Source organism: Roseovarius marisflavi, from assembly GCF_900142625.1.
Classification (GTDB): domain Bacteria; phylum Pseudomonadota; class Alphaproteobacteria; order Rhodobacterales; family Rhodobacteraceae; genus Roseovarius; species Roseovarius marisflavi.
This window is the reverse complement of the sequence record NZ_FRBN01000019.1, coordinates 1-57,671: the sequence shown is the minus strand read 5'-3', so window position 1 is coordinate 57,671 and position 57,671 is coordinate 1. Positions and strand designations below refer to the sequence as shown.

The window sequence follows — 57,671 nt, the reverse complement described above, 5'->3', positions numbered from 1 at the left end:
TTTCGCCCGATCGTGTTCATGTATCACGGGCTGTGGGTGGCGTTCTTTACCGTCATGGCGATCACCTGTGCGATTGCCCTCGCGCGCGAGGCCGATGGCCGCCATCGGATCATCCTGATCGGGGCGGCGCTTTACCTGGGCCTGGTGCTGGTGCTGTGCAAATCGCTTGGCTCGCTGATCTATGGCATCTACCTCGCGCCGCTGGCGCTTTTGCTGCCGGTGCGAATGCAGCTTCGCATCGCGGCACTGATGGCGCTTGTCGCGATAAGTTATCCGGTGCTCAAGGGTGCCGGGCTTGTCCCGGTTGACTGGATTCTGGAGCAGGCGGGGCGCGCCAGCTCCGAGCGCGCCAATTCGCTGCACTTTCGGCTTGAGAACGAGGATATCCTGATGGAGCGTGCCTATCTCAAGCCGCTGTTTGGTTGGGGAAGCTGGGGGCGCAATCACATCCTGAACCCGACGACAGGCATTATCGAAACCATAACCGACGGGCGCTGGATTATCCTGATCGGGATCTATGGCTGGGCTGGATATATGGCCGAGTTTGGTCTGATCATCCTGCCGATCCTGATGCTCTTGATCAATAGCCGTCGACTTGGCCGCCATGACCTCTCGCCGCTTTTGGGGCCGGTGGCGCTTTTGCTGGCGATCAACCTGATTGACATGCTGCCGAATGCGACGCTGACGCCGATGACATGGTTGTTCGCGGGCACGCTTCTTGGGATTGCCGAAAAGATGCGCGATCAAAAACCGTCACGCAAGGCGCCGCGCTCGCTTGGCTGGCGTCCGGTGATGTGAGGGGCACGCGATGACAGGGCAGAGACTGCGCGTTCTGGCAATTGCCGAGGCCGCCAACCCCGAATGGGTCAGCGTGCCGCTTGTCGGATGGTCGCTGGCAAGCGCGCTGCGCGAGGTGGCGGATGTGCATATCGTCACGCAGGTGCGCAACCGCGAGGCATTCCTGTGCGCGGGGCTTTGCGAGGGCCGTGATTTCACCGCCATCGACTCCGAGGCGCTTGCCCGCCCGCTCTGGGCGCTAGGGCAAAAGCTTCGGATGGGCGAGGGCAAGGGCTGGACCACGCTGCAACTGATCAACGCGCTGTCTTATCCGTGGTTTGAACATCTCGTCTGGAAGACCTTTGGCGCGGATATCCGCGCCGGGGCCTATGACATCGTACATCGCATCACCCCGCTAAGCCCGACCCTGTCGAGCCCGATTGCCGCCAATTGCGCGCGCGCAGGCGTGCCGTTCGTGTTGGGCCCGCTCAATGGCGGGGTGCCCTGGCCGCAGGGGTTTGATCGCGAGCGGCGGCGCGAACGCGAATGGCTAAGCTATCTGCGCAGCGCCTACAAAGCCCTGCCGGGGCGGCGCGCCACCTTGCGTCACGCAAGCGCCATCCTTGCCGGGTCGCGCCACACGCTTGGCGAGATGCCAGAGGCGCTGCGCGGCAAATGCGTCTACCTGCCGGAAAATGCGATTGATCCGGCGCGGTTTTCGCGCGCCGCCACGCAGGCCGACGGGCCAATGCGCGCCGGATTTGTCGGCCGACTTGTGCCCTACAAGGGCCCTGACATGCTGATCGAGGCCGCCGCGCCGATGCTGCGCGCGGGCAGGCTATTGCTTGATCTGGTAGGCGACGGGCCGATGATGGCCGATCTGCGTGCGCAGGCCGAGGCCCGCGGCGTGAGCCACGCGATCACCTTTCACGGCTGGTTACCCCACAAGGACGTGCAGAACGTGCTGGCCGGTTGTCACCTGCTCGCCTTTCCCTCGATCCGCGAATTCGGCGGCGGCGTTGTGCTAGAGGCGATGGCGCTTGGCGTGCCGCCCTTGATTGTCGACTACGCCGGTCCCGGCGAATTGGTGCAGGCCGGGCGCGGCTATAAGGTGCCAATCGGGTCGCGCGAAAGCATCATTTCCGGGTTCCGCCGCGCGTTGGACTTCCTCGCAGAGGATCGCGCAGCCCTGGCGCAAACCGGCCAGACGGCACGGGACTGGGTGACTCAGAATTTCACTTGGGGCCGCAAGGCCGAACAGGTGCTTTCGGTCTATCAGGCCGTGCTTTCGGGCGCGCCGATGCCCGTGTTCTTTGACGCGCCCGCGACGCCCGCCACCTGTGCGCCCTGCACCAATCCCGAGGCCACGACATGAGCGCGCGCCTTTCTGGCTATCGCCCCGAGATCGACGGACTGCGCTCGATCGCGGTCCTGGCGGTGGTGCTCTATCACTTTGGCCTGCCGGGGCTGTCGGGCGGGTTTGTCGGTGTCGATGTTTTCTTCGTGCTGTCGGGGTTCCTGATCGGGGGCATCCTCTGGTCCGAGCTGATCGAGACCGGGCGCATCCGTCTTGGCGCGTTCTACCTGCGCCGGATCAGGCGGCTGGCGCCTGCCTATTTCGCCATGGCGGTGGTGTCGTTCCTCGTAGCGTGGTTCGTGCTTTTGCCGTTTGAATTCCGCGCCTTTGGCAAGGCTCTGATTGCGGCGACGGTGTATCTGTCGAATGTGCATTTTTACCGCGAGGCGGGATATTTCGACATCGGCGCCGAGGATAAGGTGCTGTTGCACACATGGTCGCTCGCGGTCGAGGAACAGTTCTATATCGTCCTGCCGTTTGCCCTCTTGCTCTTGATGCGGTGGCGGCGCGCCTTGCCTGTGCTTTTGGCGGGCGCGGCGATCCTCTCGCTTCTGGCCTGTGTGCGCCTGACCGGCACATCGCCGATAGCGGCCTTTTACCTGTTCCCGTTCCGCGCATGGGAACTTTTGGCCGGGGTGCTTTTGGCCATCGCCGGGCATCAGAAAAACCTGCGGTGGGTGGTGCATCCGGCCCTCTCATGGGCCGGGCTTGGCCTTGTTCTGGCAGGGATCGTGATGATCACGCCGGGGCCGGGATTTCCGGGTCTTCAGGCGCTTGTGCCGGTGATCGGCACGGTTCTGATCCTCGCCAACGGGCGCGATGTGAACCCGGTCAATCGCGCGCTGTCGCATCCCGCGCCGGTGTTCATCGGGGTGATTTCCTATTCGCTTTACCTCTGGCACTGGCCGGTTCTGACCCTTTCGCAATACTGGCGGGGCGGCTATTCCGGCGCGGTCGAGGCGGCGCTTTGGCTGGCGCTTGCCTTTGGGCTTGCTGTGCTGTCCTGGCGCTATGTCGAGCGGCCCGTGCGGCGCATGCGCGGCCCCGCGACCCTGCCTTTGGTGGGCGGTACGGTTCTTGCCTCCGTTGCCTTGCTGGCGCTTGGCGCTCTGGTCTGGAAAACCGATGGCATGGCAGGGCGGTTCCCGCCCTTTGTGCGCACCCATATCGAGGCCTCTGCCGATTTCAATCAGGATTGGTCGCGCTGCACGGTGCCCGAGACCGGGCCGCTGGCGGGGGTGGAAACCTGCCCGATTGGCCCTGATGGCCCGCCTGAGGTTCTGATCTGGGGCGATAGCCACCTGCGCGCGATGAAAGAGGGGATTGAGAGCGCCGCCTTTGCCGCCAATCGCCCCGCTCTGGTGATCTGGAATGCCGGCTGTCCGCCGCTCTTTGGGGTGACCAAGACCGAGAGCGCCGCCACCCCGGCGCAGGATGCCGATTGCACCCGCGCCACTGAAACGATCCGCGCGGGCCTTGCGCAAATCGAAAGCCTCAAAGCCCTGCTGCTTGTCGGCCGCTGGAGCTATTATGCCGAGGGGCAGGGCAGCGGGCTTGACGCCCATAACCGCATCACCCTTGCCCCGGCGCCTGACAGCAATCTTCCGGTGCGCCCGCAGCACACGCTGTTCAACGCCGCCCTGACCCGAACGGTGGCAGAGCTGCGGGCGCAATTCGGTCCCGTTTTCGTGCTGCGCCAGATGCCCGAAGTGCCCGACTATGACTCTCGCGAGATTGCCCGCGATCTGGCCCATGGGCGCATGGCGCGCGACGATCAAAGCCGCTTTGTGGTGCCGCGCTTTGCCGCCAAGGCCCGCGCCGCGCAGGCCGAAGCGCCGCTTTTCGCACTTGCCCGCGCCGGGCGGATCACCCTGATCGACGGCTGGCCGCGCCTGTGCGATGCGCGCGACTGTTCGGTGATGCAGGGCGGCGAGGCGTGGTATTTCGACAATAACCATCTCACCAACCGCGCCGCCATCGTGCTCAGCGATCTGTTCGCGCCGGTCTTTGCCACCCCGGAGGTGGCGAAATGAACGCCGATATCCGCGATACCGTTTGGGACGTGATCGTGATCGGGGCCGGCATGGGCGGCGGCATTGTCGGGCGTCGGCTGGCGGAAATGGGTCTGTCGGTGCTGTTCGTCGAGAAAGGCCCAAGCGGGCATCGCGCCGAACGCCAGGGCCTCAATCCCGATATGGCCGATCCGGTGGCGCGACAGTTGCGCGGCTATTGGCCGGGGCCGATGAGGGCGACGATCAACGGGCGGGCGTCTGAATTCTTCGGCCCGATCGGGGCCGGGGTTGGCGGCTCTTCGGTGTTTTATGCCGCCACGCTTGAGCGCCCCGAACGCCACGATCTTGAGACCACCGATGGCTGCCCCCATCCCACCGGTGGCTGGCCTGTCGGGTTTGACGTGATGCGGCCCTGGTACGCGCGCGCCGAGGCGCTGTTGCATGTCTGTGGCGAGGCCGATCCTCTGTCGCCAGAGCCACCCGCCGATCTGGCCAAGCCGCCGCCGCTGAGCGAGGGTGACAGCGCTCTGATGGCAAGCCTGGCGCGCGCCGGGTTGCATCCCTATCGCCTGCATTCCGCGATCCGCTATGTCGAGGGATGCCGTGATTGCCTTGGCGTCAAATGTCCGCGCCGCTGCAAGATGGATGGCCGCTCGGCCGGGGTAGAACCGGCGCTTGCGACGGGGCGCGCGAAGGTGCTTGATAAGTGCACGGTACGGCGATTTCACGGCGATGCGGGCCGGATAAGCCATATCGAGGTGCTGCGCGATGGCGAGGCGTTTGATCTGCGCGCGCGCCGATTTGTTCTGGCGGCGGGGGCGTTCGGGTCGCCGCGTTTGCTCCTGGCGTCGACATCCGCGCAATGGCCCGAGGGCTGCGCCAATCAAAGCGGGCTTGTCGGGCGCAACCTGATGTTTCACCTCAATGAGATTTTCGCCCTCTGGCCACCGCGCGCCGCGCGCGGGCAAGGCCCCGGCAAGGCGATTTCGCTGCGCGATCTTTACCACCGGGATGGGCAGCGTTTTGGCACGGTGCAGGCGATGGGGATTGATGCCGGATACGGCGAAATTGTGCATTTTCTTAACGGGATGTTTGACCGCTCGGTACTGCGTCACTTGCGGCCCCTGCGCCATCTGACGCGCATTCCGGCGGTAATTGCCGCGCGTCTTATGGGGCAGGCCAAGGTCTTTGTCGGCCTGATGGAGGATCTGGGATACCCCGAAAACCGCGTCACATGGGATGCGAGCGCGCCGGATGCGCTTGATTTCACCTATCACCTGCATGACGAGCTGCTTGCCCGCCGCCGCGCCTTTCGCCGGGCCATCTCAAAGGCGCTGCGCGGGCATCGGCGGGTGTTCCTGACCCGTCAGCCCGAGTTGAACTTTGGCCATCCCTGTGGCACGCTGCGATTTGGGACCGATCCGAAAACCAGCGTTCTGAACGCCGATTGCCGCGCGCATGGGCTGGACAATCTTTATGTAGCGGATGCCTCTTTCATGCCCTCGTCGATGGGGGTGAACCCGAGCCTGACCATTGCCGCAAATGCGCTCCGCGTGGCCGAAGCGATTGGCGCAAGCCTCCCGAAGGACGAAACCGAATGAATGACAGGATCAAATCCGGGATTGCCGTGGTCACCGGCGCAGGAAGCGGGCTTGGCCGGGCGCTTGTGCTTGAGCTTGCGGCGCGCGGCATGCGCGTGGTGGCGCTTGGCCGTCGGCGCGACGGGATCGAGGAAACCGCTGCGATGGCGCCCAAAGGTAAGGTCGAGGTGCTTCAGGTCGATGTTGCCGATGCGGGCGCGGTGCGCGAAGGCCTTAGCCAGATCACCGATGAGATGCCGATCACCCTGCTGATCAACAATGCCGCCGTCTATCCGCGCCGTGATTTTCTCGACGAGACGCCAGATAGCTTTATGGACACGGTCGCGATCAATCTTGGCGGCATGGTCAATTGCAGCCACGCCGCGCTTGAAGGGATGGTTGAGGCCGGGTTTGGCCGGATCATGAATGTCTCGACCTTTGCCGATATCGCGCCGCTGCCGGCCTCGTCCGGCTATGCGGTTTCAAAGGGTGCGGCGCGTATTCTGAGCCGTGCGATGATTGCCGATCTTGCCGACCGTTTCCCCGATATCGTGATCAATGACTGGATGCCCGGAATGCTGGCGACAAGGATGGGCATAGCGCATGGGCTTGACCCGGCGCAATCGGCGAAATGGGGCGCGACGCTGGCACTCTGGCACGATCCGGCCCTGACCGGAAGCGTGTTTGAACAAGACCTCGAGATATTGCCGCCACGTGGATTGAAGGGGCGGGTCAAGGATGCGCTATTGCTGCGGCGGCGTCGCCCCCGGCAGGTCTCAGGCTGATGTTCGCAAGCGCAGCGCGCGCACTACATGCTGCGGAAAGATCACAACACAGCGGGCATAGCGCGGCACCATCCGGCGCGGGTGGCTCCACATCCGCCACAGCCATTCCAGCGCCATCGCCCGCATCCATTCAGGCGCGCGCATCTGCTCACCGGCAATGAAATCTAGCCCCGCGCCAAAGGCGGCAAAGCCCACACCCGGCAGGCGCGCACAGGCGCGTGCGGCAAAGATTTCCTGTTTCGGGGCTCCAAGCGCCAGAAGGCAGAACCGCGCGCCGGACTGCTCCAGTTGGGTGATCATGGCGTCGGCCTCGGGGCCTGCCGGATCAAAGCCCCTCGGCGGGGCAATCTGCGCCGCGATCTGTAGCCCCGGCACCTGCGCTTGCAGGGCATTTGCGGCCTTGCCCAAAACCGGCGGCGTGCTGCCCAGCAAGGCCAGAGGGGCGCCACACTCTGCCGCGATCCGCGCCAGCGGCATCACCATGTCAGAGCCGGGAACCAGGCCAACGGGCCGCCCCGCCAGCCAGGACAGCCAGACAATCGGATTTCCGTCAGCCACGATCATATCGTGCCTTGCGTAGGCCGCAAGAAACGCCGGATCTCGTGGCAGCTTTACCAGATGATCAAGGTTTAGCGTTGCAAGGACAAAGCCCTGCCCCTCGATAAGGCGTGTCGCGACAGCCTGCTCAAGCGCCGCGCGATCCTGTGGGGCGATTCGGATAAACTGTTCTTTGATCTTGAATTCCACGATGATGACCCGGATACGCGATTTGCGTAAAACACCTATATCAGTCTTGAAACAAGGCTGACCATGGGGAAAAACGCGGCATTTTTGCGTTTTTGTCGCCTTGACGTGGCCAGGTGGCATCACGGGGCGGCAAAAACCCCGAAATCTGGAAAAAAGGTCGAATTGTCGCCATTTTCATGTGCTTAGCGGGGGATGATGCAGGGGAACGGGCAATGGCCTTGGTGAAATGTGCCAAAGTGAGGCGAGCGGCATGAGCCGGGTTGCGATCATAGGCTGCGGATTCGTGGCCGACCTTTACATGCGCTCGCTGGCCAGCCACCCCGAGGTGACGGTTTGCGCCGCCTATGATCGGGATCATGCGCGGCTGGCGGCGTTTTGCGCCCATTGGGATGTGACGCCTGCCGCCGGGTTCGACGCGCTTTTTGCAGCGCTTGGCGCGGAGGGTGTGATCCTGAACCTGACCAACCCGGATGCGCATTACGAGGTTAATCGCGCCTGCCTTGAAGCCGGGCATCATGTCTATTCCGAAAAGCCGCTGGCGATGGACCTGGCGCAGGCGCGCGCACTTTATGATCTGGCCGCGACGCGGGGGCTTATGCTTGCCTCGGCGCCCTGTTCGGTGCTTGGCGAGGCGGCGCAGGTTCTGGCCACCGCCGTGCGCCGTGATGTGGCGGGCACGCCGCGCCTTGTCTACGCAGAGCTGGATGACGGGTTCATCCCGCAGGCGCCCTATCGCAGATGGCAGAGCGAAAGCGGCGCGCCATGGCCCTATCAGGACGAGTTTCAGGTCGGCTGTACGTTGGAGCATGCGGGTTATTACCTGAGTTGGTTGATCGCGATGTTTGGCCGGGTGGAGACCGTGGTTGCAGCCTCGGCCAGTGTGATCCCCGACAAGCCCGGCGCGGGCGCAACGCCGGATTTCTCGGTGGCGACGCTGTTTTTCGCGAAAGGCCCGGTGACGCGGCTGACCTGTTCGATTGCCGCGCCGCATGACCACCGGATCAGGGTGATCGGCGACAAGGGCGTGTTGCAGGTGGCACGCGCCTGGGACAACGGCGCGCCGGTGCGGTTCTTTCGCCGCCTGACGATCCGGCGCCGGTTGTTGGAGCATCCCTTCGGTCGCCGCATCCGCGCGCGCGGGCCGAGCCACCCCAAGCCGGGACGCTGGGGCGCGGCCTCGATGAATTTCGCGCTTGGCCCGGTCGAGATGCTGGCGGCCCTTGGCGAGGGGCGCGCCTGTCGTTTGTCCAATGATATGGCGCTTCACCTGACCGAGGTCACATTGGCGATTCAGAATGCCGGGCGCACAACCGGACCGCAGGCCATGCAGAGCAGCTGTGAGCGGATGGAGCTTTTGCCATGGGCGTGACACCGCAAACCGTTCTTGTGACCGGTGCCGGTGGGTTCCTGGGGCGCGCGGTGGTCGCCGACATTCTTGGTCGGGGCGATGCGGTGCGGGCGCTTGTCCGGGCCTCACAGCCCGGCGCACGCAGGGATGGCGCCGAAACGGTGGCGCTTGACCTTGCGGTGGCCAGCGCTGCGCAATTGGCGAAAGTGCTGGCAGGCGTTGACGTGGTTATCCATCTGGCAACTGCGTTGTCCGGGGATTGGAGCGTACAAGAGCGTGACACGCTTGAGGCCACCCGCCGTCTGACCCGCGCCATGGGCGCCGCGCCGAACCCGCCGCGCCTTGTGCTGGCCAGTTCGATCGCGGTCTATAGCGCCGATGCAGCGCTTGAAGGCGCGGTGATCGACGAGGATGCCCCGCTTGAAACGACCCCTCTGGGGCGTGACAGCTATGCCCGCGCCAAGCTTGCGCAAGAGCAGATCGCGCAGAGCGCGGGCCTCATGCTGACCATTCTGCGCCCCGGTGCGATCCTCGGCCCCGGTCGGGTGATCAACGCCCATCTGGGCGTTGGTATCGGTCCGGTCCTGATCCTGCTTGAAACGCGCGGCGAGGTGCCGGTTGTGGCCGTCTCTGATTGCGCGCGGGCCTTTGGTCTGGCCGCAGAGGGCACTGGCGCAGGGGGTGTTTACAACATTCTTGGCGATGCCTGTCCGACCCGGACAGAGTATGTCACCGCCTTGCGCAAGGGCGGTTGGCCGCGCGGTGTGATCCCGCTCAGCTGGCGGATTTTGCACGGGCTGGCGCGCGCCCTTGCGCCGCTTGGCCCGCGCCTTCCGGGGCTGTTGCGCCCCGCCACGCTGCGCGCACGAATGATGCCGGTCCGATATTCCAACGCCCACGCCAAATCTGGCCTTGGCTGGCACCCCGAACAAACCTTTGAGCCCGCACTGCGCGCCGCTCTTGAGGCCACGCCATGAGCGGCCCGATTGCCTATCTCACCGGCGAATACCCCCGCGCCACAGATACCTTTATCCAGCGCGAGGTTGCCGCCCTGCGCGCCCATGGCATGGTGGTCGAGACCTGCTCGATGCGCCGGACGGGCCCCGAGCATCATACCGGCCCCGAGCAACGCCTTGAGGCGTGCCAAACCTTTCACGTGCTTGAGGCCACCACATCGCCGCTGCGCCTTATCCGCGCGCATCTGGCGGCGTTCAAGCGGCCGAAACGCTGGTTCCGCGCGCTCTGCCTTGCGTGGCGCACAAGTTCCGGTGGGATCAAATCGACGCTTTACCAGCTTATCTATCTGGCCGAGGCGGCGGTTCTGGCCGATCACCTGCGCCGTCGCGGCATCACCCATCTGCACAACCACATTGCCAAATCAAGCTGTACCGTCGCCATGTTGATGAGCGAGATGTCGGGCATTCCGTTTAGTTTCACGCTGCATGGCCCGGATATCTTTTTCGAACCCTATCGCTGGCGTTTGGATGAAAAGATCGCCCGCGCCCGGTTTGTAGCTTGCATAAGCGACTTCTGCCGCTCGCAGGCGATGGCGTTTTCGGCGCCCAAGCACTGGGCCAAGCTGCATATCGTGCATTGCGGGGTTGATCCGGCGCGCTATGACGCCGCTGCGCCGGACGCGCCCGCGCATCTGTTGTTTGTCGGGCGTCTGGCGGCGGTCAAGGGCGTGCCGGTGCTGTTCGCGGCGCTGAGCGATCTGTTGCCTGCGCATCCCGATTTGCACCTGACGCTTGTGGGTGACGGCCCCGAACGCGGCGATTTGGAACGGGTCGCGCAGGCCATGGGCCTTGCCGCGCATCTCACTTTCGCGGGCTATCGCTCGCAATCCGAGGTGGCCGGGCTTTTGGCGCAATCGACCGCGCTTGTCCTGCCAAGCTTTGCCGAAGGCGTGCCGGTCGTGTTGATGGAGGCGATGGCCGCCCGCCTGCCGGTGATCACCACCCGCATCGCCGGGGTGCCGGAACTTGTCGAGCATGGCAAAAGCGGGTTTGTGGTGGCGCCGGGGGATGAGGGCGCTTTGAGCGCGGCGCTCGCGTTGATCCTTGACGATGCCGATTTGCGCCGCGCCATGGGCGAGGCCGGGCGCGCCAGAGTGCTGGCCGAGTTTACCTCGGACGCCGAGGGCGCATGGCTGGCAGAGCTCTTCGAGGGATACGCCACAGGCACCCCGCCATTGACCAAACGACCGGCGGCGCGCGCATGAGCCTGTCGATCGCCGCCGTGATCATCGGGCGCAACGAGGGCGCGCGGCTTGAACGCTGTCTTGCCTCGCTTTCGGGCCAGGGCCTGCGGCTGATCTATGTCGATAGCGGGTCGCGCGACAATAGCGTCGCGGCGGCGCGGGCGGCAGGGGCCGAGGTGGTGGAACTTGACCCTGCGACGCCCTTTACGGCGGCGCGTGCGCGCTCTGCCGGGGTGGCGGCATTGGCGGGGGATATGCCCGATGCGGTGCAATTCGTCGATGGCGATTGCGCGGTTGTGCCGGGCTGGATCGCGGCGGGCGCGCGCGCCTTGCAGGACGACCCTGACCTTGGCCTTGTCACCGGCTGGCGCTCCGAGCTTTACCCCGAACGCAGCGTTTATAACGCGCTTTGCGATCACGAATGGCACCGCCCGGCAGGTGAGATCATGGCCTGTGGCGGCGATATGATGGTGCGCACATCGGCCTTTGCGGGCGTTGGCGGGTTTGACCCGACGGTGATCGCCGCCGAGGATGACGAGTTTTGCACGCGCCTGCGCAAGGCCGGTTGGCGGCTTGTGCGCCTGCCTCTCGCGATGACGCGGCACGACGCAGATATGACGCGCTTTGGCCAATGGTGGCAACGCGCGGTACGCTCTGGCCATGGCTTTGCGCAGGTCGGCGATCTGCACCCAGAGTACTTTACCCGCGAACGGCGCCGGGTCTGGCTTTACGGCGCGGTTTTGCCGGTTTTGGCGCTATTGGGGCTGGTGTTCTGGCCGCTCTTGGCGGCTGCACTGGCGCTCTATGTCCTGTCCTATCTGCGCACCGTTCAGGGGTTGCGCCGCGAAGGCATGGCCACACGAACCGCGCTGCACCATTCGGTTTTCCTGAGCTTATCGAAATTTCCAAACCTGATCGGCATGCTGACCTATCACCTGCGCAAATGGCGCGGACAGGCGATGCGGATCATCGAGTACAAGTGAAAGAGGGGGCTTCATGGCCAGTGATATCAAGGTCGGGTTGATCGGGGCGGGCTATATCGCGGGCTGGCATGCCGATGCTTTGCGCGCCACGCCCGGCGTGCGGCTGGCGGCGGTCTGTGACGTCTCGCGCGGCGCGGCCGAAGCGCTTGCCTCGGCGCATGGTGCGCGCGCCTTTGGCTCGGTCGAGGATTTGATCGCTTCGGGCGCGGTTGAGGCCGTGCATATCCTGACCCCGCCGCAAAGCCACGGCGCCCTGGCCAAGACTTGTCTTGCCGCTGGTCTGCATGTTCTGGTGGAAAAACCCGTGGCCCTTTCGGGCGATGAGGTGGCCGAGATCAACGCCGCCGCAAAGGCCTCGGGCCGCCATTTCGCCGCCGGGCATAATTTCATGGGGCTGCCCGCCTATGCCCGCCTCAAGCGCAAAATCGCGGCGGGCGATCTGGGGTGTTTGTCGAGTGCCGAGATCACCTGGTCGTTCCCGCTGGCGCCGCTGCGCTCGGGGCCGTTTGGCCTCTGGATGCTGCGCGAGCCGCGCAATCTTATCCTCGAACTGGGCCCGCATCTTTTTGCCTTTGCGCATGACCTTTTCGGCCCGGTCACGGTAACGGGGCTGAGCCTTGGCAAGCCGATTGATCTGCCCGGAAGCGGGACGCGCCCGCAAAGCTGGCGGATCACGGCGCGGGCGGGGGATGTGGATATCGCGTTCAACCTGCAACTGGTGGAAACGCTGGATGACCGGTCTCTGACGGTGCGCGGATCATCGGGGGTCGCGCGGCTTGATTACGCGGCGGATGTTCTGACGCTGGCGCATGAAAACACCGCCGATCTTGTGCTGAACCCGCTTACGCGGCAGATGGCCGCCGGCTGGGAGCATTGGCGCGAAGGCACGGTGAACGCCGCTCGGCAATTTACCTCGCTCAACCGCAAATCGCCCTACGCGCTTAGTTTTCAGGGGCTGTTTGCCGGGTTTTACGACGCTATTCGCACCAATACCCCAATGGACGCGCGCTTTGACGGGGCGGCGGCGGGATCGGTGATGCGCGCGATTGATGCGACGATTGCCCTGATGCCCGATCAGGGCCGCGAAACAAGGGTTTTCCCCGCCCCGCGTCGGGCGCCCAAACCCACCGCTTTGGTCATTGGCGGCACCGGGTTCCTGGGCCGCGATCTGACCCGTGCTCTGGTCGCGCAGGGGCGTGATGTGCGGGTGCTGTCGCGCGGTGCGCATGGCCCCTTTGCCGATCTTGCCGAGCAGGTCGAAACCTGTCCTGTCTCGCTCAATGACGAGGCCGGGCTTGTCGCCGCGATGGAGGGGATCGACGTAGTCTTCAACCTTGCCCGCGCCCTTGGCACGACCTGGGAGGACTGTCTTGAAAACGACGTGGCGGTGTCTGACCGGATCGCGCGTGCGGCGCTTGCGGCGGGGGTCAAACGCTTTGTCTATACCGGCACGATTGCCTCTTATGATATGTCCGACCCGGCCCAACGGATCACCGAAGCGACCGGCTTTGCCGCCGATATGAGGGATCGTAACCTCTATGCCCGCTCCAAGGCGGAATGCGAGGCGCGGCTTTGGGCGATGCACCGCAACGAGGGGCTGCCCCTTTGCATCGCGCGCCCCGGTATCGTGGTCGGGCGCGGGGGGCCTCTGCAACATTGGGGGATTGGCCGCTGGCATGGGGCAGGTGCGGTTCGGATCTGGGGACCGGGCAACAACCCTTTGCCGTTTGTAATGATCGGCGATGTGTCCGATGGGCTTATTCGTATGGGCGAACAGGACGCGGCCCTTGGTCAGTCGTTCAATCTTGTCGGCGACGTTCAGCTGTCGGCGCGCGCCTATTTCGACGCCATTCACAATCGCCTTGGTGCGCGCATTCGCGTCACATCGGGCAACCTGACCGCGCTTTGGGCGGCGGATGCGGTGAAATCGGCGCTGAAAACCTATGCCCTGCGCCGCCCCGGCGTGATCCGGGCCTCTTTGCGTGACTGGAAATCGCGGGCGCATTTTTCGCCGTTTGACAACAGTCAGCCGAAATCGGTTCTGGGCTGGGCGCCGATATCCGATCACGAGGGTTTTTTGCAAAAGGCGGTGGATGAGGCCAATTTGATGGGCTTCTGAGGCTCCCCTGCAAGGGGCATACAATCTCTCTTTTTCGGTCGCATTGTCGCCGGATTTATCCTGTCTACCTGATCGGGCAGGCAAAGGAATTTCAAATGGCTGAGCAGGGCCTTTTCAGGTTGGCGGAGATCACGTGCCTTGGCGCGCCACTTCGCTTTGGGCGCTGTCGGGGGATGGCGCCATGAAACTGTCGCGCTATGAGGCCCACATGCGCCGCCGCGCCGCGCGCCGTGATGCCCTGGAAAACCCTCACTCCCATAGTCCGGATCAAGAGGATATCCTGTCGCCCGAGGCCGATGAAGCCACGCAAGAGGCCGACGAGGCGCCCTTTGCGCTGAGCCCCGAGATGATCGCGCCGCCGCTCGATGAAAAACCGCTTGTGGCAGAGGCCGACGGGCAACTGCCTGAGCCTGAGCCTGAGCCTGACGTCGAAGACGCACCGAACGTTGCAGATGCGGCCGAAGACGAGTCAGAGGTTATCGTCGTCCCTGTGCCAGAGGTTGCCGTGGTCAATGGCCCTGTCGAACAGGCACCAGAAGACGCGGTCGATGAGGTGCCTGCGCCGTTACCTCTGCTCTGGCCAAACCTGCGGTCCGTGCCGCTTGACGCCAGACATCTGACGCGCAACCGCCTGATCACTGCCACGCGCGAAGACCCCGCTCACGTGGCCTTTGACGTGCTGCGCACCAAGCTTTTGGCCGCCCTGCGCGCGAAGGGGTGGCATCGCGTTGCGATCACCTCGCCGACGCCGGATTGCGGCAAGTCTTTCGTCGCCGCCAATCTCGCGATTAGCCTCTCGCGTCAGCCAAGCGTGCATACCGTGCTTATGGATCTTGATCTGCGCCGCCCGTCGCTTGCGCGTACCCTCGGCCTGTCTGCGCCGGGGCCGATTGCGTCCTTTCTGAAGGGCGATACCTCGCTTGAACAACAGTTTGTCCGCCCCGCCGAAAATGCGCTGAATATTGGCGAGAACCTTGCCTTTGGCCTGAATGATCGCGTCGAATCCTATGCCGCCGAACTTTTGCAGGCGCCCCGGACCGGCGAGGTGCTTGACAATCTTTATGCCCGCCTGCGCCCCGATGTCGTGCTGTTCGACATGCCGCCCGCGCTTTACTATGACGATGCTCTCGGGTTCCGCCCGCAATTCGACGGGGTGCTTTTGGTGATCGGCGGCGGGCGCAGCACGGCCCAGGAGGTGCGCGATGTCAAACGCCGCTTTGGCGCAGAGACCCCGCTGCTTGGGGTGGTGATGAACCGCGCCGAAGATGGTGACATCGCGAAATACGGTTACTGATTGCCCAGGATCCGAAGCGGGATGACCCGCTCGTGGATAAAGCGCAAGATCAAGGGCAGGCTGATCAAGGCAAGGATAAAAGCGCCAATCGCTTTTGCCGCCTGCTTGCGCCGCTCGTGACGCAGACGCACGACCGGAATTGTCACCACCGGGCTGATGTCTAGCTCTTGCTCAAGCTGCGCGGCGGTGCGCAACGCCGGATTCATGATCTCAAGCAGGAACGCAAGGCCAAGCCCAACAAGAAGGCTGGCCACACTGCCCGCGAGCGCAAGCTTTTTGCGGCTGGTCGAGACCGGAATAGCAGGCGGAATCGCGGTTTCCAGAATTTCGAAGCGTTCTTGCTGCTGGCGGTTTTCCAGAACACTCGACATTTCGGCCTCAACGCGGTTGCGGGTGATGGTGTTGAACTGCTCCTGCAACTGGGTCTGCTTGCGCACCAGAGCGCCCAATTCGCGCTCGACCCGCGGGGCGGCGGCAATCGCCTCTTCGATCCGGGCGATGCGCTCCCCCACAAGGTTGCGCTGATCGGTAAGCTGCTCGACCTGGCGCGCGAACACCGCTTGGCGTTGGCGCGAACTGTCGGTTTCAAGCGCGATGATCTGGCGGTCAATCTCCAGCATGGTTTCATTCAGCATGTTCAATTGCGTGCGCGCCGCACCAACACTGGTCGGCAGAGCATCGGCATTGGCGCGCTTGAATTCCGCGATCTGGGCCTCAATATCGCCGATCTGTTCGCTGACGCTGGCCTCTTCCGCGCTATAAAATCCGAGGGTTTCGCGCACAAGCGCCAGGCGGCGTTCGCGGTTCTGAGTGAGTACGGTATCGACAAATTCATTGGCAATATCGGCGGCCTTTTGCGGATCATCAAGGCGCACCGTGACGCTTAGCCCCGAGGGGATTGTGGCCACACCCTGAAGCCCGACGGAAATCTGTTCGATCCGTGTCGAAATCCGCAGGTCATAGATCTTTTGCGTCAGCGGCATGTTTTGGGCTTTGGCAAAAAGCGCATGCTCGTCGATCACCTTGATCAGGTTGTCGCGGGCCATCAGCCGCTGTTCGATCAATTGCAGCCGTTGCATCGCATCCGTCGGCACGACGCGTCCGGTGATATCGCGGCCCACTTGCGGGGTTTCAATCTGGATGACCGCCGTTGCCTCGAAGGCACGTGGTTGATTGAGCGCGAAAAACACCGCACCGACGCACCCGGCCAGCGTCACAAATGCAATAAGCCAGATCCTGCGGCGTAGCATGCGAAATAAACCGGGTAAGGATTGGATCGAACCCATCATCCACCTTTCAGCGTCGTTTGAAACGAAAAACCGCCCGAGGTGCGTAAACATCGGCCAAGTGCCGGGGGCAATGCCCACCTCAAACACCCTGCCGACCGAATGCCCCCAAACGGCCCTGACAGATTTTTGTCTAATCTTCGCCTTAATTTAGCGATTTGGCCACAATCCCGCCACAGTTTATTTGACCGGGAATGGAAACACTCTGTTCTTGGGCGGCTTCACGGCGCGGACAGCACCACAACGGCCGCGACAAGGCCCTGGGCGATGACGATGCGGCCGACCATCCGCGCGCCCGCCTGAAAGGGCGGGCAAGCGCGCGTGAACCGCGCCTCGAACTGCCTCTTGTCAAGGTCGATGCCGGTTTCCAGATCGTGAAACTCAAGCATCTCGCGGCTGAGCGGATATTGCGCCTTATAGGCAGCCTCTTTTGCGCAAAAGATCACCCGGCCCATAAGGTCATGATCCTTGACCGCTGCGCGTTCCGGCCCGGTGCAGACCGTCTCAACCATGTCCGCTGGCAATACCTCTGCCGGTTCAATATCAATCCCAAGGCCGGTGATCGCACCCCGCCGCGCCACCAGGGCAAGGCAGGTGCCGCCGCCATGGCTGATGCTGCCAGTGATCCCGTCGGGCCAGATCGGCGCACGATCCGGGCCGGGAAAAATTGCGGTGCCGGGCACGTCAAACGTGGCCATGGCATCACGTGCCGCGCGTCGGCCGGCGGCAAATTCGCGCCGCCGGGAAGGGATGGCGCGGCGCATCGCGGCGCTTTCTCCGGGCCAAAGCCCGGTCTCGGGCGCGGTGGGATCGGCGCTGCCAAGCGCGACACCCGGCGGCAGGACCGCACGTAACGCGGAGACCAGCACCGCCCTAGCCTTGGCGCGCCGCACGCATGGCGCGCCGCCGCGACATCGCATCGGCCCGCGAGGTGGCGCGCGCACCAAGCACCTCTGGCGCGGTTGGCTTGGCCTGTTCTGGCGTCACAATAGCGCCAACGGGGACATCGCCGCGCGCCTCTGCCACCCGCGCGGCCAGGGCCGCCAGCTTGGGAAAGCGGAAAATGTCGGTGATGCTCAACGCGCTCGCCGCCAATTCCTGTCGGATTTCGCGATGCGCCTGCACCGCCAAAAGCGAGTGCCCGCCAAGGTCAAAGAAACTGTCCTGCGGGCCGATCTGCGCCATGCCGAGAATGCGCGACCAGATCGCTGCGATATCGCGCTCAAGGGTGCTGCCCGATGCGGCAGAGCTGACCATGGTGTGCGGCGCGGGCTGTGCCAGCGTCGGCGCCGGAAGCGCCTTGCGGTCCACCTTGCGGTTGGGCGTCAGCGGAAAGGCATCAAGGCGCACGAAATGCGCAGGCACCATATGCGCGGGCAGAACGCGCGCAAGCTGTGGCTTGAGCGCCTCAATCTCGGCAGAGCCACGCAGATAGGCCACCAGGCGGGTATCGCCGGGGCTGTCTTCGCGCGCCAGAACGGCCGCCTGATCGACACCGGCGCAGGCCTCCAGCGCGCTTTCAATCTCGCCAAGCTCGATTCGATAGCCGCGCAATTTGACCTGCGTGTCGGCCCGCCCGATAAACTCGATCTGCCCATCGGCGCGCCATCGCACAAGATCGCCCGTGCCGTAAATCCGACCGCCGGGGCGGAAGGGATCAGCGCGAAACCGGTCTGCGGTCAGATCATCGCGATGCAGATAGCCGCGCGTCACCCCGTCGCCGCCAATCCACAATTCGCCGGGCGCGCCAACTGGCACGGGACGCATCGTGTCGTCAAGAACATAGGTCTGGGTATTGGCAATCGGGGTGCCGATCGGCGCCACGCCTGTGCCCGCGGCGGCAGGGGCGGTGGTGGACCAGATCGTGGTTTCGGTCGGCCCGTACATATTCTCGATTCTAGCGCCGGAAATCTGCGCCAGTTCACCTATAAGCGCACCGGGCAAAGGCTCTCCACCGAGCATCAGATGCTTGATGCGCCCAAGCGCATGGCGCGCCTCGTCATTCATCGCGATCATCCGCGCCATCGACGGCGTGCACTGCAGATGCGTCACGCCATGGCGTAAAATCTGTGCTGCGATGGAAAAGTCATCCTCACGGATGCTGCCCACGCGATTGCTTCGCTCAAGCACCTGCGCCAGCGGGCGCAACCCGTCCAGAACCTGACGCACCGGGATGCCGTAATCAATCAGACAGGCAACCTCGTCCACGCCGATCCGCTTGAGTTCCTCAACCCGCGCGACGCAATCCTCGACCGTGCCGAACAGGCCCGAGTCCTCGAAATACCGCAGAAAGGCGAAATCAAGGATGCCATCCAATTCCTCTTCGGAGAGCGACCCAAGATCAAGCTCGAACGGATTGCTGACCCCTTCGGGTTTCTTGAAGGCGGGAAAGGCCCAGGCATATTGCTTGATCAGACCAGCCGCAGAGCGCAGGTAATCCTTCATCGGTTCGCGCGCCACGCGCTCGGCCTCGTCGCGCGATTGCGCCACATAGGTATGCAGCATCAGCGTCACGGTGAAATCAGCCGGATCATGCCCTGCCTCGCGCAGCGCCGCATGATAGAGGCCGATTTTCTGATGCACTTCGCTGACGGATTGGCCAAGCAGATGGGTCAGAACATTGGCGCCATGCGCCCCGGCCTCTTTCCAGGTGGCCGGATTGCCCGCCGTTGTCACCCAGATCGGAACATCTTTTGACACCGGGCGCGGTTGGGTCACGACGCTATGCAGGCTGCCATCGGCGCGCGGGTATTCGACTGCCTCGCCCTTCCACAGCTTGCGCAGATCGCGGATCGCGTCGAACATGGCGGGCTTGTTGTCGGGCGGGGTGTTTTCGGGGCGCAGCACGAAATCATCCGGCTGCCAGCCGCTGGCAATGGCAAGGCCCGCGCGCCCGTTGGTGAGGTTGTCGATCACCGCCCATTCCTCGGCGATGCGGGCGGGATGATGCAGCGGCGCGACACAGCTTCCGGCGCGCACGCCGATGTTTTGCGTTACCGCCGCCACCGCCGCCCCGGTTACCGAAGGATTGGGATAGGGGCCGCCAAAGGCGTGAAAGTGCCGCTCGGGCGTCCAAACCGCGCAAAAGCCGTGGGTGTCGGCAAATTGGGCGCCTTCCAGCAGGGATTTGTATTTGTCACGCCCGGTGCCATCGTCATTGCCCCAGTAATAAAGGCTGAATTCCATTCCGCGATCAGAGGTGGCAAGATGCCCCGACGAGACAAGCGCGCGGGTTTCATCGCCGCTCAGCACAAGCTTGAAGCCGCGCGCGAGGGCATAGAAAAGTTCCAGCACCGAAATGTCGAAATTGAGGCTTGTCACCGCAAGCCAAACCCCCGGCGGATCATGCGCAATGCGCTCGTCCATCCCGGCAAAGAAATTCGCCACGTTGCGGTGTTCGACCATAACCCCCTTGGGCCGCCCGGTCGAGCCGGATGTATAGATCACATAAGCAAGGTCATCCACACCGGCACCGCCTTCGGGGGCAGTGGCGGGCGCGCGCTCAAGGCGCGGATCGTTATCAAGGCAGAGCACCTCTGCGCCAGTCTTGGGAAGGGTCGGGGCCAGCGAGGCATGTGTTATGACCACGGGCGCGCCACTGTCTTCCAGGTAAAGCGCAAGCCGCTCGGCGGGATAGGCCGGGTCCATCGGCACATAGGCCCCTCCGGCCTTCCAGATGGCAAGCGCCGCCACGATCATATCGGCCGAGCGCGGCAGGCAAAGCCCGACCAGAACGCCGGGGCCAACCCCCATTTGACGCAGCACATGCGCGGCGCGATTGGCACGTGCCTCAAGCTCGGCGTGGGTCAGGGCCTGATCCTCGAACACCAGGGCCGTGGTATCGGGGGTGCGCGCGGCGCGGGCCTCGATCATCTTGTGAAGCGGCAAGGGGTCATAGGTGCGCGCGGTGCGGTTCCAGCTTTGGGTGACAAGACGATGCTCGCCCTCGGGCAGGGGGGGCAAGTCGCCGATCGTGCTGTCGGGGGCGGCGCGACCCAAATCCTCTAGCCGTTTGGCAAGTAGGTCGGCCATCGCGGGCGAGAGGCGCGCGGGATCATAGACAAGGCCTGGCTCGGGTCCAAGGTCCAGCGTGAGCACCGTGCCGGGGATAAGCCCGCTGCCCTCAACCCGCAGGCCAAGGTTGGGCCGGTGCCCGGCGTCAAGGCCGGGGTCGCGCGCAAAGATATCAAGCGCAAAGGCGCCTTTGCTCTCGGCGCGTCCAAAAGCCGCCTCCATTGCTGTCTGCAAGTCCGCCAATGTGTTGCCCTCGGGCAGGGTCAGCGGCACCCAGGGACAGGTATGACCGGGCTGTTCGGCTGCGCTGACCGCCTTGCCGCGATAGGCCAGCGTCGCGCCCGCCTCACCCGCAAGGCGGCTTGCCCAGAGGGCCGCAACGCCAAGCAGCGTGTTGCCCGCAAGGTCAAGTGCGCGGCGCTCTACGCCCGCGCCATCCCCCGCCGCAAGCGGCAGGATCACAGGCCGCATGGCCCGCAAGGCCCCGCGCCAATAGCCGTCATTCGGCGCAAGATCGGCCATGATCCGGGTCAGATCGTCCGCCGTATTGTCCCGGCTCAAGATCATGCCCGGCGTGGCCAGTTTGACCAGATCAATCGCTGTCCCATCCCCGGCGCGCAGATCGCTTAGTCGCAGCGCGCCGTCGCGTGTCGCAACGCTCAGGTGGTTTTTGGTGACCTCAAGAACGGTTTCGGGGGCGGTGGTTTCACCGGCCAAAATTTCGGCCCGCCCTACCAGAACCACCTGATCGCCCAGCATGATCCGGGGCATGCACAGCGGGTTCAGATACCCGCCATGATCCAGCGCGCGCACCAGCCGGGCAAGATTGCTTGCGGGCTTGGTGAAATCCAGCCAGGCGGCGGCTTCGGGCCGGTCGGCGCGCGCGAAATAGGAGCGCGCGTCAAGGTCCTGCGCCACGGCACCGGGCAGGCCGCGCTCTAGCTGATCCATCACGGCATCAAAGCTATCCAGCGCCGCGCCATAGCATTTCGCGTTGAGGGTAAAGGCGGTGTCATCGGGCGCGATATCAAACAGGCGCTGCTCGATGATGCGGCCCTCATCCACCCCGCCCTCGATCAGATGCCAGGTGATGCCGTGGCGCGCCTCGCCCTGCATCAACGCCCAGACCGGCGCGTTCAGACCCGCATAGCGCGGCAATGGCCCGTCGTGAAAATTCACCGCGCCCCTGGTTGCCCCTGCCAGCACGCTGTCGGGGAGAACCGACAGGTTGGCAATCGACAAAAGCCAGTCAAACGACACGCCGCTTAACGCCTCGGCCAAGCCCGCGCCGGGGGCCATCAGGGGCAGGCCCTTGGCCTCGGCCCAGGCCCTTACATCGGCGTTGCGCGTGACCACGGCCGTGATCGCATGCCCGCGTTCAAGCCAGCCTTCGCCACAGTTGAGGGTCAGCGATTCATTCCCGATCAGAAGGGCGCTCAGCATCATCTTATCCTCATTCTTCAGCCACGGCACGCGCGCCCTTGCGGGCACTTTGAGGCCCGCGACCTGCAATATCCCGCAGCGCCGCGCGCAGGTCACTTACCAGTAAGCTTCGCAGGAAATGCGGCGGACCAGCGGCCCGTTTGCGCCGGGCGATGCGCCAGACCTGTCCCAGCAGCCCGCCGCCCAAATGCGCCAGCGTTGCCGCCACGGCATAGGCGCGCCCGTGGTTTTTCACGAAATAATGCCGCCGCGAGGCGAACCAGTAATCGGGCACCCGCGCCCAGGTTTTCATGCCGGTGCTGACCGAGCCGATATGCTCGACCTCGCTCTGGCGCACGAAATGGGTTTGCCACCCGGCCCGCGCTGCGCGCAGGCAGAGGTCGGTTTCCTCGAAATAGAGGAAAAACTGTTCATCAAACCCGCCGATCTGGTGCAGTACCTCTTGCCGGATCATAAGGCTTGCACCCGCCAGCCAATCGATCGGGCGATTGGCCTCGGGCACGGGAAGGGGCACGATGTGGCGCTTCAACACCCGGCTCACCGGGCCCATGCGTGCGGCCCCTTCAAAGTCACCAGCGATCGAGGGAAAGCGAAAACAGGACACATGCGCCGCCCCGTCAGAGCCATGGATATAGCCGCCAGCAAGGCCCGCCTCGGGCGTGTTTTCAAGATGCGCCAGAAGCCGCGCTATCGCATCCGGCGCCGGAAAGGCATCGGAATTCAGGATATAGACGTAATCGGGTGGTGTGCCATCGGACAGTCCGGCACGCATGCCCGCGTTATTGCCCGCGCCAAAGCCGCCATTGTGGCCCGATTGCACCACCCGCACCCGGCTCTGGCCCTTGATGCCCTCTTGCATGGCCTCGAATGACCCATCACCGGACTCGTTGTCGACCATGACAATCTCGCCCGCGATACCCTGCATCGCGACCTGCGCCGCAGCGCAGGATTTCAGGCTCATCTCTGGTGTGCGCCAATTCAGGATGATGCAGAGAACGCGCGGGGTGTCTGTCATTCCGTGGCCCTCTGGGCAACAGGCGCGTCGGGGATATCCGCCTCGGCTCTCTCAATCGCGCGGCGGATGCGCGCGGCCAGAACCCGCACATTGGGCTCTAGCACCATGGAATCGTGATCGCCCGGCACCTCTGTCACCTGAACCTGCGGCGCATGGGCCGTCCAGTCGTTGTCGGGCAGAACATAAGCGCGCTCTGAATTCACCCAGAGCCGGTTCGAGACCTGCCATTTGCCCACAAGCGGCGGGCGGAACAGGGAGAGCGGGCCATCCCATGGGCGCAGGTCATAGCGTGCAATCGCGCGGTAAAACGCGGCCTCGATCTCGCTGTCGTGAAACTGATGTTCGGTGTTTGTCGCGGCCTCTTGCGGGCGGCGCTTGGCCTGCTCCCATCTGATCCGGTTGCGCGCCCAGTGCAGCGGGTAAAGCGGGCCGCGCGCGCGCAGTTCCTGCCATTGGATAAGCAGGCGATCCTTGCGCGACAGCGCACGCCGCTGGGGCAGGGGCGTGTCAAGCATGACCACCGCGCCCGCCTCTTCACCCGCCACGCGCAGTTGCTGTGCCATCTCATAGGCGGTGATACCGCCACCGGAAAACCCACCCAAAAGATAGGGGCCATGCGGCTGAATCTGGCGCATTTCCTTGATGTAGTCGCGCGCCGCCTCGACAAGATCGTCATGCGGCGCCTCGCCGCCATAAAGCCCGCGCGCCTGAAGCCCATAAAATGGCCGGTCATCGCCCAGAAGATGCGCAAGGTGACGTAGGTTAAGCACGTTGCCGAACATCCCCGCAACAAGGAAAAACGGCCGTTTCGGCCCGCCTTCGCCCCGGTGCATCGGCACCAGATGGGTGAATCGGCGCTCTGGCGTGCTTGGCTTGGCGGGGGCGGTGTTTGTGCTGGCCTCTTGCGGCCCGATACGCGCCTCGATCAGCGCGGCGCAGGCGCGGATCGTGGGCGCCTCGAACAGCACCGAAATCGGGAAATCGACCTGCCACGCCTTGCGGATCATCCCGAACAGCCGCACGGCAATCAGGGAATGCCCGCCGAGATCAAAGAAACTATCCTCGACCCCGACGGTTTGAAGACCCAAAAGCCCACTCCAGAACTCTGCCAATCGGGTTTCGATCTCGCCCTCGGGCGCGACGAAATCGCTTGCAAGGTCGGGGCGGTCGAACTTTTGCCCGCCCTCATCGTGGCCATGCGCGGCGTGCTCGGCCTGTGTGCACAGCGTGTCGAGGTCAAGCGAGGATACGACCACCTGTGACAACCTGCTGGCAAGCGCGCGGCGAAACGCCTCTGGGCCCTCGCTTGGCAAAATCCCCTGTTCAAGGTTGTGCTGAAGCCGTTCCTTTGCGGGCGACAGGTTTTGCGCCTCGCCGTCTTGACCGGGGTCAAATTCAATATCCCGCGCGGTCGGCGCGCTGAGCGCAAGCCCGCCCTCTTGCCGACGGATCGCGAAATTCTGGATATCGACAAGAACACGGCCGCTTGCATCGCAGATCGTGATGTCGAAACTTGCGGTTTCGGCCCCGGCGCGGTTGTCGCCCGCATTGCGCACATGGCTAAAGACCTCGCCCGTCAGCGGCCCATAGACCCGGACCGCGCCATAAGACATCGGCACCCAGAGATGCGTCGGCGCATAGCCCTCGATCAGCTTCATCGCCCAGCCAGTCGCGATGTCCATCAGGGCCGGATGCAACAGATAGCCCTGCGCGAGATCGCCCACCGCCATCTCTGGCAGGCGCAGATGTGCAAGCGCCTCGCCTTGGCCAAATCCCATGGCGCGCAAAACCCGCCAGCGAGGCCCGAACTCAAGATGCGCCTCTTGCGGGGCGGTCAGGGGAATATCGCCCGCCTCTTGCCAGTTGTCCATACGCTTGCGAATGGTCGCAAGATCAAGCGGCGCAGGAGCCGTGAGCGGCACAAGGGTTACGCCCGCCTGTGCGTTGCTTTGCCAGCCGTGACGCCCGGCCAGGGTCGACGCGCTTTGCACTTCTGCGTCATAGCCCGCGTTGCTGCGCGTCAAGCGCAGGCGCATGTCGCGGGGGCCTTGATCCGGCATGTCGAAGGGCCGCAAAAACCACAGGTCGCGGATTTCAAACGCGCCCTCTTCGCCTTGCGCGCGCAGGGCTTCGGCCAAAAGCTCCAGATAGCCGGTGCCGGGCAAAAGCGCCTGACCGGCCTTGGTGCGATGCTCGTCAAACACCCAGGTTTGGGCCGCGCTATAGCTCGCGTGGAAAAGCCGGTTGCCCTCGGCGTCATGGCTTGCCGTGTCGATCAGCGGCGCCGTGACGGGCACACGCGGGGCGGGGATGACATCGCCCTTTTGGCGCGCAACCGCCTCGGCGGCCATGCCGACCTTGGCCCAGATCCCCCAGTTGAGCGCAAGCACGCGGGTCTTGTCGGCGCTGCGCGATTTGGCATAGGCGTTGAGGTATTCGTTCGCCGCCACGTAATCGACCTGCCCCGCAGGGGCGGTCACCGTCGAGGTCGAGGAAAACAGCACGAGCCAGTCAAGCGTTCCATCGGGGAATACCTGTTCAAGCACCTGTGTGCCATGAATTTTCGGGGTAAACACATCCTCGATGCTGTCCGGCCCTTTGCTCAGAAGTGGCGCATCGGCGATCACGCCGGCGGCGTGGATCACGCCGTTGACGGGGCCAAACCCGGCCTCGATCTGCGCCCGTGCGGCGCGCATATCCTCGATGTTACAGACGTCTGCCGTGACCACCATCACGCGCCCGCCAAGCCCCTCTAACCGCTCGATCGCGGCAATCCGGCGCGCCAGCGGATCGCCCGCGCCACGGGTCGCAACATAGCGCGGCCAGTCGTCGCGCGCGGGCAGGGCACCGCGCGACATCAGCACGATACTGGCGCCATTCCTGCGGATCAGGTCTTCGGCCAGGGTCAGGCCGATGCCGCCGAACCCGCCGGTGATCAGCACCGTATCGCCGCCGCAAATCGGTGTCTTGCCCTCGGGGATCGGCTGGGCGCGGTACTCTTGTTCATAGCGCCGCGCGCCGCGCAGGACCGCCACGCGGTTGCCGGGCTCTTGCAGCAGATCCTCAAGCACCTGCATGACAAGTGCGTCGGGCATCCCGCGCCGGGTGTCGGGCATGGGGATATCAAGGCTGGCGCAGGTCACGCCGGGCATCTCGCGCGGGATCACCCGCAGCGGGCCCATCGCAGTGGCCTTGGCCGGGTGAGCAAGCGGCTCATTCTTGACCTGCGCCGCGCCAGAGGTGATCGCGGTGATATGGATCGGCGTCGGCAGGCCCTCGTCGGCCATGGCCTGAGCGAGAAACAGCAGGCAATAGAACCCCTGTTCCTGAAGCCGGTGGAAAAAGCTTGATCCGGGGCGGTGGCGTTCATCCGCCGTGACTTGCCAGAAATGCGCGATCCGGGTGGGCGCACGGCCCTCGGCGACCAACGCGCGGATCAGATGATCATAGCCCTCGCGCCCGCGTTCAAGCGAGAGCGCATAGCGCCCCGGCGCAAGTGCGGCAAAGGCGTCGCCGGGGATAACATACGTTACCGTATGTCCGGCATCTTCAAGCCGTTGACCGACCGCCTTGGCAAGTCCTGCATCGTCCTCAAAGACAAGCCAACTCTCGGTCGGGATCGCGTCAAGGTCGGCGCCGTCGCTAAGATCTATGTCGGAAAGTTTGGGCCGCCAATGCGGACGGTATCCCCAGTCGGCAATATCATCGCGCCGCAGCGGAAAATCGGTTGCTGCCTCGTGCCGCGCCGCGCCGGGGGCGATGAAATAGGGTTTGTGCTGAAAGGCATAACTCGGAAGCGGCACGCGCTGACGCCGTACCTCACCCCAGATCTGATCCCAGTCGATGGTGACCCCCACCGCCCACATCCGGCCAAGCATCGCCATGAAATATTCGTCATCGGGCGCCACGTCATCGGGATGGCGCAGGGTGCCGATCACCTGATTGGCGGTGATCGCGTCATGCGCCTGAGCCAGGGAGGACAGCGCCTTGCCGGGGCCGACCTCAAGAAACACCCGTGCCTCGCCCTCGGCAAGGCGGCCAAGGCCCTTTGCATACGCTACCGTATGGCGTAGGTGCCCAACCCAGTAATCCGGATCGGTGGCCTGCTGCGGCGTCATGTAATCGCCGGTGCGGTTCGAGATCAGCGGGATTTGTGGCGGATTGAGCGTGATAGAGGCGAGATAGGCGCGGAACCGGTCAAGGATCGGCGCGAGCATCCGGCTATGGGCGGCGATGTCGATTGGAATGCGCTGTGCCTCGATCCCCTCGGAGGCAAGGCGCGCGGCCAGATCATCAAGGGCGGCCTGCGGACCAGAGGCGACCGACAATTCGGGCGCATTCACCGCCGCCAGATCAAGGTCGTCCCCAAGCCAGGGGCGCAGGGCGTCGGCGGCCAACGGCACGCTCAGCATGCCCCCCGGCGCAACCTCGTCAAACAGTTGTCCGCGCAGATGCACAAGGCCGATGCAATCCTCAAAGCTCATCACCCCGGCCAGACAGGCGGCGGTGTTTTCGCCCATCGAATGACCGATAAGCGCGGTGGGGGTCACGCCCCAACTTTGCCAGAGTTGGGCAAGCGCAAATTCGGTGATCATGATCAGGGGCAATTGCACCGAAGGGCGCTTGAGCCGCTCTTGCGCCTCGGCCAGCCCTGCGCCGTCCGGCAACCAGATCGCGCGAATATCGTAATCAAGCCTGGGCTGAAGCAGGTCGAGTCCGCGATCCATCCATTCGGCAAAGACCGGCTCTGTCTCATAAAGGTCGCGCGCCATGCCCGCATATTGCGCACCACCGCCGGGGAACATGAACACGACCTGCGGGTCATGGCCCAACACCTCGTGGGTAAACACCCGGCGCGGATCGCCCTTTTCCAAAAGCGCGGCGGCGGCCTCGTGGCTGTCGGCGACCACGACGCGGCGGTGATCAAAGGCGCGTCGGCCCTCTTTCAGGGTCCAGGCGATATCGGCCAGCGGTTGCTCGGGATGCGCGCGCAGATGGCTGGCCAGCCGCGCCGCGCCACCGTCAAGAGCCGCCTTGTTGCGCGCCGAAAGGGTGAAAAGCTGAAACGGCCAATCGCCGGGCTCTGACGCGGGGCGCTCGGGCGGCTCCTGCAAAACCGCATGGGCATTGGTGCCGCCAACGCCAAGTGAATTGACCCCGGCGCGGCGCGGATGATCGCGCTGCGGCCATGGCCTCAGCCGCTCATTGACGGCAAACGGGCTTCCGTCAAAGCCAATCGCGGGATTGGGCGCCTCATAGCCAAGAGAGGGCGGCATTTCCTTGTTATAAAGCGCCAGCGTCGCCTTGATCAGGCTGGCCACACCAGCGGCGGTATCGAGATGGCCGATGTTGGTCTTCACACTGCCGATGCGGCAAAAATCCACCGCTTGGGTGGTCTCGCGAAACGCCTGTGTGAGGGCGGCAACCTCGATCGGGTCGCCAAGATAGGTGCCGGTGCCATGGCATTCCACATAATCCACGGTTTCGGCGCTTATTCCGGCAATCGCCTGTGCCTCGGCCACGGCAATCGCCTGACCGTCGACCGAGGGGGCCAGGTAACCGGCCTTGGCGGCACCGTCGTTATTGACCGCCGTGCCTTTGATCACGCCCCAGATGTGATCGCCATCGGCCAGTGCATCGGCCAAACGGCGCAGCACGACAACGCTGGAGCCCGAGCCAAAGACCGTGCCTTGGGCGCGATGATCAAAGGCGTGGCATTGCCCGTCAGGCGAAAGAATCTCGCCGTCCTTGTAAAGATAGCCGCGCTTTTGCGGCAGCTCGATGGTCACGCCACCGGCAAGCGCCATGTCGCATTCGCCATTCAAAAGCGATTGCGCCGCGTAATGCACCGCCACCAGAGAGGTGGAGCAGGCGGTCTGGATCGACAGGCTCGGCCCTTTGAGATCAAGAATATGGCTAAGCCGCGTGGTCAGGAAATCCTTGTCATTGCCGGTGTGGCGCAACAGGAACATGCCGACATTGTCGACCAGATCAGGGTTGGAACACAGGTTGAAATAGAAATAGCTGCCCATGCCGCAGCCCGCAAACACCCCGATGTTGCCGTCAAATTTTTCCGGCGGGTGCCCGGCATCTTCAAGCGCCTCCCAGGCGGTTTCAAGGAAATGGCGATGTTGAGGGTCGAGAATGGCGCTTTCCTTGGGGCCAAAGCCGAAAAACTCGCCATCGAACATCTCGAACCCGTCCAGCGGCGCGCCGAAAGGGACATAGTTTTTCTGGCGGATCATGTGCTGACTTTCGCCGCTCGCCAAAAGCTCGTCTTGCGACAGTTTGCGGATCGAGCTTATGCCGTTGCGCAGATTTTCCCAATACTGCGCGACCGTCTGCGCACCCGGCAGATGCGCAGCCATGCCGACAATCGCAATGTCATTGTCGTCGACAGATTGGGGGATCATGTCATCTTTCATCAAATCCACTGCTTAAAATATAGATGCTTTGATATCGCCAAACAATGCGAAGAATTCGGGGCAACTCCTTGGCAATACCATAGTTTTTGTCCCTTGGCCCTGCGCCCTACCACCCCGAAGCACGCGCCAGATTGCCAACCGCGTCAAGATTGACCCAGACCGCCAAGGCGCCGACCCCAAGCCCGACAAGCGCCATCGACGCGTCATGCAAAGGGTCCCACGCGCGCATCCGGCGCGCAAGCCAGACCACCACCGGATAGGCAAAGAGCATGGCCACGCCGTAACTTATCAGCGCTCCCATCAATCCACCCCATTCAAGGCCAAGGATTAGCGCGGCGATCATCACCACGGCCTTGACCAGTGTCAGGATGAAAAAGCGGCGCGAATCCCCGGCGGCAAGCGAGGCCTGATCATAGGTCATCACAACGATCTGCGGGATTTGCATGACCGCCATCATGACCACCACCGCGCCGGCCATTTCATAGCGGTCATCATACATCACCCCGGCAAGCCAGACCCCCAAAAGCGCAAAGATCGCCACAAGCGCCAAAAGCGCAAGGGTGACGGCAAAGCGCATGCGTCTGAGCTTGGCAAAGTTCTCGGGGCTCTCGCCGGGTGGCAATTCGCGGTAAATCGGGATCAGCAACCGCCAGGTGAGCATATTGCCCAGGAGCATCGGGAAAGAGGCCAGAAAAAACCCGATGTTATAGACGCCAAAGACCGAGAAACTAAGGTATTTGCCAAGGATAATCTTATCCGCCTGATTGAACAGAAAACCGCAAATCGTACTCAGAAAAATCCATTTGCCGAAATTGACAAGCTCTTGCGCGGCGGGCTTTTCCCACCGCACCCGGTTGCCCGGTCCGGGCAGAAACACCCAGTAGAGTACCAGCCCCACAAGCGCGCTGATCAATCCCGAAATGACAAGGGCCCAGACCGATTGAAGCCACAAGGCAAGCCCCACGGCGGCCAGAATGCCCGCGATCTGCACGGCGAAATCAATCGCCGTCACCCGGCCAAAGCGCAAGTGTCGCTTGGCGCTATCAAGCCGCGTCGGGTTGAACCCGGTGATCAGCAGAGACAGCCCCGCGACCGGCAAAAGCTGCATCAAGAGGGGCGCGTCGTAGATCTGCGCCACCGGCCAGGCCAGAGCACAGGCCGCCAGCCAGAGGCCGACCCCGCGTATCATCTGAATGGTCCAGGCGGTGTTCAGGAAATCCGGATCGTCGCCACGTTTGCTCTGCATGATCGCCGGGCTGACGCCGACATCGGAAAACTGCATCAGGCCCTGAATGATCACGCTGACAATCGCCATGATGCCAAAGGCCTCGGGAAACAACAGCCGCGCGAGGATAAGGTTCGAGGCAAGCCGGAGCACCTGTGAGCTGCCAAAGCTTGCCACGGTCAGCGCCGAAGAGCGCATCGCCCGGGCCAAAAGCCCGTCTCCTGAGAAAACCTGCGTTACAACGCGCACTCTAAACCCCGTGTTAACCCTGATAGCGGCTCCAAACCGAACTGCCGCAGCATTACGGCAGTTCTGCGGCGAATCCATTGAAATCGCCGGGCATTAGCGCCCGCGTGTCCATTCGCCGCTGCCTTTGCCCGTGCGCACGGCAAGCGCGACGGTGACATAGGCCAGAAACGCCATCGGCGCGCGCCGCGCGGCGCCGATGATCCAGTCACGCCCCGAGGGGCGGGTATCGTCATTGGCCAAAAGCGCGGGATAGGCCTCGGCAAGCTCGGCGACGCCGCGATCCTGTCTGCGCCGCACTTTGACAAGCGCGCCAAACCCCTCGACGAGGGGCCAGCGATACCCGGCTTTGACCGCGATGCGTTCATTCGGGGCGAAATTCAGCCGCGCAAATGTATCATCCGAAATGATACCGGGCCACTCGCCCCACCGCGCGCGCCCGGCGCGGTTCATGGCGAAAAACCCGCAACCGGGCACGCCATGATGAAAGAACGGCACCTGTCGGTAAAACCGCGCATAGGTGCGGCTAAAGGCGGTTTGCGGCGGCGGAATGATCACTCGCCCGCTGGCATGGGCCGGGTCCGGGCCGCTCAGGGCCTGTGCGATCTCGGCCAACAGGGGCGGTGTCACCTCTACGTCGGCATCAAGATAGGCAAGCACCTGACCCGTCGCCGCCCGCTCGCCCGCGTTAAGCGCGCCGGGCTTACTTCCCTGAGCAAGATCAAGCATCTGCATGCGCCAGCCCCGCGCCTCTGTGCGCGCGCGCCGCGTTTCGGCCTCGGGCACGGTGGTGTCGGTGCAGCCATTGGCCACAACGATCACCTCGAGTCCGCCCCCGGCCCAATCCGAGGTCAAAAGCGCGTCAAGGCAAGGCCCGATCAACCCGGCCTCGTTATGGGCGGGGATAATGACGCTCAGCGCGGGTTTGGCGTGATCCATCAACAGAGGGTTTCCAATTCTTTCTTGCGCAAATCTTATGCGCCCGCGCGTCCTGTGCTAAGCCCCTATTTAGCAAACCTTTCAAAAGCGAAACAGCAGATGCCAGAATTCCCGCCGACAAAACAGGATGCGCCGCTGAAACTTGGCTATCTCGTGCCCCAGTTTCCGGGCCAGACGCATATCTTTTTCTGGCGTGAGCTGGCCGATCTTGCGCGGTTGGGTGTTGAGGCCACTTTGTTTAGCACCCGCCCGCCGCCAACGGGCCTGATCTCGCATGACTGGTCAAAAGAGGCGATGGCACGCACCACCTATCTTGGGGAAATCGCGCCCTTGCCAGCGGTTGCGGGCCTGTTGCGCGCGCCCTGGGGCGATATTCTGGGCGAGGGTGGTGGCAAGGCGTTCTTGCGCGATGCCCTGATTTGCCTGCCTGCCGCGCGCCGCTTGATGGCCGAGTGCCGGGCGCGCGGGATTGGTCACGTGCATGCCCATTCCTGTGGTCGCGCCGCGCTTATCTGCGCGCTTGCGCGGCGGATGGGCGGGCCGAACTATAGCCTGACCCTGCATGGGCCGATGTCCGATTATGGTCCCGGTCAGGGCTTCAAGTGGCGCCATGCCAGCTTTGCCACGATCATCACCCGCAAATTGCTGGCCGAGGCCGAGGCGGTGCTTGGTCCCGACCTTCCGCGCGATGTCATGATTCAGCCGATGGGAGTCGATACGCAAGATTTCAAACGCAGCGCGCCCTACATCCCGCCCAAACCCGGCGCGCCCTTGCGGCTTTTTGCCTGCGGGCGGCTTAATGTGGTCAAGGGGCATCAGGATGTGCTGAGCGCGCTGCGCGTTCTGCTTGATCGCGGGATTGACGTGCAACTTGATATCGCGGGCGAGGATGACGCGGGCGGCGCGGGCTATCATCAGGCGCTTCAGGCGCATCTTGACGGCCTTGGCCTTGGCCGGAACGCGCGCCTTTTGGGTGCGATAAGCGCCGCCGAGGTGCGCCGCCATCTTTTGGCGGCGGATGTTTTCGTGCTGGCAAGCTGGCACGAACCGCTTGGCGTTGCCTATATGGAGGCGATGGCCTGTGGCGTGCCTACACTCGGCACCGATGCGGGCGGCGTGCGAGAGCTTATCACCCACGGCAAGGACGGCATGCTTGTGCCCCCGAAAGAGCCGGAAATGCTGGCCGATGCGATTGCCGCTTTGGCGGGTGATCCCGCGCTTTGTGCGGCTTTGTCAGAGGCGGGGCGGCGCCGGGTGGTGGATCATTTCCGCTCGTCCCTTGGCGCCGAGACCCTGATCAAGGGCGCGAGGCGCGCGATTACATCAGATCGTTAAGGGCGCGCTCTGCACCCGGCTCTGCGGTGAATTCCACGGCTTCGATGGCGACAAGCGTGACCTCGCTGTCCGGCCCTTTCAGGATCACGCGGGGGCCGTCACGCCGACTTGTGAAATCGGCGCGCGCGCCGGTCAAAACCGCAATATCGCGCCCCGCGCCGCCATGCAGACGGTCATTGCCGCCATGGCCGCGCAGGGTATCATCCCCCGCGCCGCCCAACAGGATATCGGCCTTGGCGGTGCCATTCAGCGTCACGCCGCTCTCGCTTGCCTGCCGCGTTATCCCCTGCAAAAACGCATCCGGCGTGCGCGGCTCGGCCCATTCGGGGGCGGTTTTATTGGCGCGCATCAAGGCGTCCCATCGCGGGTTGGTGTCGTTGAGATGGCGCAGCGCGCCCCAGCTTCCCCATTTCGAAGGGGCGGCGACATCGACAAAGGCGTTGAACAGGGTGCCCCCGGCCTCTGACCATCCCGCCAGCAGGTCGTCATAAAGCGCGCCCATCTGCGGGGTGTAATTGAACGCGGTAAAGAACCGGGTCAGCGCCTCGTTTTCCACTGCCGTGCCATGGCCGGTGACATGGCTTCCGCCTTCGTACATCACAAGGCGCAGATCATGGCGGCGGGCGACATCGGCGTGATAGGGCAAAAGTTCTTGCGTCAGTTCGCGAAACGATCCTTGCCGCAGGCTCGCCGCCGCCAGATCATAGGCAAGATCGCTTGCATGCGCGTCAAGATAGGCCTCGCGCGCCACGCCGGTAAGCCCCATCTCGACGGTCTTGGCCTCGGCCACTGCGCGACTTGCCGCGATCCACGAGAGCACGCTTTCAACCGTGTCCTCACCGCCCAGATCATGACCGAAATAGCCAGTGACGGCATAGGCATCAAAGCCTTCGGCGGGCGGGCGGGACAATTGGCCCCCGGCAATCGCCAAAGGCGCCTGCAACAGCGGCTCTTCCAGACCGGGCCAGCCGGTATGGGTGGCCACGACCATGACAAGGCGCGTATTGGCCCCGTCGCCAAACACCTCGCGCCAGATCGCCGACATCTGCGCGCCGCGCAGGCCGGTGAATTGAATCCAACCATCCTCGCCCGCCTCTTCACCCCAAAGGTCGGCGGCGGCGTCGCGCGCCCAGACCGCCTGGGGAAAGATGAAATTCCAGACCTCGTTGGAATATTCCACATGCGCGCGCAGGTCGGGATCAAGGTGATCGCGCACATATCCGGCAAAGGCACGCATATAGGCATCATCGGCGGCGTGGGGCATGTTGAACCACGGATCGGCGCCGACCTCATTTGCAAGCGCCACCATCACCTCGACCGGCACGCCGCGCCAGACATAGCTTGCATCGTTCAGGGTTGGCCGGTCATCCCATGTGGTCTGAACCGAGCCGTTGGTGAACATCCAGTCCATGAACCGCAGCACCCGCATATCGTCGATACGATCAAGCCAGAGCGGGTTGAAGTTCACCCCAAGGTCGCTCAGCGCCAGTTGGTCCTCGCGTATGATCGTGATGTTGCGCAGCGGATCATCAGGATCGGTTTTCAACAGGCTGAGTGCGACCGGCCCATCACCGGGCGTCACGTCAAAGCGGACCTCGCGGAGGCGATAGTTATAGCGCACATTATCGGCCCGCCCGGTGACCCGGATCACACCATCGCCCTCGTACCGCAAGAGATAGCGGCCATTGAGATGGCTTGCCCCGGTCGGTTGATCGCTCAGAATAAAGCCCTCAAGCGCGCGCGCACCTTCAGGGATCGCAAGGGGCCAGCCGTTGGCGTCAAGATAGCCGCCCGCGCGCAGGGCCTCGGTGGTGAATGCGCCCCAGTCCTCGGTGCTATGGCCGATCCAGGGGCGCGCGGTTTTCATCACGTCAAGAAACGGGTGCTGGCTTGACCAGTCCGACACACCATTCAGGCCCATCCCGAGGCTTGGAGACTGAACCCCGATGCCGGGCAGGGCGGTACTTGCCGTTTGCCGGCCCGCGGCAGCGGCATTTGCCTGCTCGGGGGCTAGCCCAAGGGCTTTTGAGATATCGTCGACGATCTGCGGATACCTCTCGCGCACCAGCGGGTGCAGCGTGTCGGGCAGATCAAATCCCTTGGGCGCCGGGGCCTCGTAAAACGCGCCATAGGTCACGAGGGCGGCGAGGAAATAAAGCGTGTCGGTGCCATGCGGCGCATTGTCGGTAAAAAGCGCCTCTACGGGCACATCCGCCAGAAGCCCGGTTTGCAGGGCGGACAGGATCGACGAGACCGGCACGAGCGTCACATCCACGCCCGGGCGCGCGGCGCCAAGCGCCGCGAGGTAGCTGTCATACCAGTTGCGGTAGTCGCCCGTCGCATAGGCATGCCAGCGGCGTAATCCGCGCCTGGAGGGCGGAAACGTGCGGGCAAAGCCACCTATGTCGGGCCAGCCCTCGTAAATCATGACGCGCGCGCCGGGCCAGGCCTCTTGGGTCCAGTCAAGCACCTTGAGCGTCGCGGAGAGCGGGCTTTGGGCGTCGGGGTTGTCGCCCTCAAAGGCGGCATCGGGGGCCTGATATTGAATGAAATTCGCCGGGTTGATCATCACCGTGTCAAACCCGGCGCCTGCGCGCGGCGCACCGGCGGATTTGACGCCGGGAAAGGACCAGTTCGGCTTGGGGGGCAGATCGGCAAAATCGCGCAGAAAGCCCCATTGACCCGCCGTCGCGAAAGATCTGCCATCCGCGCGCGCCAATTGGCCAAGCCAATAGGGCACGGCCGTGCCGGGGCTGTCGCTCAGGTGATTGATCAGACTATTGCCGAAAATATAGCTTTTGACGCTGTCGCGCCCGGCCAGGGCCGGGGTGGCCGTCAGCATGGCAAGCCCGGTGATGAAAATTCGTATCCAGTTCATATCGTTCCGATGTCCCGCAAAGCCCCCACTCGGGGCAATATAGGCGCAGTGGGCGCGCCTTGCCACAGGCGCCAGTGCTCTTGGCCGGGCGTGGCGTTGAGTATTTTTGGAAAGATGAAAGATCAGGCTGCGAAAAACAGACCTGTCGCGGCTTTCCCTGTGCGGGGATTTGCGGCACAACGAATGGATGACGCCTGATGACCTTGTCCTGAGCCCGCTAGGCCTGCGATTTCGCGGGCTCCGTTATCCCTGTACCATCGGGCGGGGCGGGATATCGGCACGCAAGCGTGAGGGCGACGGGGCGACGCCAGTCGGGGTGCACCGGATTGTTGGCATGATGTACCGGCCTGATCGCATGGCGCGGCCCGCCGATTGGGCCGTGCCGATCCGGCCCGGCGATCTTTGGTCGGATGATGCGGGCCATGAAGACTATAACATGATGGTGCGCGCGCCCTATCCTCATAGTCACGAGGCGCTGCGCCGGGGCGACCCGCTTTATGATCTGGTGCTGATCACGGATTGGAACTGGCCCGAGGCGGTGCCGCGGCGGGGGTCCTGCATCTTTATCCATCGCTGGCGGCGGCCCGGCTATCCGACGGAGGGATGCATCGGGCTGCGCCCGGATCACCTGCGCCGGATTGCCGGGCAGATCACCGAAAGGACGCGGTTGATCGTCAGGGGCTAGGTGTAGTCGCGTTCGCCGAAGATCGCGCTGCCGACCCGGATATGTGTGGCGCCAAGGGCGATGGCACGCTCGAAATCGCCGCTCATGCCCATCGACAGACCGCTAAGCCCGTTGCGCGCCGCCATTTTTGCCAGAAGCGCGAAATGCAGGCTTGGTTCTTCGTCTACGGGAGGGATGCACATCAGGCCCTTGACCGGCAAATCAAGCGCGCGGCAGTCGGCCACAAAGGCATCGGTGTCACCCGGCAGAACGCCGGCTTTCTGGTCTTCTTCGCCGGTGTTGACCTGAAGGAAGAGATCGGGGCAATGCCCGGTTTCCTGAGCCAGCCGGGCGATGGTCTGGGCCAGTTTGGGGCGGTCAACCGAGTGGATCGCCTGAAACAGATCAAAAGCCTGACGCGCCTTGTTGGTCTGAAGCGGGCCGATAAGATGCAGGTCGATCCCCTCATAACGCTCGCGAAAGCCGGGCCATTTGCCGGCCGCCTCCTGCACGCGGTTTTCGCCGAATGTGCGGTGACCCTCTTCAAGCACTGCCTCGACGCGCGCATCGGGCTGTACCTTGGACACCGCGATCAGGGTTACGCTGCCGGGCGCACGCCCGGCCTCTGCCTCGGCTTTTTGAACGCGCTCTTTGATCTCGCTCAGGCCCATGGGTCATTTCCTTTCAGAAGTGGCGGTGTTTCACCCATGCCACAACCGCCGGATCGGGCACAAGTGCATGCAGGCCTGTCAAACGCCTTGCCCCTCTGGCCCAGCTTGGATAGTAGGGAAGAGAAACAGTGTCGGACGGTGCCATGATCAAACCCCGTATGAATATCGCTGGCCTTAGTGTGGCCTGCCTTGTGCTATTGGCCGGTTGCGCCGGGTTTCAGGATGCAAAACTTGATCCTGACGCGATGACGGTCAAGGGCGGGCGCGAGTCCAACGCGCGTGGCGCTGGCGGTTCGATTTTTGATGCCTTCAAGGGCGCCAAGGATGAGGTCAAGGTCAACCGCTTTCTCTGGACGGCGACGCTTCAGGTGCTCGATTTCCTGCCTGTTGAGGCCGCTGATCCGTTTACCGGTCTGATTTCGACCGGCTATGGAACCCCTCCGGGGGGCGGTCAGGCCTATCGTGCCACAGTGTTGATCAGTGATCCGGCCTTGGATGCGCGGTCCCTGAACGTTGCGTTACAATCGCGCGGTGGACCAGTCAGCGCCGCCACCGAGCGCGCGGTCGAGGACGCGATCCTGAATCGGGCCCGTCAGTTGCGGATCAACGCGGCGAAGTTCTGATTTGGGCAAAATGCATGCCGGGGCGTTCTCCTCGGCACGGCGCTTTGCACCCCGTTTTGGCTAGAGCGGCTGATCCATCACATCCTTGACCCAGTCGATTTGCCGGGGCAGGCAGATTGTTTGAAGATCATACTGCGCGCGGATCATCTTGCGGGCGGTATCGCCCAGGCGCCTGCGCGCGGCATCGTCCTCGAGCAGATCACAGACCTGATCGACAAGGCCGTCGCCGTCAAAGAAATCGACAAGCCGCCCGGTTTCATCATCGCGGATCACTTCGCGCACCGGCGCGGTATCGCCGGCCACGATAGCCGCGCCACAGCTCATCGCCTCAAGCAAGCTCCAGCTCAGAACAAACGGATAGGTCAGATAGACGTGAACGCGGGTGACCTGAATCAGGCGCAGGAACTGATCATAGGGGATGCGCCCAAGGAACCGGACCCTTTCCCAATCGGCATCTGAAATCTGGTCGCGCACCTCGTCGATGAAAATCTGTTTCCAGGTTTTCCCCATCGGCGCGCGCGCGCCATAGCTTACCTCGTCGCCGCCCACGACAAGCACGGTCGCATTCGGGCGTTCGCGCAAAAGCCGGGGCAGGGCGCGCATGAAGATGTGATAGCCGCGGTAAGGTTCCAGGTTGCGGTTCACGAAGGTGATCACCTCGTCCTTGCGGGTGACGTCGCATTGCCCTTCGATGGTAAGGCGCACATCCGGGGCAGGACGGGCCTGAACCGTGTTGATGCCATCGTGGCTCAGGGTGATGCGCTCGCGGAAGGGCGCGGGAAATGTATCGGCCTGAAACGCCGTCGGGCTTATCCCGGCATGGGCAAACTCGAAATGCAGATGGTTGTTGAGGTTCTTCATCCGAATGCGCAGCGGCTCGACCTCGGGGGATTTGCTGGCGAATTCCGGGTCGAAATTCAGATGCGGAAAGCCTGCGTGGTGATAAAGCTCGCAGTACAGGCCCATGCGCGCCTTTGGCCAGACATCGCGCAGAAACATCGATTCGCCCCAACCGGGATGCGCCAGGATAAGATCCGGCTCGAATCCCGCATCGCGTATCTTGCAGGCCGCGCGATAACAGGCCTCGCCGCGCGTGATCTTGGTATCGAGATCAACCAGCCAAGGATGAAGCTTTTGACCGTCCCGCTCCGGCAGGGCATAGGGCAGAACCCGCACCCCTTGCCAGTTGGTCGCCTCTTTCACCCGCAGGGTCAAGGCCACGCATTTATGCCCCTGCCGCGCCAAAAGCGGGGCCAGATGCTTGTATTGTCCGGGGAAATTCTGATGGATGAAAAGGATTTTCATGTAAATTGCCGCTGCCTCTGTCACTTGTGGGCTTATAATACTGCCACTGCGTGCTGCAAAGCCCTGCATTTTTGGCCCTACCCACTGGACCCGCGTGCAGCGAGGCCCTATCACCGCCCCAACACCGTCATCACAGATAAGGGGCGCCGTCCATGTCGCGCTATTCAGCCGCTGAAATCGAAGCGAAATGGCAACAGGCCTGGGATCAGGCCGGTATTTTCAAGGCCGCCCGCGAGGGCGGCAAGCCAAAATACTATGTGCTGGAAATGTTCCCCTATCCCTCGGGGCGCATCCATATGGGCCATGTGCGCAACTATACGATGGGCGATGTCGTGGCGCGCTACAAGATCGCGACCGGGCATAACGTGCTGCACCCCATGGGCTGGGACGCGTTCGGCATGCCGGCCGAAAACGCCGCGATGGCGATTGGCGGGCATCCCAAGGACTGGACCTATCAGAACATCGCCGACATGCGCGCCCAGATGAAGCCGCTTGGCCTCAGCATCGACTGGAGCCGCGAATTCGCGACCTGCGATCCGGAATATTACGGCCAGCAACAGGCGCTCTTTCTCGATATGCTCGCCGAGGGTCTGGTCTATCGCAAGAATGCCGTGGTCAACTGGGATCCGGTCGATATGACCGTTCTGGCCAATGAGCAGGTGATTGACGGCAAGGGCTGGCGTTCTGGTGCCGAGGTGGAGCGCCGCGAGCTGACGCAGTGGTTCTTCCGCATTTCCGATATGGCCGAAGAGCTTCTTGAGGCGCTGGACGGGCTTGAAAACTGGCCCGCCAAGGTGCGCCTGATGCAGGAAAACTGGATCGGCAAATCGCGCGGGCTTCAGTTTGCCTTTGGTCTTGTCGACGGATTTGACGGGCATGACCGGGTTGAGGTTTATACCACCCGTCCCGACACCTTGATGGGCGCGTCTTTCGTGGGCATTTCGCCGGATCATCCGCTTGCCAAGACGCTTGAACGCGACCGCGAGGATGTGGCCACCTTTTGCGTTGAGGCCCGCAAAGGCGGCACCACCGCCGAGGCCATCGAAAAGGCCGAAAAGATGGGCTTTGACACTGGCCTGCGCGCGCGCCACCCGTTCGACACATCCTGTGAATTGCCGGTCTATATCGCCAATTTCATCCTGATGGACTATGGCACCGGCGCGATTTTCGGCTGTCCGGCGCATGATCAGCGCGACTTTGAGTTTGCCACCAAGTACGAGCTGCCGATCATCCCGGTGTTTGAGCCGCTTGACGGAGGTGCCGAGCCGCTGAGCGAGGCCTTTGTGCCCGCGAAATCCGAGAAAACCCGCTTTGTGCGCGGCTTTGCGGGCGACGAGGAGCAGACCGGCGAAGCGGCGGTGAGTGCCGCGATCGAGTTCTGCGAAGCCAATGGCGTCGGGCAGGGCGTGACCAAGTTCCGCCTGCGCGATTGGGGCCTGTCGCGGCAACGCTATTGGGGCTGTCCGATTCCGGTGGTGCATTGCGAGGCCTGCGGCGTGGTGCCCGAGGCCAAGGAAAACCTTCCCGTCCAATTGCCCTACGATGAGGATGGCACGCCGATTGATTTCTCGGTTCCCGGCAATCCGCTTGACCGCCATCCCACATGGCGCGATTGCACCTGCCCCGCCTGCGGCGCGCCCGCGACCCGCGAAACCGACACGATGGATACCTTTGTCGATAGCTCGTGGTATTACGCCCGCTTCACGGCGCCGCATGCCGCGACGCCCACCGACATGGCCGAGGCCGAATACTGGATGAACGTCGATCAATATATCGGCGGCATCGAGCACGCTATTTTGCACCTGCTTTATTCGCGCTTCTTTGCCCGCGCGATGCACATCACCGGGCATTTGCCGAAAAAGGCAATCGAGCCTTTCAATGCGCTGTTCACCCAAGGCATGGTCACGCATGAAATCTATCAGACCCGCGATGCCAGTGATCGCCCGGTCTATCACCTGCCCGAAGAGGTCAGCGACGGCAAACTGGCCGATGGCACCCCGGTCGAGATCATCCCGTCGGCGAAAATGTCGAAATCCAAGAAGAACGTGGTCGATCCGGCCAGCATCATCTCGGCCTATGGCGCCGATACAGCGCGCTGGTTCGTGTTGAGCGACAGCCCCCCCGAGCGTGATGTGGAATGGACCGCCTCTGGCGCCGAGGCGGCCTCCAAGCACCTTGCCCGCGTCTGGCGTATCGCCTCCGAGATCGCCAATGCCTCCGAGGCGGCCACGCCAGAGGCCGACGAGGCCCTTCTGCGCGAGATGCACAAGGCCGTGGACGAGGTCACCAAGGGCGTCGAATCCTTTGGCTTCAACGCGGCAATCGCCCGGCTTTACGCCTTCACCAACACGCTGGCGCGCTCAAATGCGGGCAAGGCGGCCAAGACCAAGGCCACCCTGACCCTGGCACAGCTTATGTCGCCGATGACGCCGCACCTGTCCGAAGATATCTGGGCGATGCTGGGCGGCACCGGGCTTGTCGCCACCGCGCCCTGGCCTGTGGCCGACCCGGCGATGCTGGTCGATGAAAACGTGACCCTGCCGATTCAGATCAACGGCAAGCGGCGCGCAGAAATCAGCGTTCCGCATGATATGCCGAAGTCTGAGGTTGAAAAAATCGCGCTGGCCCATGATGCTGTGGTCAAGGCGCTGGATGGGGCCCAGCCCAAGAAGGTCATCGTCGTCCCCGGACGGATCGTGAATGTTGTCATTTAACCGCCGCCATCTGCTTTTGCTGGGGGCCGCTGCCCTTGGAGCCTGCGGGTTTACCCCGGCCTATGCGCCGGGCGGGGCGGGCAGTGCCCTTCGGGGGCAGATCGAGATTGACGCGCCCAACACCCGCGCAGGGTATCTTCTGACCCGCGCGCTTGAAGAGCGTTTTGGGCGAACCTCTGCGGGGCGCTTTGGGCTTAGCTATGGCATTGATATCCGGCAGGATTCGAGCGCGATCAGCGCCAGCAACGTGGCCACCCGGTTTAATGTTCTGGGCAACGTGACCTATGCCCTGCGCGATCTTGAAACCGGCGCGGTGGTGACCTCGGGCAAGGTTGACAGCTTTACAAGCTATTCCGCCTCGGGCACGCCGGTTGCCACGCTGGCCGCCGAACGCGACGCCGAAACGCGCCTGATGAACATTCTGAGCGAACAGATAAGCACCCGCCTTCTGGCCGCCGCGCCAACCCCGGCGCAATGAAACTTTCGCCCCGTGATGCGCCGCGGTATTTCTCGCGGCCCGAACCGGGGCGCGCCGGCCTGTTGATCTATGGCCCCGATGCCATGCGCATTGCCCTCAAACGGCAAGAGGTGATTGCCGCCCTGATCGGCCCCACCGGCGAAGAGGAAATGCGCCTGACCCGCATGTCGGCGGGTGATCTGCGCAAAGATCCGGCCCTGTTGCTTGATGCGATCAAGGCGCAGGGGTTTTTCCCCGGCCCGCGCGTCGCCTTTGTCGAAGAGGCGACCGAGGTGCTTTCAGCCCCGATTCTTGCCGCCCTTGCCGATTGGGCAGAGGGCGACGCCCAGATCATCGTGAGCGCCAACCAGCTCAAGGCGACATCGAAATTGCGCAAGGCGTTCGAGGGCCACCCCAACGCCTATGCCGTCGGGATTTACGACGATCCGCCCTCGCGCGCGGATATCGAGGCGTCCCTGGCCAAGGTCGGGTTGAGCAATGTCGGCTCTGGCGCGATGACCGATCTGACGGCGCTTGCGCAGGATCTTGACCCCGGTGATTTCCGCCAGACCATGGAAAAGCTTGCGCTCTACAAGATCGACGATGACACCCCGGTGACGGCGGATGACATCACTGCCTGCGCGCCTGCCTCGACCGAGGCCGATCTTGATGATGTGCTCAATATCGTGGCTGAAGGCCGCTCGCCCGAAATCGGCCCGGTGATGCGGCGCCTCAAGGCGCAGGGCACCCAGCCGGTGACGCTTTGCATCGGCGCCACCCGGCATTTTCGCGCGCTCTATACGGCGGCTTCTGATCCCGGTGGCGCGGCACAGGGCATCGGCCGCATGCGCCCGCCGATCTTTGGCCCGCGCCGTGATCGCATGCTGCGCCAGGCACAGGGCTGGGGCGCGCCCAAGCTTGAACAGGCGCTGACGATCCTCACCGATACCGACCTACAATTGCGCTCGGCCGGGCAACGCGCGCCGGGCATGGCCCTTGTCGAGCGCGCCCTGATCCGTCTGGCGATGCTCGCGGCAATGCGCTAACCGCTAGGCATTGCACCTGCCTTCCCTTTAGGTGAAGCTGTGCCAATCACTCACAACAGGGAAATTTCGTATGTATGACGTCATCGGCACCCGCGCCAGCCGCGCCTTTCGCGTGCTTTGGATGCTAGAAGAACTTGGCCAGGACTATAACCACATCCCGGCCGCGCCCCGCTCGCCCGAGGCGCTTGCCGCCAACCCGTCGGGCAAGATCCCGGCGCTGCGGGATGGTGATGCGGTGCTGACCGATTCCGCCGCGATCATGACCTTTCTGGCCGACAAGCATCGCGCGCTGACCAATGCGCCGGGCACCGTTGCGCGCGCCCGTCAGGATGCCTTCACCCACCAGATTCTGGATGACATCGACGGCGTTCTCTGGACCGCCGCGCGCCACAGCTTTGTCTTGCCCGAAGAGCAGCGCGTGCCCGAGGTCAAGGAGTCACTGAAATGGGAATATGCCCGCAATATCGCGCGCCTGTCCGATGCGCTTGACGGGCCGTTCCTGAAGGGCGAAGAAATGACCATTCCGGACATGCTCTTGGTTCATTGCATGGGCTGGGCCAAAAAGGCGGGTTTCCCGGATGCCGGTGACAAGCTGAATGCCTATGCGGCGACCATCATGGAGCGTCCGGCCTTTCAGAAAGCGGCGGCACTGCCCTGATAGGCGGCGGCGTGGCGCCCGGCCCAACGCCCGGTCGCAAGGCAGGCGGTCAACAGATAGCCGCCTGTCGGCGCCTCCCAGTCAAGCATCTCTCCGGCGGCAAAAACGCCGGGGCGATGGCGGATCATCAAGCCTCGATCCAAAGCCTCGAACCGCAGCCCCCCGGCGGTTGAAATCGCCTCGTCCATCGGGCGCATCCCGGCAAGGCGAAGGGGCAATGCTTTCAAAAGTTGTGCGGGATCATCGGGCAGGGGGTGGCCAAATTCCATCAACAGCGCCTGTTTCACCGGATCAAGCTTCAGCGCCTTGCGCAGCCGGTTTTGCAGGCTGTCGCGGCCTCTGACCTTATTCAGCTTATCGGCGATCTGCGCCTCTGTCATGTTGGGTAGAAGATCAAGCACAAGCGGCGCGCCCTCGCGCAGCGCGGCACTGACCTCATACACCCCGCCGCCCTCAATCCCGCTTGCTGAGATGATAAATTCGCCACGTGAGTGAAGCGGCCCGGCCCCAAGTGCAACGCCTTTGACGGGCTGTCCGAAATGACGTTTCATATGCGCGGACCACTCGACCCGGGCACCGACATTCGCCGGTTTGAACGCCTCGATATCCTCGGGGTTCATTTGCCTGGCCCAGGCCCCGCTCGATCCAAGCCGCGCCCAGCTTGCGCCGCCACAGGCCAGAACCGTCACGTCGGGCGTAAGTCGTTGCACCCCCTCAGGCGTGTCGAAAACGGCGCCCTCATCCCAGCCCTGCCAGGACCAGCGGGTGCGGATGTCGACCCCCACTTCGCGCAGGTGCTTGAGCCAGGCGCGCAACAGCGGCGAGGCCTTCATCACGCGCGGGAATACCCGCCCCGTGGTGCCGGTAAAGAGATCCTGGCCAAGGCCACGCGCCCAGGCCTGCACCGCGTCCGGCCCAAACTCGGCCAGCATCGGGCGCAAGTGCGGGGCGGCCGCGCCGTAAGCGGCAAGAAAGCTGTCGGCACTTTCCACCTTGGTCAGGTTCAACCCGGATTTACCCGCCATCAGAAATTTGCGCCCGACCGATGGTTTGGCCTCCGTGACCACAACCCGGTGCCCCGCGCGCGCCAGCACGTCCGCCGCGATGAGCCCCGCAGGCCCGGCCCCGATGACAAGCGCCCCTGTCATGACAGCGGGTTCACCCCTTTGTGATGCACGACGCGTTGCGGATAAGGGATTTCGATACTGTTGGCCTTGAGCACGTTCCAGATCGCAAAAAGCACGCCAGAGCGGTATTTCTGAGTCAGATCCTCGATCCCTTCGACCCAATATTCGACGCTGAATTCCACGCCGCTATCGGCGAAGGCCTTAAGCTCGCATTCCGGACCGTCGGGGTCTTGCAGGATAAAGGGCAGCTTGCGTACGGCGGCCTCGACCATCTCGGGGATCAGGTTGATATCTGTCTCGTAGCTGACGGAAAACGCCGCCTCATAGCGGTGGCGCTTGCCGGCATCGGAATAGTTGACCACCCGGCTGGTGATGAAATCCTCGTTGGGCACCACGATCCAGCGCCCATCGATAGTTTCTAGAATGGCGGCGCGGGCGGTCATTTTGAAAATCGTGCCCTCCTCGCCATTGTCCAGTACCACGTAATCGCCGACGGTGGTCTGCCCCTCGAGCAACAGGATGACACCCGAGACGAAATTCGCTGCGATCTGTTGCAGGCCAAGCCCGATACCAACACCAAGCGCGCCGCCCAAGACGGCGATGGCCGTCAGGTCGATGCCCATGATCGACATCAGCAAGAGGAACGCGGCACCGAAAATCACGATCTGGCTGGCCTTCATCGCCAGTTCCCGCGTGGCGGGGCGCAGCTCTTCCTGGCGCTTGATGTAATCCTCGGATTGCGTGTGCGACCAGCGGCCAAGCCAGAACAAAAGCGCGCCCGAAACCGCCCCGCGGATCAGCGCGAGGACCGAAAAGCTGATGTTGCCAAGGTTGACCGAAATCGCCGCAAGCTTTGCATTGGCAACGTCAAGCAGGCCGAAAAGATAAAGAGCGGCAACCGGCATCAGAACGAACCGCCCCAACATGCGCAGGAACGGGTCGGTCAGAATCTCCCGGACGAAAAGGCGCGCTGCCAAAAACAGGAACAGCCGCTTGCCAAGGGCGATCACCTCGCCCGAGCCAAAGATCGAACGGGTCACGCCCTCGCCAATTCCAGTCAGGCCATAGGCCAGCAAGGGCATCAAAAGCGGTAGGAATATCAGCACAAAGCGCCGCGCCGAGGCGATGACGTTCTCCTGCCCTGCGGGAGGTGTCAAAAACCGGGTCAGGCTGGGGACAAGGCGGCGACTGATCAGCACGGCCAAAAGATAGGCGGCAACCAAAAGCGCGAATTGCGACCAAGCGGCGGGGCTCAGCAGCCAGGCCTGCGCCATCTCCCACCCCTGAAGGGCATAACCCATCGCCTGGGTGATAATTTCTGGTTGCCCGTCCATCACATACCTCTTGTCTTTTAACCACTGCGCGCCATCCTCTTGCCCGCAGTGGGTGAAAGGATCAAGTCATAGCGTCAGAATTACCAATCTGCCCGCTTTGTGGCCGGGGCATTCTGCCGGGCACGCGGCAAAGCCTGCATCACCTTGTGCCGAAACTTAAGGGCTGCAAGGGCGGTGCCACCATCTTGTTGCACCAGATCTGCCACAACGAAATCCATGCCACGCTGACCGAGGCCGAGCTGGCGCGCGACTTTAGCACGATCACTGCGCTGCGTGCGCATCCGCGTCTTGCAAAATTCATTGCCTGGGTGGCAAAGCGGCCGCCCGATTTCCACTCGAAAACACCGGGCAGGCGGCGCAAGCGCTAGCCACGCAGAGCCCAGAAAATTAGACGAATTTTCTGATCCATTTTCTTTCAAAGAAAATGACCGCCAGCCCGCTCTGTCAGTGCGCGCCGAGGCAAAGACGTTTGATCGCGGCCGCATGATCGGGACTGGCGGCAAGCGCATCCTCCGCCAGTTCATGCACTGCCCCGATCAGGCCGTCGCGCGTCACGACTCGGTCGAACAGGCCCCAGCCAAGCGCCTCATCGGTCTTTATCTTCGCGCCCGCCAAAAGGATCATGCGCGCCCGTGCGGGCCCGATCAGCGCGGCAAGGCGCGCGGGGTCACTGGGTTGCGGCAAAAACCCGAGCTTCATCACCGGATAAAACGCCCCTGCGCCCTCGACCGCGATGCGTATGTCACAGGCCAGAACCATGCCCATCGCGCCCCCCGCGACCGTGCCGTTGAGCGCGGCGATACTTAGCCCCGGCAGCTTGGCAATCGCGCCTGACAGGCGCTCCCACTCGGGACTTGTGGCAAGACCGGCACGCGCGGCTGCAAGATCTGCCCCGGCGGAAAACACCTTGCCCGCGCCGGTCAGCACAAAAACCCGTGCATCTTGCGCAGCCTCGGCGATATCGGCCAGCTCTGTCAGCATCGGCTCGGTCAGGGCGTTGGCCTTGTCGGGCCGGTTCAGCGTTGCGGTCCAGAGCCCGCCGTCGCGGGTAAGCGTGACAAGATCAGAGCCGCTCATGTCAGGCCCGCGCGCTTGCGAATATCCTCGTCGCGCAGCGAGATTTCCTGGCCGGCAAAGTCATCTGCCGCCGCCGAGCACATCCATAAAAGCGCCTTCGCAGGCCACTCGGGCGGGATGTGGTCGGACCAGTCAAGCTGGCTCACGGCATTGACACCGCTTTTCTTGATCTCGCGCTGCATATCGGTTGCCACCGTGCCCGGCGAAAGGCCCATCACCCGGATACCCTTATCGCGGTTCTCCAGATCAGCGCTTTGGGTCAGCATCGCCGCCCCCGCCTTGGAGGCGCAATAGGCGCTCCAGCCGTCAAGCGCGTTATGGGCGGCCCCGGAACTTATGGTGATGATCGTGCCCGAGCCTTGTGCCAGCATGCCGGGCAGGGCGGCGCGCATGCCGTTGAAAACCCCCTTGAGGTTGACGTCGATGGCATGGCCCCAGCTATCGGGGTCGGCGGTGCTGAGTGAGGTGATCGGATCAATCACCCCGGCATTGCCGATCAGCACGTCAAGCCGACCAAAGGCGGTGTGACAGGCCGCGACGGCTGCCTCGACCTCCCAATAGCGGCTGACGTCGCAGGGGATGGCGATGGCCCGCGTGCCGATTTCACCGGCAATCTCGGCTATCGCATCGCCATTGCGCGCCACGAGCGCGACATTGGCTCCGGCGGCGGCGAAAACCCGCGCAGTGGCGGCGCCGATTCCCTTGCTGGCGCCGGTGATCAGAACGCATTTACCCTGCATGCTCATGGTCTTCCCTTCCTTTGTCTGCGCCCAACCTAATCCGCACCCGGTCCAAGTTCCAGCCAGATCGCCACTTGACCCGCCCGGCCCGACAGCCGAAGCTATGGCCGAATTTGAATTTGAAAGGTGTCATCATGGCCGCTTCCCACTCTCTCATCGCCTCGGCGACGCTGGTTTCCGTCGCGCTTTCGGGCAGTGCGGCGCTGGCTGATGTCACGGCTGATCAGGTCTGGCAGGACTGGAAGGCTTATCTCACCACCTTTGGCTATGAGGTCACCGGTGACGAGCAACAGTCGGGCAATACCCTTGCCATCAGCAATATCGCGATGACGGTCACCGTGCCTGATACCTCCGGATTTGCCACCCTGCGCATGAACCGGATGGAGCTGATCGAAAACGCCGATGGCACGGTGTCGGTCGTTCTGCCCGCCACCACCCCGATGGCCCTTATCACCGAGGTCGAACCGGGCAAGACCGCGACGGCCACTATGGAAATTGCGCAGAGTGGTTTGGTCATGACGGTCTCGGGCACCCCGGATGCGATGCAATACGCCTATGGCGCCAAAGAGATATCGCTTGGCCTGAACGCGTTGGATGTCGATGGCGAAGCGGTTGACATTGGCGCGGCCAGCATTGCCCTGGCGAATGTCAAAGGCAGCAGCCAGAGCGTTGACGCAGGCGGGATCCGTGATGTCCGCCAGAAAATGACAGCAGGCCCGGTGACCTATAAGCTGGATTTCACCGACCCGACCGAGGGAGGCCACCTGGCGATGACCGGCGCAATCGCAGCTGCGGCCTTTGATGGTGATGTCAGCCTGCCGCCAATGATCGACAACTCTGACATGGTGGCAAGCCTTGAGGCCGGGTTTCGCTTTGACAGCGGCATGACCTATGAAGACGCCAGTGTCGCCTACCGAATCGAGGGGGATGGCGATACGCTTGAGGGCACAAGCACCTCTGCGGGTGGTGGCCTTAGATCGGTCTTTGGTCCTGACGGTCTTGAGTATGAAGCCGAGGGGCGCGACATCAGCATCGCCGTCACGGGCAATGAATTGCCGTTCCCGGTGACCTTCGGCATGGCGCGCAGCGGTTTTCGCATGCAAATGCCGGTGGCGCAGGGCGAAGAGACCCAGGATTTTGCTATCGCGATGGAATTTGGCGATTTCACCCTCTCCGACATGATCTGGTCGCTGTTTGATCCGGCGGGCCAATTGCCGCGCGATCCGGCGACAATTGCCTTTGATTTGACCGGCAAGGGGCGGCTTTTTGTCGATCTTATGGATCCCGAACAGATGGAAGACCTCGGCACCAGCGGCGATACCCCGGGCGAGCTTGAATCGCTCAGCCTCAATAGCCTGACGGTCGCGGCGGCGGGGGCCACCCTGACCGGGGATGGCGCGTTCACCTTTGATAATTCCGACCTGACAAGCTTTGACGGCGTCCCGGCCCCCGAAGGGGCCGTTGATCTGAAACTGGTGGGCGGCAACGGCCTGTTGGACCGGCTCATCGCCATGGGGTTTGTGCCGCAGGATCAGGCCATGGTCGCGCGCATGATGGTGGGCATGTTCGCCGTTGTCGGCGAGGGCGAGGATACGCTAAATTCCAGGATCGAGGTCAATGATCAGGGCCATGTTCTGGCCAATGGTCAGCGGCTGAGGTAACCACGCCAGCCTTGCACGGGGATTGGGCCGCAGGCATTGCTTGCGGCCTTTTCACAGGCCCAACCCTTGCGCGACCGGGCGGCGCGGTCTACCTCTGAGCCGCAACAAGGAGAGTGCCATGTCCCAAGCGCTGAATGATCTGACCCAGGCCCTGATTGACGCCGCCCTCAAGGCCGGTGCCGGGGCGGCGGATGCCATCGCGGTCCGGGGCAGTTCCGTCACGATCGACATGCGCGGCGGCGCCCTTGAACAGGCCGAGCGCGCCGAAGGTGTCGAGATCGGATTGCGCGTGCTGATCGGCGGGCGACAGGCCAATGTGTCGGCCTCGGATACCCGGCCCGAGACGATCAGCACCCTGGCCGAGCGGGCCGTTGCCATGGCGCATGAGGCGCCTGAGGATCCCAATGTCGGGCTTGCCGACCCGGATCAGCTTATCCGCGACTGGGATGTCTCGGCGCTGCAACTTTGTGATCCGGCGGGTGAACCCGCGCCCGATGCCCTTGCGCAGATGGCACAAGAGGCCGAGGCGGCGGCGCTTGGCGTAAGTGGCGTGACACAGGTGCAATCCGCCAGTGCCGCCTATAGCGGGCGGGCGATGCATATTGCGGCCAGCAACGGGTTTTCCGGCGGCTATAAGCGCACCGATACCGGCGTGTCCTGTGTGGCGATTGCCGACAGCGGTGCCGGAATGGAACGCGATTATGATGGTGACAGCCGGGTTTTCGCCGCCGACCTGCGCGACCCAGCCGAAATTGGCCGGATCGCAGGCGAGCGCGCGGTCGAACGCCTTGGCGCGCGCAAGCCGCCCACCGGAAGCTATCCGGTGCTGTTTGACGAGCGTATTTCCGGGACCCTGATCGGCCACCTTCTGGCGGCGGTCAATGGTGCGTCGGTGGCGCGCGGCTCGTCCTGGCTGCGTGACAAGCTCGGCGAGGTTGTCCTGCCCGAGGGCCTGTCGATTATTGAGGACCCGCACCGCCCGCGCATCGGCGGTTCGCGCCCGTTTGACGCCGAGGGGCTGCCGACGCGCCGCCGTGCGATTGTCGAAAACGGTGTGTTGATGGGCTGGACGCTTGATCTTGCGAATGCGCGCAAGCTTGGCATGCAATCAACCGGCAACGCGGTGCGCGGCACATCGGCGCCGCCCTCGCCGGGCACGTGGAATATCGCCCTGACCCAGGGCAGCCAGAGCCGTGATGACCTTATCGCAGAGATGGGCACCGGGCTTTTGGTGACCTCGATGATCGGCTCGACGATCAACGCCAATACCGGGGATTATTCGCGCGGCGCGGCGGGGTTCTGGGTGGAAAATGGCGAGATCACCTATGCGGTGAACGAATGCACCATCGCCGGAAGCCTGCCAGAGATGCTCAAGGCGATGATCCCCGGCAACGATGCGCGCACCCATCTGAGCCGCGTTGTGCCCTCTATTCTGGTCGAGGGGCTGACGCTTGCCGGCACCTGATCTGAGCCTTTTGATTGAGGCCGCCCAGGAGGCGGGGCGCATCGCGACGCGCCATGCCAAGGGGCCGATTGATCCCTGGGAAAAGCCCGATGGCACCGGCCCGGTGACCAAGGCCGATCTGGCCGTGAATGCGATGCTGGCAGAGAGCCTGCGCGCGGCGCGGCCCGGTTATGGCTGGCTCTCTGAAGAGTCCGAGGATGGCGCGGCGCGCCTTGGCCATGACCGGGTGTTCATTGTCGATCCGATCGACGGCACCCGAAGCTTTATCGAGGGCTCTGACACCTGGGCGCATGCGCTTGCGGTGGCCGAAAAAGGCGTGGTGGTGGCCGCCGTCATCTATCTGCCGCTGCGCGACAAGCTTTATTCTGCGGCGGCGGGGCAGGGGGCATTCCTGAACGGCGAGCCGATCCGTTCGGCCGGGCGGGCCGACCTCGCCGGGGCCTCGATTCTGGCTGCGAAACCCAATTATGCGCCCGAGCATTGGCAGGGTGGTATCGTGCCAGAGGTCAAGCGCGCCTATCGCCCCTCGCTGGCCTATCGCCTTAGCCTTGTGGCCGAGGGGCGCTTTGATGCGATGCTCACGCTGCGGCCAAGTTGGGAATGGGACATTGCCGCCGGTGATCTTATCCTGCGCGAGGCGGGCGCGCAGACCTCGGACCGCCGCGCCGGGAGACTGATCTTCAACAATCCCGTGCCGCAGGTAAATGGCGTGGTGGCCGCCAACCCGGCGCTGCACCTTGCGCTTCATGGCGCTCTGGCCAAGTAGACGCGCGCGAGCAGTCTTGCGGAATTCTGCTTGCATCGCCCCCTGATCCGGGTCCAATGCGCCCCTAGCTAATCAGACAACAGGCAAAAATGGCCCGCTCGGACAACATAACAGGCGCGTTGCTGATGATGGCGTCGATGGCGGCGTTCACCTTCAACGATGCGCTGATCAAGACGCTGGCCGGGGAAATCCCACTGTTTCAGGTTATGTTCATGCGCGGGGTGGTGACCACAATCGCGGTGGCCATCATCGCCTGGCGCATGGGGGTTCTCGGGCGGCGCTTGCCGCGCGCCGATTGGGGGCCGGTGTTTTTCCGCATGGTGGGCGAAATCGGCTCTGCCTATTTCTTTGTCACCGCGCTGTTCAACATGCCGATCGCCAATATCAGCGCGATCATGCAGGCGCTGCCGCTGACCATTACCCTTGCCGCTGCCCTCTTTTTCCGCGAGCCGGTGGGCTGGCGTCGGATGCTGGCGATCATGGTGGGGTTTGTCGGGGTGATGCTTATCGTGCGGCCGGGCACCGAGGGGTTCAATGTCTATTCGGTCTATGGTCTGGCGGCTGTGTCGTTCGTCACCCTGCGCGACATGGCCACGCGGCGGCTGTCGCGCGACGTGCCCTCGATGACCGTGACCTTGATCACCTCTGTGTTCATCATGACCTTTTTCGGCCTCGCCAGCCTGTCGGAGCCCTGGGCGCCGGTGGATGCGCGCGCTGCGCTTGTGATCGGCGGCGCGGCGGTGATGATCATCGGCGGTTATCTGTTTTCGATCATGGTGATGCGGGTGGGCGAGATCGGCTTCATCGCGCCGTTCCGCTATACAAGCCTGATCTGGGCGCTTGCGCTTGGCTGGCTGGTGTTTGGCGACTGGCCGCAGACCATCACCCTTGTCGGCGCGGGCATCGTGGTGGCCAGCGGGCTGTTCACGCTTTACCGCGAAATGCAGGTCAGCCGACGTGCACGGGCGGAGCAGAAAAGACGGCTTTCACTTGGTCCTCGTCCACGTTGAACTGCGCCTTGAAAATGGCGCGCTGCTTGTCGGTCAGCGGATGCATCGGGCCGGGGTGATAATTGGCGGCGGAATCATTATCGTCATGCTTGGAGCGCAGATACATATAGGGCGTTGGATTGATCATCGTGACCATGTTGTGATGCAGCTTGTGATGGGCGAAATTCATCACCGTGCGCGGATCGCCCGGACGAAACAGCACCGCAAGACCGCAGGCCCAGAACGGAGTTAGCACATCCTCGGCCATGATCCCCTGATCCGAGAGCTTTACCGAGAAGCCGTGATTGAACTCAATCGCCATATAGCGCCATCTCTTGCGCATCGCGGCGCTGTGTTTGACGAACCAACGCAGGCTTCGGATAAAGTTAACGCCGACGGCATCATCGTCATCCAGCCGGAACTGGATTGATTCGCTTTTGTCGTCGCCAAGCTCTTCCTTGATCGCGAGTTGCATCGCCAGGCGGTGCCGCATCGGCACGCTTTCGACGATCTTGATCTGTTCGATCCCCGCCGTCAGATCATAGAGGCGGTCGCGGTAAGGTCTCGGCAGGCTTTCACCGATCAGCACAAGAAAAGTGAAATCCTTGCGCTTCTGGGCGGCAATCGACGGCAGGGTCAGGGTTTCAAAGTGGCGAAACCGCAATTCCATCCGCTCCGGGGCATATAAATAGGCCTCACGATCCTCGACCGTGTCATGCATTCGCTTGAACCCGCCAACGGCAGGATAGGAAAACCGGCAAATCCCGATCACTCGCATCTTGAAACGCTCCAGCTGGCGGCGCTTGTTCGCCGCTCTCGTGTCAGATACATCGCACCCGCAGGGCTTTGGCGCAAGGGCGGCGCGGGCTGTTGACAAGCTCCGCGACTCCCCATATACGCGCCCCATCCCGGCACTGGGGGTCGCCCCGTCGCCGATATCAGAACTGAAGTGGTCAAGATCCGGGCCTATGCCCCGATCCTCTGGAAACCCACCGCGTCGGACCCAAATTTACCGGGTGCGATAGCGGTCTTTGCGTATTGCGGACGCGCGATATGTATTTGATTAACCGCACGTGTGAGCGTGCAGACACATGTGTTGAGAGACGGGGAAAGAACCGGAATGCCAACGATCCAACAGCTGATCCGCAAGCCGCGGCAGCCAAAAGTCAGAACCACAAAGTCACAGCACCTGCAGGGTTGCCCTCAGAAACGTGGCGTTTGTACACGCGTCTATACCACGACGCCGAAGAAACCGAACTCGGCCATGCGGAAGGTTGCCAAAGTGCGCCTGACTAATGGCTTCGAGGTCATTTCCTATATTCCCGGTGAGAGCCACAACCTTCAGGAGCACTCTGTTGTCCTGATCCGTGGCGGCCGTGTGAAAGACCTTCCCGGTGTGCGTTACCACATCCTGCGCGGTGTTCTGGATACCCAGGGCGTCAAGGATCGTAAACAGCGCCGTTCCAAATACGGCGCCAAGCGTCCGAAATAAGAGGATTAAAAGATGTCACGCCGTCACGCAGCAGAAAAACGCGAAGTTCTGCCCGATGCCAAATATGGCGATCGGGTTCTGACAAAGTTCATGAATAACCTGATGATCGACGGCAAAAAGTCCGCCGCCGAGAAAATCGTGTACAACGCCCTTGATCGGGTCGAATCCAAGATCAAGCGCGCACCGGTCGAAGTGTTCCACGAAGCACTCGAAAACATCCAGCCCTCGGTCGAAGTTCGTTCGCGCCGTGTAGGTGGTGCCACCTATCAGGTGCCGGTCGAAGTGCGCCCCGAGCGTCGTGAAGCCCTGGCGATCCGTTGGTTGATCAACGCATCGCGTGGCCGCAACGAACACACGATGGAAGAGCGTCTTGCCGGCGAATTGCTGGATGCCGTTCAGAGCCGTGGTTCGGCCGTTAAAAAGCGCGAAGACACTCATAAGATGGCCGAGGCGAACAAAGCCTTCAGCCATTACCGCTGGTAAACCTCTAGAGGCAATTCATCATGGCACGCGATTATCCGCTCGAACGCTATCGCAACTTCGGCATCATGGCCCATATCGACGCAGGCAAAACGACCTGCTCGGAACGGATCCTGTTTTATACCGGCAAATCCCACAACATTGGTGAGGTGCACGATGGTGCGGCCACCATGGACTGGATGGAGCAGGAGCAGGAACGCGGGATCACGATCACCTCGGCTGCGACCACCACTTTCTGGCAGCGCCAGGAAGAGCCCACACCCGAGGCGACATCCGACACGAAATACCGGATGAACATCATCGACACCCCCGGCCACGTTGACTTCACCATTGAGGTCGAGCGTTCGCTTGCGGTTCTTGATGGCGCGGTTGCCGTGCTTGACGCCAACGCAGGTGTTGAGCCGCAGACAGAAACCGTTTGGCGTCAGGCCGACCGGTATAAAGTTCCGCGCATTGTTTTCGTCAACAAGATGGACAAGATTGGTGCCGACTTCTTCAACTGTGTGAAGATGATCAAGGATCGCACTGGCGCGATTCCCTGCCCGATCCAGATTCCGATCGGGTCCGAGAACGAGCTGGAAGGCATGGTTGACCTCGTCACCATGCAAGAGTGGGTCTGGGAAGGTGAAGATCTTGGCGCGAGCTGGGTCAAGAAACCGATCCGCGACAGCCTGAAGGATCAGGCTGACGAATGGCGCGCCAACATGATCGAGATCGCCGTCGAGATGGACGATGCCGCGATGGAGGCCTATCTTGAAGGCGAAGAGCCTGATGAAGCCACCCTGCGCAGCCTGATCCGCAAGGGTACGCTGGCAATCGCCTTTATCCCGGTTCTGTGTGGTTCTGCCTTTAAGAACAAAGGTGTTCAGCCGCTTTTGAACGCTGTCATTGACTATCTGCCCAGCCCGCTGGACGTTGTCGATTACATGGGCTTTGCGCCTGACGACGAGACCGAGACACGCAACATCCCGCGCCGCGCGGATGATAGCATGCCGTTCTCGGGTCTTGCGTTCAAAATCATGAACGACCCCTTCGTTGGCACCCTGACCTTCACACGTATCTACTCGGGTATGATGAAAAAGGGCGACACGCTTCTGAACGCCACCAAAGGCAAGAAAGAGCGTATCGGTCGTATGATGATGATGCACTCGATCAACCGCGAAGAGATTGAAGAAGCCTTTGCTGGCGACATCATCGCGCTTGCGGGTCTCAAGGATACCACGACTGGTGACACGCTTTGCGATCCCAAAGAGCCGGTTGTTCTGGAAACCATGACCTTCCCCGATCCGGTTATCGAAATCGCGGTCGAGCCGAAGACCAAAGGTGACCAGGAAAAAATGTCGACCGGTCTGGCGCGTCTTGCCGCCGAGGATCCGTCCTTCCGCGTGGAAACTGACATCGAATCCGGTCAGACCATCATGAAGGGCATGGGCGAACTTCACCTCGATATCCTGGTGGACCGTCTGCGCCGCGAATTCAAAGTCGACGCCAACATCGGTGCGCCTCAGGTGGCCTACCGTGAGACGATCGGCCACGAAGTCGAGCACAGCTACACCCACAAGAAACAGTCGGGTGGTTCGGGTCAGTTCGCTGAGATCAAGCTTATCATCTCGCCGACAGAGCCGGGTGAAGGCTTCTCGTTCGAGAGCCGCATCGTCGGCGGTGCCGTGCCCAAGGAATACATTCCGGGCGTCGAAAAAGGTATCCGTTCGGTGATGGACAGCGGCCCGCTTGCCGGCTTCCCGGTCATCGACTTCAAGGTCGCCCTGATCGACGGTAAGTTCCACGATGTTGACTCCAGCGTCATGGCATTCGAGATCGCTGGCCGCATGGGCATGCGTGAAGGTCTGCGCAAAGCTGGCGCCAAGCTGCTTGAGCCGATCATGAAGGTCGAAGTCGTGACACCGGAAGAATACACCGGCAACGTCATTGGCGATTTGACCTCGCGTCGTGGTCAGGTGTCTGGCCAGGAACAGCGCGGCAATGCCATCGCGATTGATGCGAAGGTTCCGCTGGCCAACATGTTTGGCTACATCAACACGCTGCGCTCGATGTCTTCGGGGCGTGCCCAGTTCACAATGCAATTCTCGCATTACGATCCGGTCCCGCACAACATCTCGGAAGAAATCCAAGCGAAATACGCATAACTGCGGTGGGCCACTGGCCCACCCTACCAACCCCGTAGGGTGCGTGAGGTCACGCACCGCACACGACAATCAAGGAGGCCACCATGGCTAAGGCAAAGTTTGACCGCTCAAAACCGCACGTAAACATCGGCACCATTGGTCACGTTGACCATGGCAAGACGACGTTGACGGCTGCGATCACGAAATACTTCGGCGATTTCAAAGCCTATGATCAGATCGACGGCGCGCCCGAAGAAAAGGCACGCGG

The 57,671-nt window shown here is 63.0% G+C and carries 43 protein-coding genes (1 of these 43 running past the window's edge); 27 read left to right on the top strand and 16 right to left on the bottom strand.

What is annotated here, in order from left to right; all coding sequences use genetic code 11:
* The 5 genes in view from BUB78_RS14920 to BUB78_RS14900 are tightly spaced (at most 10 nt apart) and all read left to right on the top strand, a layout consistent with a single transcriptional unit that may run on beyond the window.
* Positions 1–798, top strand: the 3' portion of a protein-coding gene (locus tag BUB78_RS14920; protein WP_073199348.1) for a hypothetical protein. Its footprint begins 597 nt before the window's first position; only the last 798 of its 1,395 coding nucleotides appear in the window; its start codon lies beyond the left edge, outside the window; the stop codon is at positions 796–798.
* A 10-nt stretch (positions 799–808) separates the two neighbouring features.
* Positions 809–2,152 carry a glycosyltransferase family 4 protein gene (locus BUB78_RS14915; protein ID WP_073199346.1) on the top strand — a complete coding sequence of 448 codons (1,344 nt, stop codon included), beginning with the start codon at positions 809–811 and terminating at the stop codon, positions 2,150–2,152.
* Entirely contained in the window at positions 2,149–4,167 is a 2,019-nt protein-coding gene (locus BUB78_RS14910; RefSeq protein ID WP_073199344.1) for an acyltransferase family protein, read from the top strand. Before BUB78_RS14915 ends, BUB78_RS14910 begins: the two co-directional genes overlap by 4 nt.
* Positions 4,164–5,747, top strand: coding sequence for a GMC oxidoreductase (locus tag BUB78_RS14905; RefSeq protein WP_073199342.1), 1,584 nt, complete (start codon positions 4,164–4,166; stop codon positions 5,745–5,747). Before BUB78_RS14910 ends, BUB78_RS14905 begins: the two co-directional genes overlap by 4 nt.
* Positions 5,744–6,511, top strand: a complete 768-nt coding sequence (locus BUB78_RS14900; RefSeq protein WP_073199340.1) for an SDR family oxidoreductase — start codon at positions 5,744–5,746, stop codon at positions 6,509–6,511. The genes BUB78_RS14905 and BUB78_RS14900 overlap by 4 nt, the downstream gene beginning before the upstream one ends.
* On the opposite strand, the gene BUB78_RS14895 is transcribed toward BUB78_RS14900, so the two are convergent.
* Positions 6,503–7,258 carry a WecB/TagA/CpsF family glycosyltransferase gene (locus BUB78_RS14895; RefSeq protein ID WP_073199371.1) on the bottom strand — a complete coding sequence of 252 codons (756 nt, stop codon included), beginning with the start codon at positions 7,256–7,258 and terminating at the stop codon, positions 6,503–6,505. The genes BUB78_RS14900 and BUB78_RS14895 overlap by 9 nt on opposite strands.
* A 250-nt stretch (positions 7,259–7,508) precedes the next feature.
* Between BUB78_RS14895 and BUB78_RS14890 the strand changes: the two genes are divergently transcribed.
* The 6 genes from BUB78_RS14890 (at position 7,509) to BUB78_RS14865 (ending at position 15,202) form a co-directional block, all read left to right on the top strand.
* On the top strand, positions 7,509–8,627 hold the full coding sequence (locus BUB78_RS14890) for a Gfo/Idh/MocA family protein (protein ID WP_073199338.1): 1,119 nt from the start codon (positions 7,509–7,511) through the stop codon (positions 8,625–8,627).
* A complete protein-coding gene (locus tag BUB78_RS14885) occupies positions 8,618–9,583 on the top strand; it encodes an NAD-dependent epimerase/dehydratase family protein (RefSeq protein WP_073199336.1) in 966 nt (321 codons plus the stop codon). The genes BUB78_RS14890 and BUB78_RS14885 overlap by 10 nt, the downstream gene beginning before the upstream one ends.
* Entirely contained in the window at positions 9,580–10,827 is a 1,248-nt protein-coding gene (locus BUB78_RS14880) for a glycosyltransferase (RefSeq protein WP_073199334.1), read from the top strand. Before BUB78_RS14885 ends, BUB78_RS14880 begins: the two co-directional genes overlap by 4 nt.
* Positions 10,824–11,789, top strand: a complete 966-nt coding sequence (locus BUB78_RS14875) for a glycosyltransferase family 2 protein (protein WP_073199332.1) — start codon at positions 10,824–10,826, stop codon at positions 11,787–11,789. The genes BUB78_RS14880 and BUB78_RS14875 overlap by 4 nt, the downstream gene beginning before the upstream one ends.
* Before the next feature lie 13 nt (positions 11,790–11,802).
* Positions 11,803–13,908, top strand: coding sequence for an NAD-dependent epimerase/dehydratase family protein (locus BUB78_RS14870; RefSeq protein ID WP_073199330.1), 2,106 nt, complete (start codon positions 11,803–11,805; stop codon positions 13,906–13,908).
* A 133-nt stretch (positions 13,909–14,041) separates the two neighbouring features.
* On the top strand, positions 14,042–15,202 hold the full coding sequence (locus tag BUB78_RS14865) for a CpsD/CapB family tyrosine-protein kinase (RefSeq protein WP_073199327.1): 1,161 nt from the start codon (positions 14,042–14,044) through the stop codon (positions 15,200–15,202).
* Here BUB78_RS14865 and BUB78_RS14860 read toward each other — a convergent pair.
* The 7 genes from BUB78_RS14860 to BUB78_RS14830 form a co-directional block, all read right to left on the bottom strand.
* Positions 15,196–16,452: a Wzz/FepE/Etk N-terminal domain-containing protein gene (locus BUB78_RS14860; RefSeq protein ID WP_245813512.1), complete on the bottom strand. Its 1,257-nt coding sequence runs from the start codon at positions 16,450–16,452 to the stop codon at positions 15,196–15,198. The two genes, BUB78_RS14865 and BUB78_RS14860, sit on opposite strands and share 7 nt — an antisense overlap.
* Positions 16,453–16,709: 257 nt before the next feature.
* Positions 16,710–17,357 (bottom strand): 4'-phosphopantetheinyl transferase family protein, encoded by a 648-nt coding sequence (locus tag BUB78_RS14855; protein WP_245813510.1) that lies wholly within the window; start codon positions 17,355–17,357, stop codon positions 16,710–16,712.
* Positions 17,358–17,361: 4 nt separating this feature from the next.
* Complete coding sequence (locus BUB78_RS14850; RefSeq protein WP_073199367.1) at positions 17,362–21,945, bottom strand: MupA/Atu3671 family FMN-dependent luciferase-like monooxygenase; 4,584 nt, start codon at positions 21,943–21,945, stop codon at positions 17,362–17,364.
* A 10-nt stretch (positions 21,946–21,955) separates the two neighbouring features.
* Complete coding sequence (locus tag BUB78_RS14845) at positions 21,956–22,960, bottom strand: glycosyltransferase family 2 protein (protein ID WP_073199323.1); 1,005 nt, start codon at positions 22,958–22,960, stop codon at positions 21,956–21,958.
* A complete protein-coding gene (locus tag BUB78_RS14840) occupies positions 22,957–29,373 on the bottom strand; it encodes a type I polyketide synthase (protein WP_245813508.1) in 6,417 nt (2,138 codons plus the stop codon). The genes BUB78_RS14845 and BUB78_RS14840 overlap by 4 nt, the downstream gene beginning before the upstream one ends.
* Before the next feature lie 118 nt (positions 29,374–29,491).
* Positions 29,492–30,859 carry an oligosaccharide flippase family protein gene (locus BUB78_RS14835; protein WP_084732888.1) on the bottom strand — a complete coding sequence of 456 codons (1,368 nt, stop codon included), beginning with the start codon at positions 30,857–30,859 and terminating at the stop codon, positions 29,492–29,494.
* Between the two features lie 93 nt (positions 30,860–30,952).
* A complete protein-coding gene (locus BUB78_RS14830; protein WP_073199317.1) occupies positions 30,953–31,795 on the bottom strand; it encodes a glycosyltransferase family 2 protein in 843 nt (280 codons plus the stop codon).
* Between the two features lie 99 nt (positions 31,796–31,894).
* On the opposite strand from BUB78_RS14830, the gene epsE reads away from it, so the two are divergent.
* Positions 31,895–33,130: an exopolysaccharide biosynthesis GT4 family glycosyltransferase EpsE gene (epsE, locus tag BUB78_RS14825; protein ID WP_073199315.1), complete on the top strand. Its 1,236-nt coding sequence runs from the start codon at positions 31,895–31,897 to the stop codon at positions 33,128–33,130.
* On the opposite strand, the gene BUB78_RS14820 is transcribed toward epsE, so the two are convergent.
* A complete protein-coding gene (locus BUB78_RS14820) occupies positions 33,114–36,008 on the bottom strand; it encodes a type I secretion protein (RefSeq protein ID WP_073199313.1) in 2,895 nt (964 codons plus the stop codon). The genes epsE and BUB78_RS14820 overlap by 17 nt on opposite strands.
* Before the next feature lie 187 nt (positions 36,009–36,195).
* On the opposite strand from BUB78_RS14820, the gene BUB78_RS14815 reads away from it, so the two are divergent.
* Complete coding sequence (locus BUB78_RS14815; protein WP_073199311.1) at positions 36,196–36,693, top strand: L,D-transpeptidase family protein; 498 nt, start codon at positions 36,196–36,198, stop codon at positions 36,691–36,693.
* Here BUB78_RS14815 and BUB78_RS14810 read toward each other — a convergent pair.
* Entirely contained in the window at positions 36,690–37,343 is a 654-nt protein-coding gene (locus BUB78_RS14810; protein WP_073199309.1) for a YggS family pyridoxal phosphate-dependent enzyme, read from the bottom strand. The genes BUB78_RS14815 and BUB78_RS14810 overlap by 4 nt on opposite strands.
* 143 nt (positions 37,344–37,486) lie before the next feature.
* Here BUB78_RS14810 and BUB78_RS14805 point away from each other — a divergent pair, with 143 nt between their 5' ends.
* Complete coding sequence (locus BUB78_RS14805) at positions 37,487–37,966, top strand: DUF3576 domain-containing protein (RefSeq protein WP_073199306.1); 480 nt, start codon at positions 37,487–37,489, stop codon at positions 37,964–37,966.
* Between the two features lie 60 nt (positions 37,967–38,026).
* On the opposite strand, the gene BUB78_RS14800 is transcribed toward BUB78_RS14805, so the two are convergent.
* Positions 38,027–39,271 (bottom strand): glycosyltransferase, encoded by a 1,245-nt coding sequence (locus BUB78_RS14800; RefSeq protein WP_073199304.1) that lies wholly within the window; start codon positions 39,269–39,271, stop codon positions 38,027–38,029.
* Positions 39,272–39,423: 152 nt separating this feature from the next.
* Here BUB78_RS14800 and leuS point away from each other — a divergent pair, with 152 nt between their 5' ends.
* The 4 genes from leuS (at position 39,424) to BUB78_RS14780 (ending at position 44,146) form a co-directional block, all read left to right on the top strand.
* The gene (leuS, locus tag BUB78_RS14795; RefSeq protein WP_073199303.1) at positions 39,424–41,985 is read left to right on the top strand and encodes a leucine--tRNA ligase; all 2,562 of its coding nucleotides are present in this window, start codon (positions 39,424–39,426) and stop codon (positions 41,983–41,985) included.
* Positions 41,972–42,463: an LPS assembly lipoprotein LptE gene (gene lptE / locus BUB78_RS14790; RefSeq protein ID WP_073199301.1), complete on the top strand. Its 492-nt coding sequence runs from the start codon at positions 41,972–41,974 to the stop codon at positions 42,461–42,463. The genes leuS and lptE overlap by 14 nt, the downstream gene beginning before the upstream one ends.
* Complete coding sequence (gene holA / locus BUB78_RS14785) at positions 42,460–43,488, top strand: DNA polymerase III subunit delta (RefSeq protein ID WP_073199298.1); 1,029 nt, start codon at positions 42,460–42,462, stop codon at positions 43,486–43,488. The genes lptE and holA overlap by 4 nt, the downstream gene beginning before the upstream one ends.
* A 70-nt stretch (positions 43,489–43,558) precedes the next feature.
* Entirely contained in the window at positions 43,559–44,146 is a 588-nt protein-coding gene (locus BUB78_RS14780; protein WP_073199296.1) for a glutathione S-transferase family protein, read from the top strand.
* On the opposite strand, the gene BUB78_RS14775 is transcribed toward BUB78_RS14780, so the two are convergent.
* Positions 44,122–45,294, bottom strand: a complete 1,173-nt coding sequence (locus tag BUB78_RS14775; RefSeq protein WP_073199294.1) for a TIGR03862 family flavoprotein — start codon at positions 45,292–45,294, stop codon at positions 44,122–44,124. The two genes, BUB78_RS14780 and BUB78_RS14775, sit on opposite strands and share 25 nt — an antisense overlap.
* Positions 45,291–46,607: a mechanosensitive ion channel family protein gene (locus BUB78_RS14770; RefSeq protein WP_073199292.1), complete on the bottom strand. Its 1,317-nt coding sequence runs from the start codon at positions 46,605–46,607 to the stop codon at positions 45,291–45,293. Before BUB78_RS14770 ends, BUB78_RS14775 begins: the two co-directional genes overlap by 4 nt.
* 68 nt (positions 46,608–46,675) lie before the next feature.
* Here BUB78_RS14770 and BUB78_RS14765 point away from each other — a divergent pair, with 68 nt between their 5' ends.
* Positions 46,676–46,975, top strand: a complete 300-nt coding sequence (locus BUB78_RS14765; protein ID WP_073199290.1) for an HNH endonuclease — start codon at positions 46,676–46,678, stop codon at positions 46,973–46,975.
* Positions 46,976–47,051: 76 nt separating this feature from the next.
* Here BUB78_RS14765 and BUB78_RS14760 read toward each other — a convergent pair whose 3' ends face one another.
* Complete coding sequence (locus BUB78_RS14760; RefSeq protein WP_073199288.1) at positions 47,052–47,684, bottom strand: enoyl-CoA hydratase/isomerase family protein; 633 nt, start codon at positions 47,682–47,684, stop codon at positions 47,052–47,054.
* On the bottom strand, positions 47,681–48,430 hold the full coding sequence (locus BUB78_RS14755; RefSeq protein ID WP_073199285.1) for an SDR family oxidoreductase: 750 nt from the start codon (positions 48,428–48,430) through the stop codon (positions 47,681–47,683). Before BUB78_RS14755 ends, BUB78_RS14760 begins: the two co-directional genes overlap by 4 nt.
* Before the next feature lie 128 nt (positions 48,431–48,558).
* On the opposite strand from BUB78_RS14755, the gene BUB78_RS14750 reads away from it, so the two are divergent.
* The 4 genes from BUB78_RS14750 (at position 48,559) to BUB78_RS14735 (ending at position 53,326) form a co-directional block, all read left to right on the top strand.
* Entirely contained in the window at positions 48,559–50,085 is a 1,527-nt protein-coding gene (locus BUB78_RS14750) for a DUF2125 domain-containing protein (RefSeq protein WP_084732887.1), read from the top strand.
* A 118-nt stretch (positions 50,086–50,203) separates the two neighbouring features.
* Positions 50,204–51,550, top strand: a complete 1,347-nt coding sequence (locus tag BUB78_RS14745; protein WP_073199283.1) for a TldD/PmbA family protein — start codon at positions 50,204–50,206, stop codon at positions 51,548–51,550.
* Entirely contained in the window at positions 51,537–52,316 is a 780-nt protein-coding gene (locus BUB78_RS14740; RefSeq protein WP_073199282.1) for an inositol monophosphatase family protein, read from the top strand. The genes BUB78_RS14745 and BUB78_RS14740 overlap by 14 nt, the downstream gene beginning before the upstream one ends.
* Positions 52,317–52,405: 89 nt before the next feature.
* A complete protein-coding gene (locus tag BUB78_RS14735) occupies positions 52,406–53,326 on the top strand; it encodes a DMT family transporter (protein ID WP_073199280.1) in 921 nt (306 codons plus the stop codon).
* Here the strand turns inward: BUB78_RS14735 and BUB78_RS14730 are convergent.
* On the bottom strand, positions 53,265–54,083 hold the full coding sequence (locus BUB78_RS14730; protein ID WP_073199278.1) for a glycosyltransferase: 819 nt from the start codon (positions 54,081–54,083) through the stop codon (positions 53,265–53,267). The genes BUB78_RS14735 and BUB78_RS14730 overlap by 62 nt on opposite strands.
* 342 nt (positions 54,084–54,425) lie before the next feature.
* Here BUB78_RS14730 and rpsL point away from each other — a divergent pair, with 342 nt between their 5' ends.
* The 4 genes from rpsL to BUB78_RS14710 all read left to right on the top strand — a co-directional run.
* Entirely contained in the window at positions 54,426–54,797 is a 372-nt protein-coding gene (gene rpsL, locus BUB78_RS14725) for a 30S ribosomal protein S12 (protein WP_008281863.1), read from the top strand.
* A 12-nt stretch (positions 54,798–54,809) separates the two neighbouring features.
* Positions 54,810–55,280, top strand: coding sequence for a 30S ribosomal protein S7 (gene rpsG, locus BUB78_RS14720; RefSeq protein WP_073199276.1), 471 nt, complete (start codon positions 54,810–54,812; stop codon positions 55,278–55,280).
* 20 nt (positions 55,281–55,300) lie between these two features.
* Positions 55,301–57,424, top strand: a complete 2,124-nt coding sequence (fusA, locus tag BUB78_RS14715; RefSeq protein WP_073199274.1) for an elongation factor G — start codon at positions 55,301–55,303, stop codon at positions 57,422–57,424.
* 83 nt (positions 57,425–57,507) lie between these two features.
* Positions 57,508–57,671, top strand: a 164-nt coding sequence (locus BUB78_RS14710; protein WP_245813515.1) for a GTP-binding protein, incomplete at its 3' end; no start/stop codon positions are given.

Excerpts from the sequence above, each read along its gene's own strand:
- BUB78_RS14815 (WP_073199311.1), top strand. The coding sequence starts at position 36,196 with ATGACGCCTGATGACCTTGTCCTGAGCCCGCTAGGCCTGCGATTTCGC.
- BUB78_RS14840 (WP_245813508.1), bottom strand. The coding sequence starts at position 29,373 with ATGATCCCCCAATCTGTCGACGACAATGACATTGCGATTGTCGGCATG.
- BUB78_RS14900 (WP_073199340.1), top strand. The coding sequence starts at position 5,744 with ATGAATGACAGGATCAAATCCGGGATTGCCGTGGTCACCGGCGCAGGA.
- BUB78_RS14880 (WP_073199334.1), top strand. The coding sequence starts at position 9,580 with ATGAGCGGCCCGATTGCCTATCTCACCGGCGAATACCCCCGCGCCACA.
- lptE (WP_073199301.1), top strand. The coding sequence starts at position 41,972 with ATGTTGTCATTTAACCGCCGCCATCTGCTTTTGCTGGGGGCCGCTGCC.
- BUB78_RS14735 (WP_073199280.1), top strand. The coding sequence starts at position 52,406 with ATGGCCCGCTCGGACAACATAACAGGCGCGTTGCTGATGATGGCGTCG.
- BUB78_RS14860 (WP_245813512.1), bottom strand. The coding sequence starts at position 16,452 with ATGCTACGCCGCAGGATCTGGCTTATTGCATTTGTGACGCTGGCCGGG.
- BUB78_RS14760 (WP_073199288.1), bottom strand. The coding sequence starts at position 47,684 with ATGAGCGGCTCTGATCTTGTCACGCTTACCCGCGACGGCGGGCTCTGG.
- epsE (WP_073199315.1), top strand. The coding sequence starts at position 31,895 with ATGCCAGAATTCCCGCCGACAAAACAGGATGCGCCGCTGAAACTTGGC.
- BUB78_RS14910 (WP_073199344.1), top strand. The coding sequence starts at position 2,149 with ATGAGCGCGCGCCTTTCTGGCTATCGCCCCGAGATCGACGGACTGCGC.
- rpsG (WP_073199276.1), top strand. The coding sequence starts at position 54,810 with ATGTCACGCCGTCACGCAGCAGAAAAACGCGAAGTTCTGCCCGATGCC.
- BUB78_RS14800 (WP_073199304.1), bottom strand. The coding sequence starts at position 39,271 with ATGAAAATCCTTTTCATCCATCAGAATTTCCCCGGACAATACAAGCAT.
- holA (WP_073199298.1), top strand. The coding sequence starts at position 42,460 with ATGAAACTTTCGCCCCGTGATGCGCCGCGGTATTTCTCGCGGCCCGAA.
- BUB78_RS14780 (WP_073199296.1), top strand. The coding sequence starts at position 43,559 with ATGTATGACGTCATCGGCACCCGCGCCAGCCGCGCCTTTCGCGTGCTT.
- BUB78_RS14830 (WP_073199317.1), bottom strand. The coding sequence starts at position 31,795 with ATGGATCACGCCAAACCCGCGCTGAGCGTCATTATCCCCGCCCATAAC.
- BUB78_RS14770 (WP_073199292.1), bottom strand. The coding sequence starts at position 46,607 with ATGGACGGGCAACCAGAAATTATCACCCAGGCGATGGGTTATGCCCTT.
- fusA (WP_073199274.1), top strand. The coding sequence starts at position 55,301 with ATGGCACGCGATTATCCGCTCGAACGCTATCGCAACTTCGGCATCATG.
- BUB78_RS14820 (WP_073199313.1), bottom strand. The coding sequence starts at position 36,008 with ATGAACTGGATACGAATTTTCATCACCGGGCTTGCCATGCTGACGGCC.
- BUB78_RS14745 (WP_073199283.1), top strand. The coding sequence starts at position 50,204 with ATGTCCCAAGCGCTGAATGATCTGACCCAGGCCCTGATTGACGCCGCC.
- leuS (WP_073199303.1), top strand. The coding sequence starts at position 39,424 with ATGTCGCGCTATTCAGCCGCTGAAATCGAAGCGAAATGGCAACAGGCC.
- BUB78_RS14730 (WP_073199278.1), bottom strand. The coding sequence starts at position 54,083 with ATGCGAGTGATCGGGATTTGCCGGTTTTCCTATCCTGCCGTTGGCGGG.
- BUB78_RS14870 (WP_073199330.1), top strand. The coding sequence starts at position 11,803 with ATGGCCAGTGATATCAAGGTCGGGTTGATCGGGGCGGGCTATATCGCG.
- BUB78_RS14875 (WP_073199332.1), top strand. The coding sequence starts at position 10,824 with ATGAGCCTGTCGATCGCCGCCGTGATCATCGGGCGCAACGAGGGCGCG.
- rpsL (WP_008281863.1), top strand. The coding sequence starts at position 54,426 with ATGCCAACGATCCAACAGCTGATCCGCAAGCCGCGGCAGCCAAAAGTC.
- BUB78_RS14750 (WP_084732887.1), top strand. The coding sequence starts at position 48,559 with ATGGCCGCTTCCCACTCTCTCATCGCCTCGGCGACGCTGGTTTCCGTC.
- BUB78_RS14915 (WP_073199346.1), top strand. The coding sequence starts at position 809 with ATGACAGGGCAGAGACTGCGCGTTCTGGCAATTGCCGAGGCCGCCAAC.
- BUB78_RS14775 (WP_073199294.1), bottom strand. The coding sequence starts at position 45,294 with ATGACAGGGGCGCTTGTCATCGGGGCCGGGCCTGCGGGGCTCATCGCG.
- BUB78_RS14850 (WP_073199367.1), bottom strand. The coding sequence starts at position 21,945 with ATGCTGAGCGCCCTTCTGATCGGGAATGAATCGCTGACCCTCAACTGT.
- BUB78_RS14845 (WP_073199323.1), bottom strand. The coding sequence starts at position 22,960 with ATGACAGACACCCCGCGCGTTCTCTGCATCATCCTGAATTGGCGCACA.
- BUB78_RS14905 (WP_073199342.1), top strand. The coding sequence starts at position 4,164 with ATGAACGCCGATATCCGCGATACCGTTTGGGACGTGATCGTGATCGGG.
- BUB78_RS14885 (WP_073199336.1), top strand. The coding sequence starts at position 8,618 with ATGGGCGTGACACCGCAAACCGTTCTTGTGACCGGTGCCGGTGGGTTC.
- BUB78_RS14805 (WP_073199306.1), top strand. The coding sequence starts at position 37,487 with ATGATCAAACCCCGTATGAATATCGCTGGCCTTAGTGTGGCCTGCCTT.
- BUB78_RS14810 (WP_073199309.1), bottom strand. The coding sequence starts at position 37,343 with ATGGGCCTGAGCGAGATCAAAGAGCGCGTTCAAAAAGCCGAGGCAGAG.
- BUB78_RS14755 (WP_073199285.1), bottom strand. The coding sequence starts at position 48,430 with ATGAGCATGCAGGGTAAATGCGTTCTGATCACCGGCGCCAGCAAGGGA.
- BUB78_RS14890 (WP_073199338.1), top strand. The coding sequence starts at position 7,509 with ATGAGCCGGGTTGCGATCATAGGCTGCGGATTCGTGGCCGACCTTTAC.